The sequence below is a fragment of the Dyella sp. SG562 genome (assembly GCF_011759495.1).
Lineage (GTDB): Bacteria > Pseudomonadota > Gammaproteobacteria > Xanthomonadales > Rhodanobacteraceae > Dyella_D > Dyella_D marensis.
Genome location: NZ_JAAOYS010000013.1, coordinates 57,252 through 112,553, shown reverse-complemented (window position 1 = coordinate 112,553; position 55,302 = coordinate 57,252). Strand labels below are relative to the sequence as shown.

Genomic DNA, 55,302 nt, shown 5'->3' with positions numbered 1-55,302 from the left:
TCAGCAGCTCCCACATGTTGATGCCGTGGAAGGACAGCACCAGCGAGAAGATCACCAGCTGCAGCAGCCCGACCGCGATGCCGACGACGACTGCGATGGCCGGTGCGAGCACCACGGCGCTGGCCACTTTCGAGAGCACCGTGCCGGTGTTGGACAGCGGCAGCGACTTCCAGAACAGCACGCTGCGGTCGCGGCGGTCGTCGTACAGCGAACCCAGGCAGTAGAAGAACACCACGAAGCCCAGCACGATGGTGATCAGCCCCATCGAGGACAGCATGGTCATGTCCAGCGCCGCGCCCACCTGGGCCAGGTCGCCGTCGCTGGCCTTCTCGATCAGCTCGCGGAAGTTGTTGCCGCCGATCTGGATGCCGTGGCGGGCGCTCATCACCTCGGCGGCGACGATGGCCATCACGTTGAGCACCAGGAAGACCACGCCCGTCACGATCGGGGCCCACAGGAAGCCGCCGCGGTTCTCCCAGAATTCGCGCTTTACCTGCCAGTAGAAGGTTTTCATGCGTAGGTCCCTTTCATCGTGGCGACGAACAGGTCGCTGACCGACGGGCGGCGTACCTCGCCCATGGCTTCCAGCGTGGCGCGGTCCGCGCCGTCGAACAGGAAGATGCTCTTGCCGAACACCTGGCGCTCGTCCAGCGGCTTCATGCGGCGGGCGGCGTCGGCTTTGTCCGCGCCGACCATCACTTCGGCGAAGCGCTCGCCGACCGAATCCATGTCGGCATCGAGCACGATCTTGCCGTCGCGGATGAACATCAGGTCGGTGAGGATGTGCTCGATCTCTTCCACCTGGTGGGTGGTGACGATGATCGTCTTGTTCTCGTCGAAGTAATCCTCCAGCAGGCTCTGGTAGAACTGCTTGCGGTAGAGGATGTCCAGGCCGAGGGTGGGTTCGTCCAGCACCAGCAGGCGGGCGTCGATCGCCATCACCAGGGCCAGGTGCAGCTGCACGATCATGCCCTTGGACATCTGCTTGACGCGCTGATTCGGAGTGAGCTTGGTGCGCGCCAGGAAGGCTTCGCACTTGGCGCGGTCGAAGCGCGGGTGCACGTTGGCGACGAAATCCACCGCCTCGCTCACCCGGATCCAGCGCGGCAGCACCGCCACGTCGGCGATGAAGCACACCTGTTCCATCAGGCGGTCGCGCTGGGTGCGCGGATCGAAGCCGAGCACGTCCAGCTTCCCTTCGAAATCGGTCAGCCCGAGGATGGCCTTCAGCGCAGTGGTCTTGCCGGCGCCGTTGGGGCCGATCAGGCCGACGATGCGGCCGGACTCGATGCGGAAGTCCACGCCGTCCAGGGCGGTGGTGTTCTTGTAGCGCTTGCGCAGTCCGCTGGCGGAGACGATGGCGTTCATGACTGCTTGGCCTCCGCCGCGGTCATCAGGGTCTTGAGATCCAGCCCCAGCCGCTGCAGGCGTTCGAACAGCGCGGGCCATTCTTCGCGCAGGAACCGCTCGCGCTCGGACTTAAGCAGTGCCTCGCGGGCTCCATCGATCACGAACATTCCCAGTCCCCTCCTTTTTTCCACTAGTTGATCGTCGACCAGTTCCTGGTACGCCTTGGAGACCGTAAGCGGATTGATCTGAAAATCCGCGGCCACCTGGCGCACTGACGGCAGCGGGTCGCCCTCGTTCAAGGCGCCGTCCAGGATCATCGCCACGACGCGTTCGCGCAGCTGGCGGTAGATCGGGACGCTGTCGTTCCAGGTGATGGTCATGGATTAATCCTTCGTGATGCGGCCGAACGTGGTGCCAAACGAATAGTAGGGCATGGCCAGCTGGGCCCCGAGCAGGGCGACGCCGCTTTCGGCGGCATGGGCCGCGACCGGCGCCACGGTGGCCGTCGCGGTGGCCAGGCCGGCGTCGGCCAGCAGGGCGGCGGCGCGCATGTCTTCGGCGGTGGGGCGGACTTCGACCGGAGCCAGGTTGATGACCTTGACCCCGTTGATTTCGGTGACGGGCAGGACCTTGACGTTGTTGTTCACGGCGGCCAGGCCGGCGGTGGTCAGCAGGACGGCGGCGGTCAGGGCGAGCAGGTTCGGCGCTTTCATGGCAGGTCTCCTTTAGTGACCTCGTGGACCGGTGTTGTAGTGAACTATAACACCACATTTGGACCCGTCAATAGGCGATCGCTGAAATCGCAACATGACTGATGGCCTATAAGGCGGGCCGGGCTGGCTGGACTGCCGCGGAGTGCGCGCCGCGGGCGGTCCAGCCTTCGATGCCTATGGTCTCGCCGGGGTTTAGCCGGCGGCAGCGGCGGCCATCAGCCATCGCACATGACAGACATCAGGCCCGTCACAAGGCGCAGGCGGCGCCATCTGCTTCAATGAGCGGACACCAGCACAGGAGTTTGCGCATGGATCTGGGCCTTACCGGGCGCGTCGTCGTCATTACGGGCGCAAGCAAGGGCATCGGGCTGGCCTGTGCCGCCGCTTTTCTGCGCGAAGGGGCCACGGTGGTGGGCATCTCGCGCTCGGTGGAGCATCTGCAGGCCGCGCGCCGGCAGCTGCAGGAACAGGGCCTGGCGCTGCACGTGGAACCGGCCGACCTCGCCGACAGCGTGGCCGCCCAGGTGGTGATGGAGCGCATCGAGGACGACCACGGCCCGATCGACGTCCTGGTCAACTGCGCCGGCGCCGCCAGGCGCACGCCGCCCGCGGAGCTGGACGCCCAGGCCCTGCATGCCTCGATGCAGGCGAAGTACTTCACCTATATGCATGCCATCGATCCGGTGATCCGCCGCATGGCGGCGCGCGGGCGCGGGGCGATCGTGAATGTGGTCGGGCAGGGCGGGCGGCAGGCCAATCCCGTGCATATCGGCGGCGGCGCGGCGAATGCGGCCTTGATGCTGGCCTCGGTGGGGTATGCGACGGCGTATGCGGGCAAGGGCGTGCGGGTGAATGTGATCAACCCCGGCATGACGCGCACGGGACGCGTGCAGGAAGGCTTGGAAGCGTCGTCGCGCGCGACCGGCAAGTCGAAGGACGAACTGCTCGCCGCGCAGGTGGAGGAGATTCCGCTGGGCCGCATCGCCGAGCCGGAGGAGATCGCGAACGTGGCGTTGTTCCTCGCATCGCCGCTGGCCAGCTACGTCACCGGCGCGGTCATCCCGATGGATGGCGGCAAGACCGGCGCGATCTGAGGCTGGCGCATCATGGAAAGCATCGCTCAATGGCTTGGGCTGACCGACACGCGCAGCCGATGGGTATTTTCATTGGCGATGCTGGGCATTGCCGCATGCCTGCTGACGGCCGAATGGGGCACGCCGTCCTGGCACAGGAATCTGTTGACGCTGGCCTGCCTGATCGGCGCCCTCGGTGCGCGGATGCTGAACCGGGGGCGGGGTGAGTTGACCAAGACCTTGCCGGAGATCTACCGGGACCGCTTGCGCAGCGGCGTGCGCATGTCGTTCGCGGCGAAGTTGCTCAGCCTGCTATGCATCGGGCTTGGCCTGCTGTCCTTCGTTACGCCGGCGGGGCAGTAGCCGGCTGCGCCGGCATCGGGACGGTCAGCAATTCGCAGGCTTTCCGCAGAGCGGTGAAGCGGCGTGGCTGAAAAGCCTCGAATCTTCTTGCGATCCCCGTATCATGGCCCGGCTCGATTCGATCACGGATCCGATCGCCCTCCATCCACTGGATATGCCATGAGCCCTGCCGCACCGCGTCTGCCGACCTCGCCGCTTTCCCTCGACGGCCCCGAATGGAATCTGCTTCGCCAACAGCATGCACTGCGCCTGGCCATGCTCGAACGGCGCTTCGAAGAAGTCGAGGAGATACTCGGCGCGCTGGAACACGAATGGTGGCAGGCGCCCGACGAAGCCGCGGTGGCGTACGAATATCTGGTGCGCGCGCCGGCCCTGTTCGATTTCGCCACCGTGCCCGCGGACGTGCGCGTCGAATGCCTGCAGGCATGGAATGCCGCGTTTCCCAAGTCGTATCACGCACGGCTGGTGCTGGGCCGTTATTACTACGGCCGCGCCGGGGATATTCGCACCGCCGCGTGGGCGTCCCAGGTCAGCCAGGCGCAGTGGCTCGCCGCGGCCATGGCCTGTGCGCGTGCCGCCGAATATCTGCTCGAAGCCATCGCGCTTTCCGCACGGCCGGCTATTGCCGCTAAAGACCTGATGGAAATGTCGCGGCATTTCGACGAACCGGCATTCGTGGATGCGCTGTTCCGCGGCGAAACACCGGAAGCGCCGCCCAGCCGCGAGGACATAGGGCCGCAGCTCTACGACGCCGCGCTGGCCTTGCTCAAGCACTACGCCATCGTGCCGCCGGAGCATTTCCCCGCGAGCTTGCCCGCCGGCTTGCCGGCCCGCGTTGCGGGCGAAGCGGCGCGGCCCGCGGATTACTGGCTTCGTTTTGCCGCGCAGGTCAAGCCCGCATGGCCCGGCTTGCTGGCCAGCTACGCCAATTACCTCACCCCGCGCTGGGGCGGCGAGCCCGGCGAAGTGGAGAAATTCGCCAAGGGGCCGCTGTGCGCGTCCTTGACGGAGGCGCAGCTCAGCGTGGTGCGGTGGCCGGGCGTCAACGACGCGCTGAGCGAATTTCCCGAGCAGGGCAACACCCGGGCCATCGCCGCTCACGAAAAGGCGATGGAGCGCTGGCTGGCCGGCCAGATGCCGGATTACGTGCGCTTTATCGCGATGGGCAGCCTCGCCAACTTCACCACCTATTCGCTGGGCGACCGCGAGAAGGCGCTGCAGCGGCATGTCGCCTCCCTGCGGTATTGCCACGCTCCTTATGTGTATACGGATGCGGAAGGAACCTTCCGCGATTACGCGCGCCTGATGCTGATGTTCGGCTTCGCCGACCAGGATGGCGCATTCAAGCAGGTGCTGGAGCGCGCCGTGCGCTGGTTCGACGAGCCGACCATGCTGTCGATTGCTGCCGTTGCCTATCGTTTCGGCCTGTGGGATATCGCGCCGGATCATGCGCTGGCGGCCTCGCTGATCGAACGCACGGCCGCACTCGCGCCGATCCAGCAGCCCAGTTCCTTCACCCCGCTGGCCGTCTGCCGCATGCTGTGGGACGGCGACCGCCACGAGGCATCGGTCTATCTCGCCAGCGAGCTGGCGGAGCGCCGCGTCTACGAGGCCAGCGCCTTCATGTACGACGTGCGCCGCGGCTGGCTGCCGGATACCGAGCCGCATCATGTCGACGAGGCCCAGTCGCTGCATTGGCTGGAGCGCGCGGCGGAAGAAGGCATTTCCACCGCGCTGTACAACCAGGCCTATCGGCTCGAGAAAATGGACGGCATGGACCTGAGCCAGCGCGCGAATTTCGAGCGGGTGCGCGGGCTTTATCAGCAGGCGCTGGAGCAGGGCCTGGCCATGGCCTTGATCCGCCGCACCAGCCTGCTGCGGCGCTTCGGCACGGAGCAGGAAAAACAGCAGGCCGTGGCCGATATGAAAGCGGTCATCGCGGATGAGGACTACGACGACCTTATTGCCGGCGAGGCCTACGGCGAGATCGTGCTGGCCTATAAGTACGGCGACGGCGTGCCCCGCAGCGAATACATCGCCATGCAGTGGTTCGACCGTTTCAAGGAACTGCATCCGGAGCACTCCAGCCTCGAATGGCTGGAATCGCAAGTCTACGGCGACAGCGGCTGGCAGATGGCGGGCAGGGCGCTGCGTGCGTTCTTCGGCGCCAAGCCCTCGGCCGAGCACTTGCCGCCGCGCTAAGCCTCAAGGAGCGGACCATGGATCGGATACCGCGGCGCGACGGGCGATGGCGGGCGTGCAGCTGGCTCCTGCTGGGCGAGCTGCTGCTGTTCGCGGCGGGCGGCGCGCTGGTGCTTTCGCCGTGGTGGCTGGCGCATGTCGTCGGTTCGCCGCTGGCGTGGCTGCTGCTCGCGCTGCCGGTGCTGTCGTGGGTGGTTTATGGCGTGGCGGTGTTGCGGGCTTGCGCGGTTGCCTTGCCGGCGCCGGCCGTACAGGGTGTTCTGCTTTCCGAAGGCGAAGCGCCAGCGTTATTCGCCGAGCTGAAACGGCTGCAGGCTGCGTGCGATGCGCCGGCGTTCGACGAGGTCTATATCGACGGGCGCTTGAATGCCGCGATCTACCAGACCGGCCGCTCCAGGCATGTGCTGATCGTCGGTCTGCCTTTGCTGGCGCTGCTGTCGCCCGCGCAGTGCGCGGCGGTCCTCGTCCATGAGTACGCGCATATCTCGCGCAGCCACGGGCGGCTGGCGCGCTGGGTGTATCGGGCGCGCCTGCGCTGGCAGGCGCTGGAAAGCCTGCATGAGCGCAATCACCGGCTGGTGACCGCGCCGCTGCGGCTGTTCCTGGCGTGGTATGTGCCGCGGATGCTGTGCGAGACGCTGGCGTTTTCGCGGCGCTGCGAACAGGTGGCGGATGCGCTTGCGGTGGCGGTCTGTGGTTCGCGTATGGCGTGCGAAGCCGAGGTCGCCTTGGCGTTGCGCGAGCAGGCCTTGGACGGCAGGTTCTGGCCGGAGCTCTTCGGTCGGGCCGGGAAAGACGATATCGAGGCGGTGCGGCCGTTCGAGCGCCTTCTGTCGGGCGATGCAGACGCCAGGCCGTGCGATAGCGCCGAAGCGACGGTATGGGTGCACGAGCTGCTCTGCCACAAGACGTCGCCGGACGATACGCACCCGGCGTTTGCCGAACGCGTTGCCGCCACGGGTGTGGATCCCTTGCGCGACTTGCCGGCATTGCCTTGGCGCCATCCGGACCGCTCGGCTGCGGAAGCATGGCTTGGCGATGCGGCAGCCGGGATAGCCGAGTGGCTGGATCACCGTTGGCAACAGAACGCGCAGTCCGATTGGGCGGCGGCGACGGCGCGCCATCTCGAAAAGGCCGCGTTCTACCGCGATCTGCTTCAGCGCGAGCAAAGCCAGGTATTCGACGCCTCCGACTGGTGCCGCCTGGCCTCGCTCGCCCGCGAGTTCGAGGAAGACCCATCCATTCAGGACGATTTCGTGCGCCGCGGGTTGGAGATCGATCCCGAGCATCCGCGCCTGCTGGCGATGCAGGGCGATCGGCTGGCGGAGCGGGGCGATCTTGTTGGGGCGATCGCGCTATGGACGTCGATAGCCGAGGGTCCGTGGCGTTCGCGTCATCAGGTACATCGCCGGCTTTCCGAGCTCCATCTGCGTGCCGGCGACCATGCTCGTGCGGAACAGGAACGCATCGCGGCCGACGCCTTATGGCAGGACGCGGACGTCGGCCCATCGGACGCCCCGCAGCCGCATGGCCTGGATGCCGCCGAAATCGGCTTGCTGTGCCGGCAGCTGGCGCCGGTCTTCGTCCATGCCCGCGCGCTGTGGCTATGCCGCCAGGCGTCGGCGGACAACGACGAGCAAACCCCGTGGATATTGTTCGTGCAGGCTTTCGATGCGCCGCTGCTGCGCGCCGTGGGTGCGCTCACCGGCGAAAAGGACAGGCAGCGCTCCGCCTGCGAACGATTGCTGCTGAAGCTGGTGCCGCGGCTGCATCTGCCGTTGGAAGTCAGAATGCTCGGCCCCCGCGATGCGCCGGGCGATTATTGCAACCCGGCCAGCCGGATCGCCCTGGTGGCGGCATCGACCTGAGAGACCGCTGCTAATCCGCGTGCGGCAGTGCATCGAGCCTCGCCTGATATTCCATGATCAGGCCAGGGTCCGCGTCGTGGCGATGCTTGTCGATGAAGGCGGCCAGGGCGCTGCGATATTCGGCGATAAACGCCTTGTTCCCAGGGCTCACGGCAAATTGCGCGGCGGCCTTTTCGACGGGCCCGCGATCTTCGGCGAGTTGATATCTTTTTCCATAGCTCGACTGCTCGCGCATGACGACAAAGTTGCGCGGAAACCCCGGGATATACCTCACCACGAACATCTCGCCCTGCGGCGGGATCATGATGGCGTTGGTAATGGGATAGATGCTGGCGGACATGGTGTCGAACTTCACCACCACGTCCTGGCCGTCCGCCGTTTTCAGCACGCCGTCGAACTCCCAGATGTTCTGGTCGTTGAGGGTGGAGTTGGTTTCCTCGGCATGGGTGATGATCGCCGTCCCCTCGACACCGAACGCCTGCAGGAACAGCGCATTGAAGATATGCGCGACAAAGAGATTCATCACGCCATAGATGAAGAACGCCAGGATCAGTCCATACCAGCGATCCTTGCCCGTCCGCTTGGCCAGCCACCGGGACAGCACCACGCCGATAAATATCAGCACGGGCCAGGCCAGGAACGGATGCTGGGTGAGGAAATAAAGGATCGCTGAGAGTGCGGTCATGATCGGTCCGGTCCTTCGGAGAGTGATGGGCGATGGGCGCAGTCGGGACGGCCTGGCTATGCAGTCAGCATCTTAGCGTCACGGCGATTGGGGCAGTGGCGAAGGGGCGTGTTGCCATGATGCGATACTCGCCGGACCTTGATGTTGCGATCCCGTTACCTTGGCGAAGGCTTGGCGCTTGTGGCTTTCGGCGATTGAAGCGGCTGAATGCGTCAGTGATGCATGAGCGCCACGACACCGTCATTCCGGCGCAGGCCGGAATCCAGTAGCGGGGCGCTGTATGGAGCGTGTCGCTCCAAGATGTCGCTTTTGAATGTCCTCGCGACAATCGAACGTTATCGTTACTGGATTCCGGCCTACGCCGGAATGACGGTTGGGACGCCGCTATTCACATCACCGGCGCGTCTTCTTCGAGCGCACCAAGCACCCGCTCAACACCGCAAATTCCAAGCCCTCACCGCACACACGACGAACTCCACCTCACCCCCGGCTGCGAACCACCGCGCGGATCAAAGCTGATCGTCTCCGCCTTGCCCCCACGAGTGACCTTCAGCACCACCGGTTTGTCGAGGCTTTCCGCCATGGGATTGATGTCGACGCTGGCCTCCAGCACGTCGCCATCGCGCAGCCCCGCACGTTCCGCCGGAGACCCTTTGACCAACCCACCGATACTCGCCCCCGCCGTCAGCCGCACCGGCGACGCAAAGCCGAGATCGAAAATACGCACGTCTTCCTTCGCGGCATGCATGCACGGCCCGAAAGCGCCGGCCGCCGGCACGATAAGCTTGCCGTCCATCATGTCGTTCCAGTCCTGCACCGCCCAGGAGCCAACCCGCTTGGAAAGCACCGCCAGCCAGGTGCTGTGGTCTTCCGGCGCGCCGGCATTCATCCGCGCACTCATCTCGTTGGCCAGATCGAGCACGCTGACCCCGGCACCGTGCGCCTTGAGCTTGGCATCCAGGTCGGCCAGATACAGGGTGCCGCGGTTGTACGGAAGCATCCATGCGTTGCGGCCCGACCACACGACGGCGGGAAGCGCGCTATTGGGCAGCGAGCGTTTCGCATTGGTGTAATAGCCGGCGCTCTGGCCGCTGACCAGCTCAAGATATTCGGCCGGCGTGTACAGCCCCGCCGCATCGGGCACGGTCAGCGCGATGTAATTGGCCAGGCCTTCGGTGTACCAGTCGCCTTCGATGTCTTCTTTCGCCAGATTGCGCGCAAGGCTGTGCACCATTTCGTGCGCCACCGTGTAGTGCAGTTCCGTAGTGTCGGGGCTCTGGCCCGGCGGCACGTAGAGCATGAAGGAATGCTCGGCGGCGCGGCCGCTGGGGTTCGCCACGCCGTCGAAGGAGCGGATCATGTAGCGATACGCGCGGTTGCCTTCGAGCTTGAACCCCTTGAGTTCCGCGGCGTAAGCCTTGGCAGCCCAGCCGCCCGCCGCCTGCACCTGCTCCTGCGTCACGCCAAGGCCGTAGATCTGAAGCCCCGCATCCTTGGCCTGACCCTGCGGCCGGAAGGTCTTGACCGGCCCCGCCAGGAACAGCGTGCCCAGTAGCTTGTCGGCGGTGAAGCTGCCCGCGTAATCGCCTTCGCCGTACGAGCTCACGCCCATGGCGCCCGGCGCGAGCTTCCAGTGCACCCGGGTTTTGAAACTGGCCTCGCCGATATCGGGCAAGGCCAGCACGCCGACGTAGCCGCCGGAAATGCCGCCGCCCGCCGCCTGCAGATCGACCTGCGGGCCGCGCTTCTTCGGCCGGCTGGGGGCGACGTGCATGCGGTAGGACACATGCACCACGCCCGTCGCGGCGCGCGTCGTCGTCCAGGTCTGGAGGCTCCGCGGCCCGTCCTTGCGCACAAGCGCGGGGCCGGTGGGGAGCGCGCCGCGATCGTCGCTAAGGACAAGGTCCGCCACCTGATCCGTGCTGCGTTCTAGCCCGGGTTCCAGCGTGTCCAGTTGCAGCGTCACCGGCGCGGCGGTGGGCGTTGCCGGCGTGTAGGCGTAGCTGACGGCGATCCCGTCGGCGCTGCCGCCGCTGGCCTGCGTGGTGGACAGCGTGAGGTCGAGCGACGCGGCCGGCTTCTCGGCAGGCGTCGCGGCGAACGAGCTGGCGATCGAAGACGCCGCCAGGCCCAGGAAAACCACGGGGTAAAACAACGGGACGTTTTGAACGGAGCGCATGCCGGTACTGCCTTGGGGAAAACCGAAGGCTACAGCCTGCTAGCGGCCCGGCTCCAGTTCCGCCGCCACCGTCCGCAACAGGCGCGCCGCACGGGCGCGGTCGCTTTCGCCTTCGGTGGGGGCGATGGGCAGGTCCGGCGCGATGCCCGCTACTTCGTCCGTGCCATCCGCGCGCAATCGCATGCAGTTCGGCACACGGAAACGCAGGCGCGAATGCGCAAGCACCAAGGGCGGAACGTCGCCCATAAAACCGCAGCCATCGCCGCCGGTACGCACGCCGATGGTTTTCGCCGCGCCGTTGTCCTTCATCGTGGCCGCGAACATTTCCGCCGAGGAAAAGGTCTTGCCATCGGTGAGCACATAAGCGGGGCCGGGCCAGGCGCCATAGAGATCCTGCACGATGGTCGACCACGCCAAAGCCTGCTCGGTGGTCTCGTCGCCGTAGGCATGCGCCGGAAGGCCGGGCAGCGGGCCGTCGGCATAACCCGCGTCGATGACGCGGCGGCAGGCGACATCGCGCCACGCACGGCGCTCTTGCCACACCCAGGAGAGATCGCACGGCGCCGCGCCGAGGCTGGCCTTGCGCGCCTTGAACGCGGCCAGCGCTTTTTCCAGATCCGCCTTGGCCTTGCCGCCGGGCTTGGCCGCCAGCGCCTCGGTCAGTCCGTCGATCTCTTCGTCGAGATAAGCCTTGCCCTCGGGCGCATCCACCAGCAGCAGGCGCGACGAAGCGACCGGCCGCGTGCCGAACAGCCGCGGAATCCAGTCGCCGCTGTCGTCGCCGCCGCCGTTGTTGCCGACGTCGACGATCACCGCCTGCGCGCCCGCGCTGCGCAGCGCTTTCAGTTGCTCGGCCAGTTCCTTCAGCCATAGATAGCGCGCCGCTTCGCCGATGGCGGCGCGGGTGATCGGCGTCGCCGCCTGGCGCGCCTGCGCCCATGCGCGCAGACAGGCTTGCGGGAAGCCCCGCGCACGGAACACCTGCAGGCGGACCAGGCCGATGCGCCGGCCGTCGACGTCGGCGGTGCCGATGCGCAACACGCTGCTCTGCCCGTCGCCCAGCAGATGCACACCGGGCAGGCTTTCGAATGGCTGGCTGAAGGCGACGCTGGCGGTCGAGGCGTAGCCCATGGCCGCGCAGCCGGAGGCCGGATCGGCGGGATCCAGCGTCGCTTTCTCAGGTTCCGGCGCATCGCCTTGCGCCGGCAGCTGGGTGGCCAGCTCGGAGAGATGGCCGTCGTGGAAGCCCGCGACGAAGGCGCGCAAGACATCGCGCGCCTCGGCGTCGCTATGGGCGGCGTCGAGGGCGAGTTCGGCGCGGTGAGTGAGGGCGGGTACGTCGATGCCGCTCTCGTAGGAGCCCATCCAGGCCAGGTTGACGTAGCGCGCCTGCAGCGCCGTCTTCAGCTGCGCGAAGTCCGCGCGCCACGCGTGGGCGTCGTAAGGCGCGGGCGCGCTCGCCAGGGCGGTGGCCATCAAGGCTGCGCTCAGTAAGGGGATCATCGTTGCCATCCTGCATCCGGTTCCGCCGCGGAGCTTAGGCCGCGGGCGCCGCCGCCGTCTTGGATCGCCGCGACGATTGGGATGCTACGAACAGCGCCGCAACGCGGTCGGCGCGCAGCCATACGCCGCCTTGAACGCGCGGGACAGATGCGACTGGTCGCAGAACCCGCAGGCCAGCGCCACCTCGCCGAGCGGCGCCTGCGTTTCGCTGACCAGACGCAGCGCCTGCTCCAGCCGCAGCCTGCGCTGGTACTCGCCCGGCCCCAGACCCAGCTCGCGGCGGAAGGCGCGGGCCAGGCGCGCGGGGTGGATGCCGCAGAGCGAAGCAAGGCGGGCGATCGATAGCGGCTGATCCAGATGGGCGGCGATGCATTCGCGCGCGCGGGCGACGCTGGCGGTGTCCTGCGTGCTGCGATGCCCGGCATGGCGGCCGAACAGGGCGACGAGTTCCCACGAGAGGCCTTCCAATGCGGCGGGCGAATGCGTGTCGGCCACGCGCAGTTCCTGGGCCATGCGCTGGCCCAGGCGTATCAGTTCCGGCGCGGTGGCGACGGGGGCTTCGGCCAGCGGCAGGCGCTCCTCCAGGTATTCCAGCATGGCTGCCGCGGGCGCAAGGCTGAGCTTCACCGCGCCGCCCGGAGCGAACAGCTGCGCATGCGGTTCGCCCGGCGGATAGAACAGCAGCGCGCCCGCGCCGTGCCAGGCGGAGCGGCCGCGGATGGTTTCCTCGTAGCGGCCGTTCAACACCAGGGTGAGGCTGGGTGTGGCGTGGCTGTGGACGGCCATCGGGCGGGAGCTGTAGCGCGAGATTCTGGCGTGTGCAGTGGCGGCAGAACGGTGCATGGCTTGTCTCGCTGCAAGCCGGGTGGGGCTCGCCCACGGCGATCCTACTGAGACGCGGGCGCTGCATCCACCGGCATCACGCTGAGCGTATCCCCGCGCGCATCCAGCAGCAGCGTCACGGGATCGGGCAGCGGCGTGGGTGCGGATGCCTGCTCGCCGAGCAGGCTGCCGATGTCGTGGTGCAGAGTGAGCAGGCACAGGCGCGGATCGTCCTCGCTCTCTTCGGGCGGCTGGCGCGGCGCGCTCATCACGTGATGGCAGGCCAGTTCGAAGGTGAGCAGGTCGCGCAAGGCATCCACCGGCCAATGAATCGCCGGCGGATGGGCGAGCAGCCAGTGCGCGAAGCGATGGGCTTCGAGCAGATATTGCAGGGTGCTTTCCGGCTCGTCGGCGAAATAAGCATCGAGCACGCCGCCAAGAACCTCGCCGAGTCGACGGCAAGTGCGCGGCAAGACGGAATGGATGGGGATGATGCGATTGATGCGATAGAGCGTGCAGTTCATGCGCATGCCGGAGCTATGGGCCATGACCCACAGGCGCCGCCGTTCGCGCTGCGTCAAGGCGTAATCGTGCAACGCGCGCTGCGGTTGCGCGGCGACCTCGGCGCTGTGCAGCGGCGAGGCGATCAGATCGCCAAGTGCGCGCTGGAACTCGGCAAGGGACATGGCACGGTGCTCGCGGAGGGTTGCAGCGCCTGGCGCGCGAGTGCGATCTGCGCGAGTACGCCATGGTCGCCCATCAGGGGAAAGTACGATTCGAGGAATTCGAACGTCACGCCGCGCAGATTCGGGCAGCGTGGCGCCACCAGGGCCAGCAGCTCGAATACTTCCGGCGGGCATGGTCCCGAGTGGGAGTCCAGGTAGATGCCGTGCATGGTCGAGCCGCCGGCGATATGGATCTCCTGCACCGCGTCCAGATTCAGCGCGTCGATAAAGTCGACGGGCGAGCGGCCCAGGTTCTTCGCGTTCACATGCAGATTGTGCAGGTCCAGCAGCACGCCGCAGCCGGTGCGTGCGACCAGCGCATTGAGGAAGGCCGGCTCGCTCATTTCCGAAAACGGCACGGGCGTATATTCCACGCCGTTCTCGAACAGCATGGGCTGCCCAAGCACATCCTGCGCTTGCTGGATGCGCGTACAGAGCAGGTCGAGCAATTCCTCGTCCCACGGCAAGGGCAGGGCGAGACCCGCGTGGTGATCGCTGCCGGCCGCCTGCGCGATGCGCACCGCGGCCAGGTGCTCGCTGATCCAGGCGAAGCCGTAGCGCGCCTGCCAGTCCTTGAGCTGGTGGACGTAGTCTAGATCGAACAGCGACGCGCTGGCGATGGACAGCCCCACGCCGTGCGCCACCACGGGTTTCTTCGCCGCGATGCGGTCGAGCAGGTCGATCTCGTTGGGCAGCGGCACGAAGCGCTGGCTGGCGCCGCGGCCGTGGTCGTTCCAGAAGCGCTCGGGAATGACCGAATAGAAATCGACGGCGTCGGAGCAGTGCTCGACGAAATGCGCGAGAGACGGGTTGAACAACACCCCGACGCCGATCGAGTGACGCTTGAACATGTGGCGGTAACCGACAGATCAGGCAGCTGCGGTCCGCGCGCCGATCTGCGCGTTGGCGCGTTCGACGACGTGAGCGGCTTCGGACGCGACCAGGATCACCGGGTCGTCCGAGATGTGGAACGGCACACCCGAGGTGCAGGCCGGGCACCCGGTCAGGCCGCGGATGATTTCCTGGCGCAGCTTTTCGTACTTGGACGCTTCGGCAAACGAGGCGCCCTTCGGCAGGTACAGCTTGAGCACCTGCTGGCCATTGGTGTGTTCGAGCCGGAACTCGGCAGCGCGTTTGTTGGACATGACGTTCTCCAGATTCATCGGTAGTGGCTCCGCGAGGGCGGAGCGGCGGCTACTGTGCGCCTGGCGAAAGCGGGGCCGCATCCATCAGTGGTGCTATGCGGCCTTCGTGCGTGCGTCGTAGGGGAACGCTGACATGGGCTGGTGGGCTTGGCTGATGGCGCATGAGCGATGCATGGCCGGGTTGATGCATGGCTGTCCTCACGCGCCAGCCAAGGCCACCGCATCCGCTCCCGCCGGCAGGCGCATCGGGCTGTCCGGTTCGTTGACGGCGCGCCATACCGCCTCGGCGACGTCGGACGAGTGCGTTACCGGAGCGGTGGACTGCGCCCAGTCATCGAAGATCTTCCTGGCCAGCTCGGCGTAGGCCTCGTGGACGCCGCCCTGCATGCGCGACCGTGCGTTCTCGCCGAAACGCGTTTCCGGCGCGCGCCCCGGCAACACCAGCCGCACGCGGATATGGAGCGGTTCCAGCTCCAGCGCCAGCGATTCGGTGAACGCATTCACGGCCGCCTTGCTGGCGGTGTAGACGGACAGCAGATGCAGCGGCTTGAGCGTGACGCTGGAGGTGACGTTGACGATGACGCCACCCTGGCGCTGTCGGAACTGCGGCAGCACCGCCTGGGTCATGGCGATGGTGCCGAGGGTGTTGGTCTCGAACAGTTCGCGCGCTGCATCCATCGGAATCCCTTCCAGCGCATTGAGCAAGCCGATGCCGGCGTTGTTGACGAGGGCGTCGATGGGGCCGGCGGTATCGATGAGCTGGCGAATGCTGTGCGGGTCGGTCACGTCGAGCGGCAGTACGCGCAGTTGCGGCGAGGGTGGCAGCAAGTCCCGGCGCGGCGTGCGCATGGTGGCGATGACGTTCCAGCCGCGGTGGAGGAAATGGCGGGCGGTCTCGAGGCCGAAGCCGGACGAGCAGCCGGTGATCAGGACGGTTTTCATGCGGGTTCCTGTGGGGTGGAGGCGATGCACCCACGATAGGCAGCGCGAGCCGGACGGACTACCATCGAAAGTCCGTATTTCATTGGCAACAGTCCAGACGTGGCCGATCCACTCTCGGAAGTCGTCACCTTGCTGCAGCCCTCGGCCGGGTTTTCCAAGCTCGTCAGCGCCGCCGGCCGCTGGCGGGTGCGCCGCACCGAGGTCGGGCGGCCGTTCTACTGCGCGGTACTGGAGGGCTCGCTTCGGCTTGCGGTGGACGGGCGCGAGCCGCAGGTGCTGCGGGCCGACGATTTCGTGCTGATCCCCGCCGCGCAGAACTTCAGCACCTCCAGCCTCGATCCGCCGGACGATCCGGTGGACCTGCTGCCCACGCTGCTGCCCAGCGGCGAATTCCGGCTCGGCGCGCCGGAGCACCCGGCGCAAGTGCGCATGATGGTCGGCTATTGCACCTTCGCTTCGCCGGATGCGGCGATGCTGGTGTCGCTGCTGCCGCAACTGGTCCACGTGCGCGACGAAAAGCGCCTCGGCACCCTGGTGCGGTTGGTCAACGAGGAATCGCGCGCGGAGCGGGCAGGGCGCGATGCCGTGCTGACGCGCCTGCTGGAAGTGCTGTTGATCGAAGCCTTGCGCTCCACGGCGGGCGCCGCCACCTCGCCGGGCCTGCTGCGCGGCCTGGCCGATACGCGCGTTGCGGTGGCGTTGCGGCGCATGCACGAGCTGCCGGCGCAGGCTTGGACGGTGGCGCAACTGGCGAAGGAGGCGGCGCTGTCGCGCTCGGCGTTCTTCGAGCGTTTCAGCCGCACGGTGGGCGTGGCGCCGATGGAATACCTGCTGGCCTGGCGCATGGCGCTCGCCAAGAAGTGGTTGGGCGATAAAGAGCTCGGCATCGCGGATGTGGCCGAGCGGGTGGGTTATAGCTCGGCGAGTACGTTCAGCGTGGCCTTTACGCGGCATGTCGGTGTGCCGCCGGCGCGTTACGCACGCGCGCAAGCATCGTTGCCGGCTGCGTGATGCCTTAAAGGCAGAATAATCGGAAGGATTAATCCTTATCGGATTTATTGCATACGCAATACGGGCGCGCGCCTACAGACAACTAAAAATCGATTTGATAGTGTCGATGGCGTTGCCCGCGGAGTGATTTCAGAAGCGCGTCGCGGGCGACCATGGCAGCGATGTCGTGAAAGCGCGGGCCGCAGGAGTTGGCGCTCCTACGACCCGCTGACCATCACCAACTACGCAGGAGTTGATCATGGCTGTGCCAGATCATACGAGATTCGCGCGCTCGCCGATCCCCCGAGCGGCGTACCCACCGAACATTCGGGCTGTCCGGTGTCATCGCGGACAGGGTTGAAGAGCCGCGGCTTAAGAGTTTTCGCAGGCAATTATTCCTAGCCGTGTAACCCGGCGCGTTGCCTTGCGCAGCGGCGAAGGCTGCTGAAGCCGCAAATCACTTTCTCAATCAAGCCGCCCGGTGCCCGGATATTTGGGCTGCCGGTAAATCCTCGAGTCCGTAAGGTCGGCGGCACGCTGTGCTGGTTGGCGGCGTGCCGTTTTAAGGAGCGGGGATGCGGTGATTAGCAAGGAGTTGCTTATGAATGATGTTTTTGGCGAGGCGTGGGTGAATCGCCACACCAACTATTACTCCGATCCTGACGCGGGTCCGGACGCACTGTTGAACGATGCCACCGAGTGGCTGCAGTACGCGCATAGCGCTATTCATTTGGTGGTTGAGCTGGTCGATGAGCGCGGGGGCATGAAGGGACGTCACTTGCCGATCATGCTGGAGGGCATTGCTGCGTTTATCGAGATGGGGACGAGTTGCGCGGCGCAGGCGCATTTAAGGATGCAGTGGGAGCAGGTGCGAGGGGATACGGAGAGCGTGGTGGCCGAGTCGTAGCGAGGTAGTGACTTGTCCTGAGTTGCGCCACGCATGGCGACAGGCAGAGTCGCGATAGCCGGCGGAGTGTGGTCAAGGAAGTCCGGCGATCGCATTTGCCGGGCTTTCTTGGTGTTGGCAACGCAGGGCGGGATATCCCTGTCTTCCGTCTCGTACTTGAATTGCCGCTGTACTGCAACTCAGCGGGCCGAGCACAAGACTGTAGCCCTCATCGTGGATCACCACGATCCCGCCCTTGGCTATGGGCTCTACCAGCCACGGACCTGTGATGAGTCAAAACCTTCACAAACTCATTACATTTGACTGGGCCCGGGTGGTGAGTCGAAAGTGTCAGGCAATCTAGGGAACCGGCCAGGTATGGCCGACACGCAACAGGGGGCTGTGCGCGTGAAAGGGATACATCGTCACTTTGAAAAAGCCGACACCTTGGTGGGGACATCAGGAAGGGTCGATTGTTGCTGTTCGAGCGGACTATTCGGTTTTCACTCACTTCGGAAGTCTGTTGTTCAAGGGCTCCAGACCTTGGGTGTGTCTGCCGAACTACGTGCCGCCTGTGTGGGGCATGAGTTGGTGGATTATCACTTATCATCGCGTGCTTGTTTTCGTGCGAATTTTTGTGTGCACGGATGATGCTGGATTAGAAAAAGAGTTGGATAAAATCACAGGGGAAATGCCGTGCGCATAGAAGATATCCAATCTGGAACTTATAGTCCCGCCGTCACCGTTCATTTTGATGGGGTGAAGGAAGGTGACCGAGATGAGATAGCTGGAATGCTCAGGGGATTGATGTGTGCCATTGAGGGATGGGGCGTCATCTCTGGCTTGAGCAATGACTTCTTCGATGATGATGCAGTCACGCTAAAATTTTCCAGTGTGGAAAACGCTCATTACTTCAAATCATGCGTTGAATATTATTTCAGTGAAGGCATCCTAAAGGGGCTCGCGGTCAAGCGACGCATTTATAAGTGATGCTTCGGTGTCGCGGCTGATTGCTGCGTTACGACCAACGGCGACGTTTTGTTATCTCATGGAGGAACTGGTGGCATGAGCAGTTTGGAACTGAGCATCGATGAGCTTCACCTTGACTTGAAGAACCCTAGGTTTGCTGGCCTTGGTAGCCAACGAGAGGCTTTGGAGAAGATTGTTGTCAATCAGGGAGCGAAGTTGGTCAATCTGGCCGAAGACATTGTCGGTTTCGGCATGAGCCCCGCACATCGGATGCTGGTTCTGAAGGCATCAGGCAAAGGCTCAAGGGGGTACATCGTCATGGATGGCAACCGAAGGCTTGCGGCGCTTCGTGTTCTCTCTAATCCAACAGTTTTGGATGGGATGAAGGAGGTTGGCGATATCACAGCCAAGAAGCTTCGGGCGTTGGCCAAAAAATTCAACGCAGATGATGTGCAGCCTCTCGAAGTCTTCGAATGTAAGGACGAAGAGCAGACGCGCCACTGGATTGAAGCCATCCATACTGGTGAAAACGATGGTCGTGGCGTAGTCGGTTGGGACGGTATTGCAACGGCCCGCTATCGTGGCGAAAACTCGTCGTTGAAGGTTTTGGAGTTCATCAAGAAGGTGGGAAAACTGAGTGATGAAGAAGAAGCAGCATTGGAGCGCTTCCCCATCACCAACTTGGACCGCCTCTTGGCTACTCCAGAGGTTAGGAGTCGATTGGGTCTAGAACTGGAAGAGGGGGAGCTTCTTTCGGATCTTCCTCAGGCAGAGTTGCTAAAACCTTTGAAGCGAATCGTTTCCGATATCGCGCTCAAGAAGGTTACGGTTAGTCAAATCAAGAGCAAAGACGATCGTCTAAAATATCTGGAATCACTTGGTCGGGATCTGCCTGACCTGGGTAAGAGAACAGGATCACCCGAGCCGTTGGAGCAGCTGTCGGCTCATGGCAAGGATGGAAGTTCGAAGGCTCAAGCTCGACCTCGCAATCCCTCCCTGATTGATCGGAAGGCGCTCATTCCGCCTCAGTCACAGTGTCCGCTGAACATCGACGACCATAAGTTGCAGCAGATGTGCAGGGAGCTGCGAAAGCTTCCCTTGGATAATTATCCAGTTGCCATCGCAGCATCATTTCGCGTGTTTCTTGAGCTCTCCTTGGACCACTACGGAAGCAAGCAAAAGGTGGCCCAGTACAACTCCGACACGATGAAGTTAAAGCAGAAGCTAGATAGCGTCGCTGATCATCTTCAGGCCAATGGCGTGACGAGGCGGGATTTGCAGGAATTCCGTGCGTTAGGAAGCAACCGAAACAAAGCTCTGAGCATCGATAGGTTGCATGGCATAATTCACAGTAGGTTTTCACTGCCTACGGCAACCGAGCTGCGTTCGGGTTGGTCCGAGGTGCAGGATGCATTTATCAAGATTTGGGCATAAGAAATGAAGAGTGAGCCACGACCATCTTTCTATACGCCACTGCGTTATCCAGGGGGCAAGGGCAAACTTGTGCCCTATGTGAAAGCCCTGATGGAAGAGAACAACCTCGTAGATGGCGTCTATGCCGAGCCATATGCCGGTGGGGCTGCGGTGGCCATGGAGCTGGTGCTACAGGAGTACGCCAGAAAGGTCATCATCAATGACATCAGTGATGGCGTTGCCTCTTTCTGGCGCTCTGTACTGGATGACACCGACGCGCTCTGTTCCCGTATTCGGAAGACCCGGGTCACTATGAAGGAGTGGTATCGCCAGAAGGAAATTCAGGGTCAACCGGAAGAGCATGATGACCTTGATCTTGGCTTCTCCACCTTCTTTCTCAATCGAACAAATCGGTCGGGTATCCTCGGTGCGGGTGTTATTGGTGGCAAGGCGCAGGCAGGTAAATGGAAACTCGATGCCAGGTTCAACAAGGATGACCTGATACTTCGAATTCACGCCATCGCTCGTATGCGGTCACGCATCGAATTTCACCAGATGGATGCTGTTCGATTTCTCAATACAATCACGCCAGCGTTGCCCGCCAAGAGCCTTATTTATCTTGATCCTCCGTACTACGTGAAGGGCAGCGACCTGTACTTGCATCACTATCAGCATAACGACCACGTCAAAATCGCAAAGCGAATTGCGCGATTTAAGAGCAAGAACTGGATTGTGTCTTACGACAATGCAGATGAAATCCATGGCATGTACAGCCAGTTCCGAAGCATTGTTTATGGACTTAGCTACAGCGCTCAGGATCGCTACAAGGGTGCGGAAGTAATGTTCTTCTCTGACACCTTAGATATTCCCGATACAGTGGGGCCGATGCATCTGGTTGCATGAGGTTAACGGGTCTGTAGACCAATTTTTTGGATGAAGAGCAGGATAGGGGCAATTATGGCTGATGGCGCCGATGAAGGAATTGATTTCAGCAAGACTTTGCTGGGAAACGATCCGGTTGGTCCGTTGGCCAAGTTGCTCTGGGAATGCTCGGTAATTCACACGGCAGCAGATGTCGAGCCAATAGTGCGGATGTTTATGTCGCACAACGCTGCTTCTACCGCATGGCATCTTACGGACTGGACGTGGAAGCGTTGCCCGGCAGACAAGCGCCCCGCATTGACTGCGGCCGTTGGTGCTAAGGGCGAATCGTTCGCTGAATACGCCTACGCAGTGCGGCATGCGAGCAAGGAGGTTGCGGTATGTCGGCAACTTGCGACTGCAGGTAAGCACGTCACCGTGAGCAGGGGTGAGATGAAAAATCTGTCGGTGGAAGTAGAGCGCGATGATGAGGCCGGCACGTCGCAAGTCTGGTTAAAGATCGATGAAGTGCGCATTCCAGACTTCGATGTCTACGCTGTTGCACTTCGATGGTGGATCGATCTCTACATCCAAATAGGTTTTCCTGAGGCAGAGCGCGTCAAAGCGGCACTTGATGAAGGTTTACAGAGCTAGCATCGCAACGCGTCGAGCGCCTTGGTTAACGCGACGACCTCCTTGGAATCTTCGTCACGCCCTGCTGGTAGATCTTGTGCGTGACTCTGTAGCGGATCAATTCGAGCCGATCAGGAGTAGGCTCGGATGGGTTGTAGCCATTGCGGTAGCGTTTGCACGCTAGTCTGCGGCGCCGTCCAGTTGGGCCAACATGTGGTCATCGCAGAGGTGCGGGCTGCAGCGGTGCGGACTCTCCGCCGAAGCAGCGGTCAATCGCTTGTAAGAACGGAGTCAGGTTCAGTTTTGAGCAGGCAGGAAGTGAACCTGACCCAGATCACCGGTCGTTATTTATAAGATCGGTGTCACCTTAGAAATCTTCCATTTGGGTTTGTGTCGCAATATTTGGGGGCAATCTTGGCTCTTACTAAAAGTAAAATTGATCGAGCTGGTATGGCGCTTGCTAAAGACCAGTTTCGCGATGCTGATGAAATGGTGGAGTTGGAGGATGTCTTTGATCAGTACCGAAAAGCTCATTTGGAGCCCCTATCCAATACGACTTTGGAGCTTCAGTCGTGGCTTAATGAGTATGGCGCTGATTACTACATCGCTCAACGGCTTAAGAGAAAGCCGCAAATAATTAGAAAGTTGAATCGACTGAGCGTTAGGCTTACTCAGCTTCAGGACATTGGCGGCTGCCGTATTATTGTAGAAAAAAATGCTCATGTTGATGAAATTTTGAGCTTTCTTGAAAGGAAGGTTGGTAATAATAAGGATATAAATATATTTCGTAAAACTGATTACCGGGGGCGCGGAAGGGATATAACTGGGTATCGCTCGGCGCATGTGCTTTTAGAGCGCGCGGGTCGAAAATTAGAGCTTCAGTTGCGCAGCCGGGTTCAGCATTATTGGGCAGAGAGCATCGAGCGCACTTCAGTTATCTATGGGAGTCATCTCAAAGAGGGGGAAGGGGACGCCGTTGTAATTTCTTATTTTCAACGCCTCTCAGATGCTTTTTATGAAATTGAATCTGGGCGGGCGCCGTCGGCTAGATCCCGGATAGAGATCGACAGGTTAAAAGTAGAGGCAGAGGGCATAATTAGGGATGCCGGGCGCGTGGCGGTGATTGATGGATTTGTTAATGAGGATGTTATTAAGACACTTGTCGAGACGGAGAGGAGAAATCCAAATCCGATCAACAATTGGATTATTGTATTTGATTGGAATAGCGGGGAGTTCGTCTCATGGGATATTGTGGGCAGGAGTCCGGATGAGGCTATTGAGGCATATGTAAGGTATGAGCACAATTTCCCTGCTGAAAGTAATTTTGAAGTGGTTTTGATTGGCTCTTCTCGTGTGGCGACAGTTAGGAAAACCCATGGCCATTATTTTGGGATAGAGGATTATAGCAAGATACTGGAAAGTCTTGATGAGTCAATTGAAGGGTTTACGTTGAGTGGAAATGTTGGTGTCAGCGGTCGTCAGATACTCCTGAAGCTCTATACGAAGCACTTCTGGGGAAAGAAGACAGTAACTCAAGACACCCTGCGGAATCATTTTTGCAAGGGCGTTGCGTCTTTTGATGGCGCTTTGGAGACGCTTGTTGAAAGAGGGCTGGTCTTGCGTGAGCACGCAAATGGTCCTGTATCACTTAATATCAAGTTGCGGCACGAGATTGATCAAATCGTGTGATCGAACTATCGATATCGAAGCTGGTAGGGAAGGCTTGAAGTTCATCTACGGAGAACAGGTGCGATATAGTTTTTCAATTCCCACATCCAGCAAAAAAAAGCCCGACGATCTCTCGTCGGGCTTTTCTTGCTTCATTGGTGGAGGTGGCGGGAGTCGAACCCGCGTCCGAAGGCGTTTGACGCCCGGTACTACATGCTTAGCTCACCGTTGGATCTCATCCCGCGACAGCACAGTGTGCGAAGCGCATCGAAGGACCAGCCTGCTTGATTTAACCCTTACCGACAGGCGGCAGCTTTGGGCGATCTCGTGATAGTGACCCTACATCCACGAGCACGAGCACAAGTGGGTTCGGGGCTAGGCCTTAAGCGGCCAGAGCGTAGTTGTCGTCGTTGGCAACTATAAGTTTGCAACTGGATTTACGAGGAAAGTCGCCCCCTCGGCATGCACCAAGCTATCTCACTACCCCCGTCGAAGCCAGGACACCCCCGGGGAAAAGATTGCTGGAACGCGACAGTATATGGAGCCGTACGGGCTCACTTCAAGCTTGCGGATGCACCGCACTCTGCCGCTATCGTTGGCCCACGCAGACGACAGGGGAAAGCGCATGACCAGGGTTCGGCTGGCGGTACAGAGCGATGCGGGCAAGCTGACGGAGCTGCGCTGCGCCTTCCTCGAGGAAATGGGCCAGCGGCTGCCGGATGGCTTCTCCGACCATCTGCGCGACTGGATCGAAGCCGCGCTGCAGGCCGGCCGGCTGCATGCCTGGCTGGCGGAGCACGAGGGGCGGGTGGTGGGCAGTGCGGCGGTCAATCCTTATCCGCACATGCCTTCGGCGAATTATCCGACGGGGCAGGGCTGGTACCTGCTCAACGTCTACGTGAAGCCGGCGCAGCGGCAGGGCGGCATCGGTACGGCGCTGCTGGCGGCGGTGGGCTCGGCGGCGCGGGAGCAGGGCGTGGATGCGCTGACCTTGCATGCCAATGCGCGGGCCAGGGCGCTGTACGAGCGCCACGGGTTCAAATCGTCGAACGATGCGATGAAGCTGGGCCTCGCCTGAGGCCGCAGCTTTAGGGTCACGCCGCTTTAGGGCCGGGCCTCAGGCGCGGTTGTGGGCGCGCATGGTGCGCTGCTTCTCGCGCTGCCAGTCGCGTTCCTTCTCGGTCTCGCGCTTGTCGTGCGCCTGCTTGCCGCGGGCCACGCCCACTTCGACCTTCACCTTGTTGCCCTTCCAGTACATGGCCATGGGCACCAGGGTGTAGCCCTTGCGTTCCACCGCGCCGACGAGCTGGTCGATCTCCTCGCGGTGCAGCAGCAGCTTGCGCGTGCGGCGGTCCTCGGCCACCACGTGGGTGGAGGCGCTGATCAGCGGCGGGATCGAGGTGCCCACCAGGAAGATCTCGCCCCTCAGCACGATGGCGTAGCTGTCGCCGAAATTGATGCGGCCGGCGCGCAGCGCCTTCAGCTCCCAGCCCTGCAGGGCAATGCCCGCCTCGTAGCGCTGGTCGATGTGGTACTCGTGGCGGGCGCGCTTGTTGAGCGCAATGGTGCCGCTGCCTTTGTTGTCTTTGTCCTTAGCCTTGGCCATGTCCGCTAAACTTCGGGGCCGACGACCCCGCTGGCGATGCGGCCGGGGGCCGCACCGAGTGATTCGAAGAAGAGGCTGATGTGATCGAGATCCGCCGCAGCGCGCTGGTGAAGTATTCCCCGGCGCAGATGTTCGACCTGGTCAACGATGTCGAAGCATACCCAAAGCGTTTCCCCTGGTGTGCCGGCGCCGACGTGCTGGAACGCGGGGAGAACATGCTGGTGGCGCGGCTGGATCTCAAGTTCGCCGGCCTGCGCCAGAGTTTCACCACCCGCAATACCACCGAGCGTCCGCACCGGCTGCACATGAGCCTGGTGGAAGGGCCGTTCCGCAGCCTGGACGGCGTGTGGGACTTTCTGGCCCTGGGTGATGCCGGCTGCAAGATCAACTTCGCCCTCGATTTCGACTATGCCGGCGGATTGGCCGGTGCCGCGCTGAAGATGGGTTTCCAGGCGCTGGCCAGCCGCATGGTGGAGGATTTCGTCCGCGAGGCGGAGCGCGCCTATGGCTGAGCGCATCGCGGTGGAAGTGGCCTATGCCGAAGCGGGCCGCCAGTGGGTGTTGCCGGTGCAGCTGCCGGCCGGCGCCACGGTGATGCAGGCGATCGAGGCGTCCGGCTTGATGGCGCAGGTGCCGGGGCTGCAGATCGACCCGGCGCGGCTGGGCGTGTTTTCCCGCAAGGCAGCGCCGGACCAGGTGCTGGAAGACGGCGACCGGGTGGAAATCTACCGGCCGCTCAGCCTCGATCCGAAAGAGGCGCGCCGGCGGCGCGCCCAGAACCCGTAAGGCTTAGTTGCCGCCGTTGTTGCCGGTCGGGAAGGTGTTGCCGTCCTTCTTCTGCTCTTCCGGCGTCTTGGTCTTGTCGCCCGAGGTCTCGTCCACCGGGTAGCCGGCGCGGAACTTCTTCTGCTCCTCGACCAGCTTCTTGGCGTCCTCGGCGAAGAAATCGCCTTCGGTGCGCACCAGGCTGTCGTTATTGAAGCTCAGGCTCAGCGTGCGCACCTTGATCGGGCCGCCGCGGTGCTGCTGGGTGGACACGTAGTCCCAACGGTTCTGGTCGAACGGGGTGGCCACCGAGGGCGAACCCATCAGCACCAGCACCTGGCGCTTGGTCATGCCGGGCTTGAGCTGATCCACGTTCTTCTTGTCGAGCAGGTTGCCCTGCTGCACGTCGGGGGTATAGACGAGTCGGCAGCTGGCCAGGGACAGGCCCAGCAAGGCGAAACCCAGCGTGCGGATCAGCTTGTGCATGCGTGTTGCGTCCGGATCGTGAAGGTGGCGGATGATACACTATCGAGTTGATGGCACCGTGTGCCTGGAGGTCGAGCGATGGAACAGGAAACCAAGGAACTGCGCAAAGCCGGGCTGAAAGTGACCCACCCCCGCATGCGCATCCTGCAGATTCTTGAGGAGGAGGAGGCTCACCACCTCACCGCCGAGGACATCTACAAGAAGCTGCTCGCCCACCAGGAAGACATCGGCCTGGCCACCGTGTACCGGGTGCTGACCCAGTTCGAGGCCGCCGGCATCGTGGTGAAGCACAATTTCGAAGGCGGCCAGGCCGTCTACGAACTGGATCGCGGCAAGCATCACGATCACATGATCGACGTGGACAGCGGAAAAGTGATCGAGTTCGTCAGCGAGGAGATCGAACGCCTCCAGCATGAAATCGCGGCGCGGCATGGGTATGTGATCGAGGATCACAGTCTGGTGCTGTATGTGAGGCCGAAGCCGCGGGGGCGTTGAGGTTCGGTGGGATGAAAAAAAGCCGGTGGCCCAGCCACCGGCTTTTTTTTTGCCCCCTCTCCCCGCTGGGGAGAGGGCTGGGGTGAGGGGGCGGGCGGAGCGGGGTGCTGAGGGCCGAAGAAAGCCTCAGGGCTTTTCCTCGCTTCGTAGAAAGACTGGCGCTAGAGCGGCCCCTCATCCGGCTGCCGCCACCTTCTCCCCGGAGGGCAGAAGGGACTCATTCCTGGAGGCGGCGGAAAAACACACGCCCATAAAAAAAGCCGCGGGAGGACTCCTGTCCACCCGGCGGCTGATCCGCTACCGATCGGCTTCCTGACGGGGCGAATTGCTCGCCAGTTTGTCAGGCTATGCCCTCCGGTAGCGGAGGAACGGCTTCCTGCCGTTCTTCATGCCCACCGTCCCCACGGTTGGCATGGCTCACCATCTTGCGATGGTGGCTCCCCCACATCGATGGGAAGGATGCTAACGAGCTGTTCACGAGCCCGGTATTGGAAAATTTCCTAGAAGTGGGAACTTTCTGGAACGGTTTACAAACGCTGTGTGAAGCCGTTCGCATTGCTGCTGCGCAGCAGTATGCGCAGGTGCACGCCCTGCGATTCCGGGCGCAGGCGGAACACGCCGCCCAGCGAGGTCACGCGGTCGCGCATGCCCTGCAGGCCGCGGCCGCCGCGCGGCATGCGGGTGGGCAGGCCCACGCCGTCGTCGCGGATATCCAACAGCGCCAGCGCGCCACCCTGGCGCTCGCCGATGCGCAAACGCAGCTGGAAAGTGGACGCCTGCGCATGCTTCACCGCATTCGTCGCGCTCTCCTGCACCAGACGGTAGATGGCGGTGCGCGTGTCTTCGTCCAGCAGGCGCGGGTCGCCGTGCAGGTCGGTGCGGTAGATGACGCCGGCGGTGGCGAGCAGATCGCGGATGGGGCCTTCGTCCAGCGCGCGCAGCAGGCCGAATTCGTCGAGCACGGCGGGGCGCAGGTCGTCCAGCAGGCGATGCAGCGCGCGGCGCATATGGCCCAGGATGCCATTGATCGACAGGCCGATATCGTCCATGCCCGCCTGCGCCAGGCGCGCCTGCGCCAGCTTCAGGTGGGTGGAGATCGCGGTGAGGTTCTGGCCGAGTTCGTCGTGCAGTTCGGCGGCCATGTGGCGGCGCTGGTTTTCCTCGGCCTGCAGGTTGCCGCGCGCGGCGTCGCGCAGCTGGCGGGCGAGCTGGTCCAGGCGGCGATTCACCGCGGCCAGGTACACGTTCTGCTCGGCCACGCGCTCGCTGCTGCGGCGTAGCGCGTCGGTGGCCGCGCCCAGCATCAGCGCGCCGGTGCCGGCGACGGCGAGGAACAGCTGCGCGGGGGCTTCCGGCGCGGGGCGGCCGGCGAAATGGTCGACCACCGTCATGCCCAGGCTGGAAATGAGCATGGCCAGGCTGGCGCCGCGCCAGCCGTGGCGGAACGCGAAGAACAGCACCGGCGCCAGCGACAGAATGCGCGCGAACTGCGGTTGCGGCGCGGGGTGCGAAGAAAGCAGCAGCAAAATCGCCAGCGCCGGCAGCATCACCAGCAGGCCGTCCATGGTGAGGTTGGCCAGCGCGCGATGCTCCAGATGCGCGCGGAACAGCATGATCAGCAGCGGCACCACCAGCAGGGTGCCGACGTAATTGCCCAGCAGGTCCTGGCCCAGCGCGCGCATCAGCAGCTGCGAGGAAGGCACGGCGTGCACGGCGGTGAGGATCGCCGCATCCACCACCGTGGTCGCCGCCACGGTGAACGCCGCGGACAGCAGCAGGCGCGAGACGTCTTCCGGGTCGCGCATGCTCACGTGCAGCTGCGCGCGGCGCATCAGCCACAGGCACAGCGTCACCACGACCGGTTCCGGCAGCTCGCCCAGGATCAGCCCCTGCCAGCCCAGCGGCATGCCCTGGGTCAGCGCCAGCAGGGTGGTGGCGCCGAATTCGGCGAACAGCAGCCACGGCCACATCCGCGTGGGCGACAGCAGCAGGGCGCCGAAGCGCAGGCCGTAGGGCAGCATCCAGTAGGGCTGCTCGGTCGGCCACAGCAGCAGCCACAGCAGGAAATAGCCGACGCAGGCGAAGATGCCGGCCCAGGGCAGGAACAGGGGTCTCGAAAGCATGGCGGCGATGGTACATGCGGCTGCTGAGAGAGATCAGGGGTGGTCGATGCAGAGTGATATGCACCGCTTCGCCCGGACCCTCATCCGGCTGCCGCCACCTTCTCTCCCACGGGGACTACCTTCGGGTCGCCGGAGGGAGAAGGATTCCAGCGTGGGGGCTGAGGTGGGCCCGTGGGCAAAGGGCGGGGGGCTGCTATACAGTGCGGACCCATGTACAGCATTGTCCTGGTCGATGACCACGCCATAGTCCGCGAAGGCTTCAAGCGGCTGATCGAATTGGAGCCGGACCTCGAGGTGGTGGCCGAGTGCCGCAGCGCCGACGACGCGGTGGAAGCCGTGAGCCAGCGCCGCCCCGACCTGGTCGCCCTGGACCTCTCCCTGCCCGACGGCAGCGGCCTGCCGCTGATCGAGCACCTGCGCAGCGTGGCCGACCAGACCCGCATCGTGGTGCTGAGCATGCACGACGGCGAGCCCTATGTTTCCGAAGCGCTGCGCCGCGGCGCCAGCGGCTACGTCACCAAGGGCGTGGCGCCAGAAGAGCTGGTGGCCGGCCTGCGCGCGGTGATGCAGGGCGAGTGTTTCCTGAGTTCGGACCTGCGCCAGCGCCGCGCCGAACGGCCGAGCGAGGCGCTGGATCCGATCAACCGCCTCACCAGCCGCGAGCGCGAGGTGTTTCTGCTGCTGGCGGAAGGCCGCGCGCCGAAGCAGGTGGCAGGTGAGCTGGGGATCGGGCAGAAGACCGTCTACATCCACCGCGCCAGCCTGATGGGGAAGCTGGGGGCGGGGTCGGAACTGGATCTTTACCGGATGGCGAGCGAGCGGGGGTTGTTGCCGCGGCGCGAGGGGAAGGGCTGAGGCTTCAGCGTTCAAAGCTGGCCGCAACCTTTCCCGTCATTCCGGCGTAGGCCGGACGAGCGCGTAGCGCGAAGAACGCCCGCAGGGCGGCCCCGAAGGGGTGAGCGAAGCGAATCATCCAGTAGCGGGGCGCTGCATCAAGGCGTGGGCGTTGAAAGGCAAGGCCTTTGGCGCTTGCCGCGACCATCCAACGGTGACGTCACTGGATTCCGGCCTGCGCCGGAATGACGAGCAAAAAGAACCGCCGGAATGGCAGCCTTAAGCCGTCTGCGCCCGATCCAGCATCTGCTTGGCGTGCGCCCGCGTCTCCTTGGTGATCTCCACCCCGCCCAGCATCCGCGCCAGCTCGTCGCGACGTCCGTTCGCATCCAGCTTCTCGATCCGCGTCTGCGTCGAACTGCCGTCGCTGTGCTTGCTCACGCGCAGGTGCGCATGACCCTGCGCCGCCACCTGCGGCAGATGGGTGACGCACAGCACCTGCCGCTGGCCGCCCAGGGCGCGCAGCTTCTGGCCGACCACTTCGGCCACGGCGCCGCCGATGCCGGTGTCCACTTCGTCGAACACCATGGTGCCGACCGTGTCCTTGCCCAGCGTGGCCACTTCGATGGCCAGGCTGATGCGTGCCAGTTCGCCGCCGGAGGCCACCTTGCGCAGCGGGCGCGGCGGCTGGCCGGGGTTGGCGCTGACCAGCAGCTCGCAGCGTTCGCGGCCCTGCGGGTCCGGTTCGTCGCTGCCGGCCGGTTCCAGCTCGATCATCAGCTGGCCGCCGGCCATGCCCAGTTCCGACATCAGCGCGCCGACTTCCTTGCCCAGTTTGGCGGCGGCCGCGGCGCGGGCCTTGCTCAGCCTGGTGGCGGCGGCGTCGTAGTCGCGGCGCAGTTGGTCGCGCTGGGCGGCGAGTTGTTCCAGCGCTTCGCCGGCGCCTTCCAGTTCGGTGAGTTCCGCGCGCAGGGCGGCGGTTTTCTCGTGCAGGTCGGACACCGGCGTGCGGTGCTTGCGCGAGAGCTCGTGCAGGCGGGTGAGGTGGGTGTCGACCTCGGTGTAGCGCTCCGGGTCCAGGTCCACGTCCTGGGCGTAGCGATTGAGGCCGTCGGCGGCTTCGCCCAGCTGGATGGCGGCGTCGTCCAGCAGCTGCAGCAGCGGGGCGAGGCGGTCGTCCAGGGCAGCCAGCTTGTCCAGGTCGGCGTGGGCGCGGGCCAGGGCGCGGCTGAGCGCCAGCTCGCTGTCGCCGTCGATCAGCTCGGCCACGCCGGAGGCGCCTTCGGCCAGCCGGCCGGCATTGGCCAGGCGCTTGTGGCTGGCTTCCAGCTCCGCCAGTTCGGCCGGGGCCAGCACCCATTGCTCCAGTTCCGCCGCCTCGTGGCGCAGCAGTTCCAGGCGCTGCTCGCGGTCTTCGCCGCCGCTGAGCTTGCGGATGCGCGCGCCGGCCTCGCGCCACTGCACGGCGCTGTCGCGGGCCTGGGCCAGCAGTTCGTCGTGGCCAGCGTAGGCGTCCAGCAGGGCCATCTGGTGGGCGCGGGAGAGCAGGGCCTGGTGCTCGTGCTGGCCGTGGATTTCCACCAGCAGGGTGGCCAGCTCGCCGAGCTGGCTGGCGCTGGCCGGGCGGCCGTTGATCCAGGCGCGCGAGCTGCCCTCGGCGCGGATCACCCGGCGCAGGCGGCAGCTGCCGTCCTCTTCGTCCAGTTCCTCGCTGCGCAGCCATTCGCGCGCCTCGGGCAGGGCGGCCAGGTCGAATTCGGCGGCCAGTTCCGCGCGGTCGCTGCCGGCGCGGACCATGCCGCTGTCGGCGCGGCCGCCGGCCAGCAGCAGCAGAGCGTCGACCTGCAGGGACTTGCCGGCGCCGGTCTCGCCGCTGACCACGGTAAGGCCAGGGCCGAAGGCGATCTCGGCTTCTTCTACTACTGCGAAATGGCGGACGTAGAGCGAGGTAAGCATGGGGTATCGCGTCGGTGAGTCGGAGGATTGTAAAGGCAGACCCCGGCGGGGAGGAGCGGGCCTGAACGCCCCCGGTACCAGCCCCCGCCTGTCCGGTTTTCTTGCAAACTAGCGGACCAAACCTTATTTCTTAGCCGTCTCACGGATTGCCACAGCGCGCATGTCACGACCTCTCGCCCACGACCTGGATATCCGCGCCCGGCGGCTGCTGCGCACGCTGATCGCGCAGTACCTGGCCGACGGCGAGCCGGTGGGATCGCGCACCCTGTCGCGCTCCTCCGGGCTGGACGTCAGCCCCGCCACCATCCGCAACATCATGGCCGACCTGGAAGACGCCGGCCTGGTCGCCTCGCCGCACACCTCGGCCGGCCGCGTGCCGACGCCGCGCGGCCTGCGCCTGTTCGTGGACAGCCTGATCGAGCTGCAGCCGCTGCCGCACGAGGAAATGGCCCGCCTGCAGCGCGAGCTGCCGGCCGGCCCCACCACCACGCGCGACCTGCTGGGCAATGTGTCCAGCCTGCTCTCGGCCATGACCCATTTCGCCGGTGTGGTCACGGTGCCGCGGCAGGTGGATTTCCCGCTGCGCCATATCGACTTCGTGGCCCTGCCGGAGGCGCGCGTGCTGGTGATCCTGGTGTTCTCGGACAACCAGGTGCAGAACCGCGTGATCCAGCTGGCCAAGCCACTGGACCCGGGCGAGCTGGAACAGGCCGCCAATTACCTCAATGCGCATTTCGCCGGGCTGCGCCTGGACGACATCCGCGCCCACCTGCTGCGCGAGCTGCGCGAGGCCAGCAGCGAACTGAACCGGATGATGTCCAGCACGGTGGAGCTCGCCGCCGCCTCGTTCGCGCCGCAGAGCGAGAGCGACGACGTGCTGGTCAGCGGCCAGACCAACCTCATGGGCTACGCCGAACTGGCCAACCTGGAGCGCCTGCGCGAGCTGTTCGAGGCGTTCCAGAAGAAAAACGAGCTGCTGCAGCTGATGGAAGTGTGCGCCCGGGCGCCGGGCGTGCGGCTGTTCATCGGCGAGGAATCGGGCTTCGCGGCACTGGACGGCTGCAGCGTGGTCACCGCCACCTACGGCACCCAGGGGCGCGTGCTGGGGGCGGTCGGGGTGATCGGCCCCACCCGCATGGCCTACGAGCGGGTGATCCCGGTCGTGCAGGCCACGGCCGGCGTGCTGAGCGACGCCTTGAATCGCGCCGCCACGGCCTTATAACCGCCACGGGAGGCGGGGTTACCCGCGCAATGTAGGGAGGTCGGCACGCCGTGCCGGCCATGTTTGGGTTTTGGAGTCTTTCATGCAGAACAACGACCAGCAGGTGCCCAGCGGGGCGCCCGAGGCCAACGCGCCGGACGCGCAGGCCCACGCCGAACTCGAGGCCTTGAAGGCCCGGGTCGCCGAACTCGAAGCCGCCAACACGGAGCTGCGCGACACCGTGCTGCGCGAGAAGGCCGAGATCGAGAACCAGCGCCGCCGCCTGCACCGCGACGTGGAGCAGGCCCGCCGCTTCGCCAACGAAAAGCTGCTCAACGAGCTGCTGCCGGTGTACGACGGCCTGGAAATGGGCCTGACGGTGGAAGGCGGCGACGTGGCCAGCGTGCGCGAGGGCATCGCGCTCACGCTCAAGTCGCTGCTGAAGATCGCCGAGAACAACGGCCTCGTGCAGGTCGACCCGGTCGGCCAGCCGCTGGATCCGGAGCGCCATCACGCGGTGAGCATGGTGGAAGCGCCGGGCAAGGCGCCGAACACGGTGGTCAGCGTGCTGCAGAAGGGCTACGTGCTGAACGACCGCCTGCTGCGTCCCGCGCTGGTCGCGGTCGCCAAGGACTGACCTGGGTTTGGCCGCCTGAACGCGGCCACGCCGACAGCTTCAAAACACCAGAGAAGGGTCCGCCGGCGCGTTGAATCGCCTGAGCCGGGCCCCATTTGACCAGACATCGCGGCCGCGGGGCCGCATCGAGATTCGGAGCATACAGACATGGGCAAGATCATCGGCATCGACCTGGGTACGACCAACTCCTGCGTCGCCATCATGGACGGCAGCACGGCCAAGGTCATCGAGAACTCGGAAGGCGATCGCACCACGCCTTCGATCGTCGCTTTCACCAAGGACGGCGAAGTGCTGGTGGGCGCGCCCGCCAAGCGCCAGAGCGTGACCAACCCGAAGAACACCTTCTACGCGGTGAAGCGCCTGATCGGCCGCAAGTTCACCGACGCCGAGGTGCAGAAAGACCTGCACATCGTGCCGTACGGCATCGTCGCGCACGACAACGGCGACGCCTGGGTCAGCACCGCCGATGGCAAGAAGATGGCGCCGCAGGAGATCTCGGCGAAGGTGCTGATGAAGATGAAGAAGACCGCCGAGGACTATCTCGGCGAGCCGGTCACCGAAGCGGTGATCACCGTGCCGGCCTACTTCAACGACAGCCAGCGCCAGGCCACCAAGGACGCCGGCAAGATCGCCGGCCTGGAAGTGAAGCGCATCATCAACGAGCCGACCGCGGCGGCCCTGGCCTATGGCCTGGACAAGAAGGGCGGCGACCGCAAGATCGCGGTGTACGACCTGGGCGGCGGCACCTTCGACGTGTCGATCATCGAGATCGCCGACGTCGACGGCGAGAAGCAGTTCGAGGTGCTGGCCACCAACGGCGACACCTTCCTGGGCGGCGAAGATTTCGACCTGCGCGTCATCGACTACCTGGTGGAAGAGTTCAAGAAGGACCAGGGCATGGACCTGCGCAAGGATCCGCTGGCCCTGCAGCGCCTGAAGGACGCCGCCGAGCGCGCCAAGATCGAGCTGTCCTCCAGCCACCAGACCGAAGTGAACCTGCCGTACGTCACGGCCGACGCCTCGGGCCCGAAGCACCTCAACATCAAGCTGACCCGCGCCAAGCTCGAAGCGCTGGTGGAAGACCTGGTCAAGCGCACCATCGAACCCTGCCGCACCGCGCTGAACGATGCGGGCCTGCGCGTCTCGGACATCGACGAGGTGATCCTGGTCGGCGGCCAGACCCGCATGCCCAAGGTGCAGGAGTCGGTGAAGGACTTCTTCGGCAAGGAGCCGCGCAAGGACGTCAACCCCGATGAGGCCGTGGCCGTGGGCGCCGCGATCCAGGGCGGCGTGCTGGGCGGTTCGGTCAAGGACGTGCTGCTGCTGGACGTGACCCCGCTGTCGCTGGGCATCGAGACCATGGGCGGCGTGATGACCAAGCTGATCGAGAAGAACACCACGGTGCCGACCAAGGCCTCGCAGGTGTTCTCCACCGCCGACGACAACCAGACCGCGGTGACGGTGCACGTGCTGCAGGGTGAGCGCGAGCGCGCCAGCGCGAACAAGTCGCTGGGCAAGTTCGACCTCACCGGCATCGATGCCGCGCCGCGCGGCATGCCGCAGATCGAAGTGACTTTCGACATCGACGCCAACGGCATCCTGCACGTGTCGGCCAAGGACAAGAAGACCGGCAAGGAACAGAAGATCGAGATCAAGGCCGGCTCGGGCCTGTCCGAGGAAGAGATCGCCGGCATGGTCGCGGACGCCGAGGCCAACAAGGAAGAGGACCGCAAGTTCCAGGAACTGGTCAGCACCCGCAACAAGGCCGACCAGCTGGTGCATGCCACGCGCAGCGCGCTGAAGGAGCACGGCGGCAAGGTGCCGGGCGAGCAGCTGAGCACGATCGAAGGCGCGCTGTCGGAGCTCGAGAAGGCGAAGGACGGCGACGACAAGGCCGCGATCGAGGCGAAGATCGAGAAGCTGGAGCAGGCCGCGCAGGCGCTGAACGCGGCGGCCCAGGGCGCCGGTGCCGGTGGTCCGCAGGCCGGCCCGCAGGGCGGCGCTTCCGGTGCGGCCGACGACGTGGTCGATGCCGAGTTCACCGAAGTGAAGGGCGACGACAAGAAGTGATGGAGCGGCCGTCATGGCCGATCTGACGCAGCCCGCGCCTGGGGAAACCGAGGCGCGGGCTGTTTCGTGAGGAGAGTCATGGATCGCCGCCGATTCATGGAAAGCAGCGATCCAAGTCGGAAACCAGCATGAGCAAGCGCGACTATTACGAAATCCTCGACGTCGAACGGACGGTGACCGAGGTCGAACTGAAGAAGTCCTTCCGCCGCCTGGCGATGAAGTACCACCCGGACCGCTGTCCGGACGATCCGCATGCGCAGGAGAAGTTCAAGGAGGCCAAGGAGGCCTACGAGGTGCTGTCCGATCCGCAGAAGCGCTCGCTGTACGACCAGCACGGCCACGCCGCGTTCGAAGGCGGCATGGGCGGGCGCGGCGCCGGCGGCTTCGGCGACATGGGCGATATCTTCGGCGACATCTTCGGCGACATTTTCGGCATGGGCGGCGGCGGGCGCGGACGCACGCGCCGCGGCGCCGACCTGCGCTACCTGATGGAACTGGATCTCGAGGAAGCCGTGTTCGGCGTCGAGAAGAACATCCAGGTGCCGACCCAGGTGAACTGCCACCACTGCAACGGCTCCGGCTCCGAAGACGGCAAGACCGCGCAGTGCCGCACCTGCAACGGCCACGGCCGCGTGCGCATGCAGAACGGCATCTTCTCGATCCAGCAGACCTGCCCGCATTGCGGCGGCGCCGGCCAGACCATCGAGAAACCCTGCCGCCCCTGCCGCGGCGAAGGCCGCCTGGAAGAAAACCGCACGCTGTCGGTGCGCATTCCGGCCGGCGTGGACACGGGCGACCGCATCCGCCTCACCGGCCAGGGCGAAGCCGGCGGCGCGGGCGCCGAGGCCGGCGACCTGTACGTGGAAGTGCACGTGCGCGACCACGCCATCTTCCAGCGCCAGGGCAACGATCTTTACTGCGAGCTGCCGATCCGTTTCGGCCAGGCCGCGCTCGGCGCCGAGCTGCTGGTGCCGACGCTGGAAGGCGAGGTGTCGATCCAGGTGCCGCCTGAAACCCAGACGGGGCAGCAGTTCCGCCTGCGCGGCCGCGGCGTGAAGTCGGTGCGCAGCGGGCGCACGGGCGACCTGATCTGCCACGTGGTGGTGGAAACGCCGGTGCGCCTGACCAGGCAGCAGCGCGAGCTGATGGAGCAGCTGGAAGCCACCTTCACCCATGACGACGCCGACCAGCACACGCCGCGCGCCAAGACCTGGGTGGATGGCGTGAAGCAGTTCTGGTCGCGCGTCACGTCGTAACAGCCGATCTTTGTCGGGATGTTGCGCCGGCGCGTGCCGGCGCTAGCATCGCCGCTTCACCGTCCGCAGGAGTTCCCGCATGAGCCGTCCTCTCCGCCTCGCCGTCGTCGGCGCCACGGGCCGCATGGGACGCGCCTTGCTGGACCTGCTGAAGGACGACGCCCGGTTCGAGGTAGTGGCGGCGCTGGCCTCGTCGTCGCGGCTGGGCGAGCCGGTGCATGCCGGCGAGGAAGGCCTGCGCTACATGCGCGAATGGCCAGCCGTGGCGCCGGAGGTGGCGATCGATTTCAGCGGCCCCGCCGGTCTCGGCGCCGCGCTTGCGCATTGCCGTGCGCACGGGATCGCCCTGGTCACCGGCACCACGGGGTTGGATCAGGCGCTGCAGGATCAACTCGCTGCCGCCACGCACGATATCCCCGTGCTGCGCGCCGCCAACTTCAGCCTCGGTGTGGCCGTGCTGCGCCGCCTGGTGCGCGAAGCCGCGGCGGCCCTGCCGGACTGGGACCTGGACATTCTCGAAGCCCACCACAACCGCAAGGTGGACGCGCCCTCCGGCACCGCGCTGGCGCTGGGCGAAGCGGCGGCTGCCGGACGAAACCTGTCCTTGAGCGACAGCGCCGTCTACGCCCGCGAAGGCACCACCGGCCCGCGCGAGCACGGCAGCATCGGCTTTGCCGTGGTGCGCGGCGGCGACATCGTCGGCGAGCACGAGGTGTGGGTGATCGGGCAGGGCGAGCGGGTGGAACTCAATCACCGCGCCACCGACCGCTCGATCTTCGCCCGCGGCGCCATCGAGGCCGCGCACTGGCTGGCCGGCCGCCAGCCCGGCGCCTGGGACATCGACACCATGTTGTCCGAGCGCCTGCGGCGCTGATCGGCTTGCTGCGGCCCGGCGGCGCCGCTACCATGCCGCCCGTTGTCATTGGGGAGTAGCCATCCTCGCTCCCGGAAGCTTCGCTTCCACCACCAGAGGAATTCGCGTCAACAGACTTGAAGCTTCGGCTTCATGGCGCGAATGGCAGCCGCTACCGGTCACGGTGGCCGCATGCCCGGCGAGACCTTTGGCGCGACGCGCTTGCCCGGCCGGGCGAGGTGCGTCGTTGCCATCGGTTATCCGCTCGCCCGGCCTAGGATTCGAAGCCCATGCTCACCGCCTTCCTGTTCCTGCTCTCGGCCGGCGCGATCTACGTCGCCTGCGAATACTTCGTCAACGGCGTCGAGTGGTTCGGGCGCAAGCTCAACCTCGGCGCCACCGCCACCGGCACCGTGCTGGCCGCGTTCGGCACGGCGCTGCCGGAAAGCGCCGTCACCTTCGTCGCGGTGGTGCTGGGCCGCACGCCCGAGCAGAAGGACATCGGCGTCGGCGCCGCGCTGGGCGGCCCGCTGGTGCTGGCGACGATCGCCTATGCGGTGGTCGGCCTGGCCTTGTGGGCCAATCGCCGCCGGCTGCAGCGCACCGACAACCTGGTGCGCGTGGAGCACGGACGCCTGGCGCGCGACCAGGGCTGGTTCCTCGCCATCTTCGTGGTCAAGTGCGGCCTGGGCCTGATCGCGTTCGCGTGGAAGCCCTGGCTGGGCGTGCTGTTCCTGGCCGCGTACGGCCTGTACGTGTGGCGCGAGCTGCAGAACGCCGACACCGCGCCGGAAGAAGAGGAACTGGAGCCGCTGAAATTCCAGCCCAAGGCGCTGGACCCCGCGCTGTCGCGCGTGCTGCTGCAGACCACGCTGGCGCTGCTGGTAATCGCCTTCGCCTCGCATACCTTCGTCAAGCAGATCGAGGCGATCGGCCTGGCCCTGCAGCTGTCGCCGCACCTGGTGGCGCTGGTGCTGAGCCCGGTGGCGACCGAGCTGCCGGAGACGGTGAATGCGCTGATCTGGGTGCGCCAGGGCAAGGAGCGGCTGGCGCTGGCGAACATCTCCGGCGCCATGATGATCCAGGCCACCATTCCCAGCGCGCTGGCGATCTTCGCCACGCCGTGGCTGTTCGATGCGCCGCTGATGGTGGCCGGCGTGCTGACCGGCGTGGCGGTGATCGCGCTGTGGTGGCTGTTCCGCCGCGGCCGCGTGGATGCGCGCTGGATCGTGCCGGTGGGCGGCCTGTACGGCCTGTTCGCGCTGTACGTGGCCTGGCATTTCGCCGCCTGAGCCGCGGGGCACTGCCCACGGGCAGCGCCGTTCAGCCGTGGAAGCCGCTGCCGCCGCTGTAGAGCAGCCCGAAACAGGCTGCCACCAGCAGCAGGAGCACGGCGATCACCGAGGCCAGCCCCAGCAGCATGCCCCCGCCGGTGCGCGTGCGCCCGCGCACCAGCAGCACCACGGCCCATACCACCACCGCCACCGGCGGCAGCGGCCACAGCATGGCGTTGGTCTGCAGCACGGCGACTTCGCCGCCGATCATTACGGCCCAGGCGATGCCGATGCCGGCCCATAACGAGCCGCGCTGGTCGGGTGCCGGGCGCGGAGGAGTGGGCACCGGCGGCGCAGCGTTCTGGCCGGGGCCGGGCGACTGTTCGCTCATGCGTTGCTCCTTTCGATGGCGCGCGCCTGTTCGATCTCCTGCCGCAAGACGCGCAGCTTCTGCGCCTTGTCGTCGCGATAGAACAGGTTGAAGGTATCGAACGGCACGATGCGCCCGTCCGGCTGCGCGATATGCACGCAGGATTTCTTCACCGCGCGCAGGTCGAAACCGTGCGCGTCGATGAACTGCATGATCAGCACGCGGAACACGTTGCGGTACGACAAGTCGTCCGGCGCCTGCACCTGCGGCAGGCAGCACAGCAGGTCCGACAGCGAGCAGGCCTGCGATTCCGGCGAATGATTGGTGGCGAACAGCTCGAACACATGCGCGCGCAGTTCCTCGTCGCGCTCCACCACGATGGTGTTGCGGCCCTTGTTCACCAGGGTTTCCGGCGAGACGAAGCGGGTCAGCGGCAGCACCTGCTCGCCGAGCTTCAGCGCATAGGCCATGGCCAGGCAGTCCGGATTGCACGGCACCGGGATCAGGTCGTCGGGCTGGAACAGCGGGCTCTGTTCCAGGATGCGCCGGCGCACTTCGCTCAAGGTGAGGCGGTCGCGTCCCGGTTCGTAGCCTTCCAGCCGTCCGGCCGCCTGGATCGGCTGGAAAGTCACGCCGCGCACGCAGGGCTGGGTGAGGGCGAAGTCGATGATCTCGCCCAGCTCGCCGTCGTTGAGGCCTTTCTTCACCGTCACCACCAGGGTGGTGGAGATGTCGTGGCGGTTCAGATGCTCCAGCGCCTTCAGCCGCACGTCGCGCAGGCGGGCGCCGCGCAGGTCCTTGTGCACCTCGTCGCGCAGCGAATCGAACTGCAGGTACAGCTCGAAGCCCGGCAGGTACTCGGCCAGGCGCGCGGCGAAATCCGGCTCCTTGGCGATGCGCAGGCCGTTGGTGTTGACCATCAGGTGGCGGATCGGGCGTTGCCGCGCCGCGTCCAGGATGGCGAAGAAATCCGGATGCAGGGTGGGTTCGCCGCCGGAGATCTGCACCACGTCCGGCTCGCCCTCGTTTGCCACCACCGCGTTGAGCATGCGCTCCACCGTGGCCAGATCGCGGAAGCCTGGGCGGTGCGGGCCGCTTTCGGCATAGCAGACCGGGCAGCGCAGATTGCAGTGGTCGGTGATCTCCACCAGCGTGAGGCAGGAGTGCTGCATGTGCTCCGGGCACAGACCGCAGTCGTAGGGGCAGCCGTAGTGCTGCGGCGTGTTGAAGCGCTGCGGCAGTTCCGGCGGCTTGATATAGATCTCGCGGCACTGCCGGTAATACGCCGCGTCGTCGGCCAGCAGCACGCGTTCGCGGCCGTGCTGCGGACACCATTTCTCCAGATAGACGCGCTCGTCCTTGATCAGGATCTTCGCTTCGACCCGGCGCAGGCAGGTGCTGCAGATCGAGATCGCGCTGTCGTAGAACAGATACGGCCTTACCTTGGCTCCCATGCGCCTCTCCTGGCGAACAGCACCCGCAGGATGCGGGGCAGCTCGCGATGGTAATAAAGCAGTCCGGCCACGCACAGAAGCTGCAGGCCGGACAGCGCATGCAGATAGGCGTAGGGCAGGGGCTTGATGAATTCGACCAGCAGCCGGAACGACAGGTAGCCGATCATGAAGGCGCGGAAGCGGTCGCCGGGTTCGGCCAGCGCCTGGCGGCGCGCATGGATCAGCGCGTACTGCGCCAGCAGGAAGGCGATCTCGTAGAGCTGGGTGGGATGCCGCGGCATGCCGTCGCCGAAGTCGACGCCCCAGGGCAGCGCGGTCGGGTTGCCATAGGTGTGATCGTTCAAGCCGGCCAGGAAGCAGCCGACGCGGCCGATGCACATGCCCACGGTCAGCGGCAGCACGAAGGCATCGCCGGTGGAGTTGCGCACGCCGGCGATCTTCTTGGCCAGTTCCACCCCGGCCAGGCCGCCGAGCAGGGCGCCGACGATGGACTTGCCTTCCAGCAGATGCCATAGGTTGGGGAAGTCGCGGAAGGCGGCCAGCGGATCGTCCAGCCAGAACGCCAGCTTGGCCCCCAGGGCCGCGCCGACGATGGCGCCGACGGCCACCCAGGCCACATGGTCGTCATGGCTGAAGGCCTGGGGCGCCAGCTTGCGGCGCGTCCACAGGAAGGTCCGGAAGCCGATGGCGTAGGCCAGGGCCTCGAACAGGGTATGCAGCGCGACCGGACTCACCCTGGCCGGCCCGCCGCGCTCACGGCTCGACCGCGCTGGCATCCAGGCGGGTCAGTTCCTGCTTGGCGGCCTTCAGCCAGGGCTGTTCCTTGCGGCGGTAGTAGCCGGGCATCAGCTTGGCGCGGCGCAGCTGCGCCTCGAATACCTCGCGCGCCTCGGAGTGGCGCTGGTGCCGGCCCAGCAGGCGGCCGTAGCGGAAGCGGCCTTCCTCACCGGGGTAGCTGTCCGCCAGCACGCGGTATTCCTCCAGCGCCGCCTCGGTGTCGCCCAGTTCCTCCAGGCAGCGGGCGTAGAGCAGGTGGCCTTCACTGGACTTGAAGCCTGGGTTGGCCCCGATCAGCGCCTCCAGCGTGTGCCGCGCCTTGGCCGGGTCGCCGCCTTCGGCCTGGGCCCGGGCCAGGCCCAGCATGAAGCCCGGCTCGGTGGCGTACATGCCGGTGAGCAGGCTCTGGAACAGCTCCTGCGCATTGGCGTAGTCGCCCAGCTCCAGGCATTCCTCGGCCAGCCGGCGGCGGTTGTCGATGGTGTTGCTCAGCTCCAGCCGGCGCTGCAGCTCACGGCGGCGGCGCTGCGGGTCGATCACCTGCAGCGCCTTGCTGGCGGCCTTGCGGCCGCGCGGGTCATGGCGCAGGTCGGGCAGCACGGCGGCGAGGACATAGACCGCCACGGCCAGGTAGGAACCGATCAGGATCAGCCAGATCCAGTACATCGGCCGCCCGCTGCGCACCACGTGCACGGCGCAGCCGATCTGAAGGGCCAGGGACAACATGACGACGACGGGCATGCCCTCTCCTTAGGATGCAAGCGGTCGAAGTCCTTGATGCTACGCGAACGCGGGTTACCCGGGGAATCCACCCCGGGGTATGTCAGCCGCGGTGCGCCGCGTTGCGGTCGCGGTCCGCGCCGAGCTTGCGGTCGAGTGAGCCGAACAGCTTCTTGAAGGCGCGGGCGAACTTGCCGCGCTTGGTCTTGCGCAGCTTTTCCTCCTCGCTGGTGAGCCAGGCCACCTGGATCACCCGGCGCTCGCCCTCGTAGGGCAGGTGGCCGTGGAAGGAGTTGTCGCAGCGCTTGAACACCGCGAACTCGCCGTACAGCGGCTTGAGTTCGGGCGCGACGATGTCGTCGATGTTGTCGATGCTGCCCAGGAAGCGCAGGCAGCCGTCGCTGGTGTCCGGCCACTGCGTGTTGAGGTAGAGCAGGGCGGTGGCGACCTTGGACTTGCTGTCGGTGTGGATGGTGCCGTGGCGCTTGTTGAGCGAGCGGCACAGGGTGACCAGGGTGGGGTACTGGCCCAGGTTCTCTATCCCTAAGCGCTTGCCGATCGCGCCGGCGAATTCCGGCGTGGTCAGGCGCTCGACCAGGGCGTTGACGGTGGGGCCGCAGTCGCTGGCGTCGTAGGGAAAGAAACCGGCGCTGGCGTAGCGCGGGAAATCGCGTTCCAGGTCGGTGCGCGACTCGTCCGGCAGCTGCCCGTGGGCGATCAGGAACGGGAAGGGCTCCAGCCTGATATCCGTGTCCGGTCGGTCGAGGCGGGCAGGATCGAGCAGAACGGCGGCGCTCATGGGCGTGTGCATCTCCTTTGGAACGGGCGCTAGTGTAGCGCCTGTCCTGTCGTCCGGCGGACAAGAACACGCCACGTTCACGGCGGTGTCAGCGGTAGAGATCGGTGGACAGAACAGGCCTTCGCACCTATCATTGCGACCCGCCCAAAGACTTTCCTCGACCAAGGTCCACAAGCCAGCTGGTAGCGGCTTGCGGACTTTGCTGCACCTAAAAGGCGGCCCCCTCCATGCCTATTCCCGCTCTGCTTGCCCTCGAAGACGGCAGCGTATTTCACGGCCAGGCCGTGGGTGCGACTGGTGAAACCGTTGGCGAAGTGGTCTTCAACACCGCCATGACCGGCTACCAGGAGATCCTCACCGATCCCTCGTACTCGCGTCAGATCGTCACCCTGACCTATCCGCACATCGGCAACACCGGCGTCAACGCCGAGGACGCCGAGTCGCTGGCCGTGCACGCCGCCGGCCTGATCGTGCGCGACGTGCCGCGCCGCGCGAGCAACTGGCGCAGCACCGAGAGCCTGCCGGACTACCTCAAGCGCCTCGGCATCGTGGCGATCGCCGGCATCGACACCCGCCGCCTTACCCGCATCCTGCGCGACAAGGGCGCGCTGGCCGGCTGCATCGTCGCCGGCGAGCACGCCGACGCCGAGGCCGCGCTGGCCAAGGCGCGCGCCTTCCCGGGCCTCAACGGCATGGACCTGGCCAAGGTGGTCAGCGTGACCAGGCCCTACGCCTGGAAGGAAGGCACCTACGATCTGGACCGCCAGGCCTTCGAACAGCCGGCCACGCGCTTCAAGGTGGTGGCTTACGACTACGGCGTGAAGTTCAACATCCTGCGCCTGCTCGCCGCGCAGGGCTGCGACATCACCGTGGTGCCGGCGCAGACGCCCGCCGCCGAGGTGCTGGCGATGAAGCCGGACGGCGTGTTCCTGTCCAACGGCCCCGGCGACCCGGCGGCCTGCGATTACGCGGTGGCCGCCACGCGCGAATTCCTGGACGCGAAGATCCCGCTGTTCGGCATCTGCCTGGGCCACCAGATCATGGGCCTGGCGCTGGGCGCCAAGACCTTGAAGATGAAGTTCGGCCACCACGGCGCCAACCATCCGGTGAAGGACCACGACGACGGCCGCGTGCTGATCACCTCGCAGAACCACGGCTTCGCGGTCGACCCGGCCACCTTGCCGGCCAACGTGCGCGTCACCCACAGCTCGCTGTTCGACGGCTCGCTGCAGGGCTTCGCGCTCACCGACCGCCCGGCATTCTGCTTCCAGGGCCACCCGGAAGCCAGCCCCGGCCCGCACGACATCGGTTACCTCTTCGAACGTTTCGCCCAGCTGATGCAGGAGTCCCGCTGAGATGCCCAAGCGCACAGACATCAAGAGCGTCCTGATCATCGGCGCCGGCCCGATCGTGATCGGCCAGGCCTGCGAGTTCGACTACTCCGGCGCGCAGGCCTGCAAGGCGCTGAAGGAAGAGGGCTACCGGGTGATCCTGGTGAACTCCAACCCCGCCACGATCATGACCGACCCGGAAACCGCCGACGCGGTCTACATCGAGCCGATCAACTGGCAGACGGTGGAACGCATCATCGCCAAGGAGCGCCCCGACGCGGTGCTGCCCACCATGGGCGGCCAGACCGGCCTCAATTGCGCGCTGGACCTGGCCGACAACGGCGTGCTGGAAAAGTACGGCGTGGAACTGATCGGCGCCTCGCGCGAAGCCATCCGCATGGCCGAGGACCGCGAGCTGTTCCGCATCGCCATGAAGGACATCGGCCTGGAATGCCCCAAGGCCGAGGTGGCCAAGACCTTCGAGCAGGCGCTGGACATCCAGGCCAAGGTGGGCTTCCCCACCATCATCCGCCCCAGCTTCACCCTGGGCGGTTCGGGCGGCGGCATCGCCTACAACAAGGAAGAATTCGAGGAGATCGCCAAGCGCGGCCTCGATCTCTCGCCCGTGCACGAAATCCTCGTCGAGGAATCGGTGCTGGGCTGGAAGGAATTCGAGATGGAAGTGGTCCGCGACAAGGCGGACAACTGCATCATCGTGTGCTCGATCGAAAACCTCGATCCGATGGGCGTGCACACCGGCGACTCGATCACCGTGGCGCCGGCGCAGACGCTTACGGACAAGGAATACCAGCGCCTGCGCGACGCCTCGATCGCCGTGCTGCGCAAGATCGGCGTGGACACCGGCGGCTCCAACGTGCAGTTCGGCATCAATGCCGAGGACGGCCGCGTGGTGGTGATCGAGATGAACCCGCGCGTGTCGCGCTCCTCGGCGCTGGCCTCCAAGGCCACCGGCTTCCCGATCGCCAAGATCGCGGCCAAGCTGGCCGTGGGCTACACGCTGGATGAGCTCAAGAACGACATCACCGGCGGCCTCACCCCGGCCTCGTTCGAGCCGACCATCGACTACGTGGTCACCAAGATTCCGCGCTTCGCCTTCGAGAAATTCCCCTCGGCCGATGCGCGCCTGACCACGCAGATGAAGTCGGTGGGCGAGGTGATGGCGATGGGCCGCACCTTCCACGAGTCGCTGCAGAAGGCGCTGCGCGGCCTGGAGATCGGCAAGACCGGCCTGAACCCGACCGGCGTGGATTTCACCAGCGACGAAGGCCTGGCCGCGCTCAAGCGCGAGCTGCGCGAGCCGCGCCCGGACCGCGTGTTCCACCTGGGCGACGCGTTCCGCGCCGGCCTGTCGCTGGAAGAGGTGTACGGCCTCAGCCGCGTGGATCCGTGGTTCCTCGCCGCGTTCGAGGACATCGTGCTGACCGAGAACGAAGTGCAGGCGCAGGGCATCAGCGCGCTGGACGCACTGCGCATGCGCGAGTTGAAGCGCATGGGCTTCTCCGACGCGCGCATCGCGGAACTGACCGGCACCGACGAAGCCGCCGTGCGCCACCTGCGCCGTACCCTGGGCGTGCGCCCGGTGTACAAGCGCGTGGATTCCTGCGCCGCCGAATTCGCCACCACCACGGCCTACATGTACTCGACCTACGAGGAAGAGTGCGAAGCCAACCCCACCAGCCGCGACAAGATCATGGTGCTGGGCGGCGGTCCGAACCGCATCGGCCAGGGCATCGAGTTCGACTACTGCTGCGTGCATGCGGCGCTGGCGCTGCGCGAGGACGGGTTCGAGACCATCATGGTCAACTGCAACCCGGAAACCGTGTCCACCGACTACGACACCTCCGACCGCCTGTACTTCGAGCCGCTGACGCTGGAAGACGTGCTGGAGATCGTCGATCTCGAAAAGCCGAAGGGTGTGATCGTGCAGTACGGCGGCCAGACGCCGCTGAAGCTGGCGCGCGCGCTCGAAGCGGCCGGTGCGCCGGTGATCGGCACCTCGCCGGACTCGATCGACCTGGCCGAGGACCGCGAGCGCTTCCAGCAGATGATCGAGAAGATCGGCCTGAAGCAGCCGCCGAACCGCACCGCGCGCAACGCCGACGAGGCGCTGGCGCTGGCGCGCGAGATCGGCTACCCGCTGGTGGTGCGTCCGAGCTACGTGCTGGGCGGCCGCGCGATGGAAATCGTCTACGGCGATGCCGATCTCTCGCGCTACATCCGCGAGGCGGTGCAGGTCTCCAACGATTCGCCGGTGCTGCTGGACCGCTTCCTCGACCACGCGGTCGAGGTGGATGTGGACATCATCGCCGACGCCGAAGGCAACGTGCTGGTCGGCGGCATCATGGAGCACATCGAGGAGGCCGGCGTGCATTCCGGCGACTCGTCCTGCTCGCTGCCGCCGTATTCGCTCTCCAGGGAAGTGCAGGACGAGCTGCGCCGCCAATCCGCGCTGATGGCGAGGGAGCTGAAGGTGATCGGCCTGATGAACACCCAGTTCGCCATCCAGGGCGACACCGTGTTCATCCTGGAAGTGAATCCGCGCGCCTCGCGCACGGTGCCGTTCGTGTCCAAGGCCACCGGCGTGCCGCTGGCCAAGATCGCCGCGCGCGCCATGGCCGGCCGCACGCTGACCGCGCAGGGCACCACCAAGGAAGTGATCCCGTCGTACTACTCGGTGAAGGAAGCGATCTTCCCGTTCCTGAAGTTCCAGAACGTGGACCCGATCCTCGGCCCCGAGATGCGTTCCACCGGCGAGGTGATGGGCGTGGGCCGCAGCTTCGGCGCCGCCTTCGCGCGCGGCCACGACGCCGCCGGCATCAAGACGCCGCCCAAGGGCAAGGTGTTCGTGTCGGTACGCGATGCCGACAAGGACCGCCTGCTGCCGGTGGCCAAGGACGCCGTGTCGCGCGGTTTCAGCCTGGTCGCCACCGAAGGCACGGCCGCGTACCTGGCCGGGCACGGCGTGGCCTGCGAGCGCATCAACAAGGTGGCCGAAGGCCGCCCGCATATCGTCGACCTGATCAAGAACGGCGAGATCGTCTATATCGTCAACACCACCGAGGGCAAGCAGGCGATCGCCGACTCGTTCTCGATCCGCCGCGAAGCCCTGCAGCATCGCGTCACCTACTCAACCACCGTCGCCGGTGCCCGTGCACTGGTGCATTCGCTGGACTACCACGGCGCCGGTGAAGTGCACAGCTTGCAGGAGCTGCACAAGGAGCTCACAGCATGAGTCGCGCCCCTATCACCAAACTGGGTTCCGAGCGCCTGCGCGCGGAACTGGAACGGCTGAAGTCCGTGGACCGGCCGCGCATCATCGCGGCCATCGCCGAGGCGCGCGCGCACGGCGACCTGAAGGAAAACGCCGAATACCACGCGGCGCGCGAGCAGCAGAGCTTCACCGAGGGACGCATCGCCGAACTCGAAGCCGCGCTGTCCACCGCCGAGGTGATCGACGTCACCCGTCTCAATCCCGGTTCGCGCGTGGTGTTCGGCGCCATCGTGGACCTGGAAGACGAGGACAGCGGCGAGGCGGTGACCTACCAGATCGTCGGCGACCTGGAGGCGGACATCAAACAGCGCCTGATCGCGGTGTCTTCGCCGATCGCCCGCGCGCTGATCGGCAAGAGCGCGGACGACAGCTTCGAGTTCCAGGCGCCGAACGGGACGAAGCGGTATGTGATCACCGGGGTGCGTTACAACTGACGTGGCTGGGGGCGCGAGGTTTTCCTCGCGCCCCTCAGCCCGTCATCCCGGCGCAGGCCGGGATCCAGTGGCGAGGCGCTGGAGATGAGGCGCAGGCGCCACAAGCTCAGCTCTTGAAGCCAGTGGCGGCCACCGGATGGTGTCGCTACTGGATCCCGGCCTACGCCGGGATGACGCTGTAGGAAAGTGTTCGGGTATGTCGGGTCCACAAAACCCAGGCAATAAAAAAGGACCGCTGATGCGGCCCTTTTTATGACTCGTCGCGGCTGAAACTCAGCGCTGACGGGCCTTGAAACGCGGGTTGCTCTTGCAGATCACGAACACCTTGCCGCGACGGCGCACAACCTTGCAGTCACGGTGCCGCTGCTTGGCGGACTTCAAAGAGGAAAGCACCTTCACGGCCAGCTCCTGACACTAACGGGAAAAGACAAGCTCGCAAGTGTAGCTGCTTGATTGCCCTGGAACAAGTACGTCCTCACAACAAATTCGGTACGGAGCGCGCCTCGGCCACCAGGGATAGGAACTGGGCCAGCACCGGGGAGGCGTCGTCGCGGCGGCTGGCCACGGCCAGCAGCATGTAGGCGTCCGGGTCTTCCAGCTGTACATAGCTGACCCCGGCCAGGGCCACCGAGCACATCGAGGCGGGGATCAGCGCCAGCCCCATGCCGGCGGCCACCAGCATCAGCAAACCGTTGATCTGCTGGGCGTGCTGGCGGATCAGCGGGTGGAAATCGGCCTTGGCGGCGATCAGGGTCAGGCGGTCGTACAGGGTGGCGGCCAGCTCGCGCGGCTGCACCACGAAGGGGGCGTCGGCCACTTCGCGCAGCCAGATCTTGCGGCGCGCGGCCAGCGGATGCTCGGAGGGCAGGGCCAGCAGCAGGGGTTCGCGGTCGATCTCGTCGATGCGCAGGGTGTGGGTGTCCGCCTCGTGCCTGGGCAGGTCGCGCACGAAGCCCACGTCCAGCTCGCCGGCCAGCAGGGCGGCGAACTGCGGCTCGGTGTACATCTCGCTGAGGATCACCCGCACGTGCGGCGCGTGGCGCCCGTAGCGCAGCAGGGTCTGGGGCAGGGAAGGGTGGAAGGTCACCGACACGGTGTAGGCCAGCCGCAGCTGCCCGCTGAAGCCCGCCGCGGCCTGCGAGACCTGGCTGCGCGCCTCGTCGGCCTTGGCCAGGATCTGCCGGGCCTGCTCCAGGAACACGCGGCCGGGTTCGGTCAGGGCCACGTTGCGCTTGTCGCGATCGAGCAGGCGCACGCCCAGGTCCGCTTCCAGCGCCTGGATCTGCTGGGACAGCGGCGGCTGGGAGATATGCAGGCGCTGCGAGGCCCGGGTGAAGCTGAGTTCCTCGGCCACGGCGACGAAGTAGCGGAGCTGGCGGAAATCGAACATATAGGGTTTACATATAAGAATCGTCCGAAATATATATTGGCCGATGCGGTCTGTCGAACCTATGCTTCCGTTCGTCCCGCCACCGTCCCCTCCCCCCAGGTGGCGGCGACCCTCGCCCCGCAGCGACGCTACCCCCGCGATACCCGGCCCCCTCCCCCTGGCCCGCTATCGACGCGTCGTCTAGCGGGGCGCTTTCTTTTCTGCTCCCCGGAAACGCGACTGACCAGCCCCTCAGAGGGTGCTGGCCAGCCGCGTGCCCTGGGCGATCGCGCGCTTCGCATCCAGTTCGGCCGCCACGTCGGCGCCGCCGATCACGTGCGCGGCGACGCCGGCGGCGAGCAGGGCGTCGGCGAGTTCGCGCAGCGGCTCCTGGCCGGCGCAGACCACGACGTGGTCGACCGGCAGCAGCTGCGGCTTGCCGCCGACGGTGATGTGCAGGCCGGCCTCGTCGAGGCGGTCGTAGCTGACGCCGCCCAGCATCGCCACCTGCTTGTTCTTCAGCGTGGCGCGGTGCACCCAGCCGGTGGTCTTGTTGAGGCGCGCGCCGGGGCGGCCTTCGGAGCGCTGCATCAGCCAGATCTGCCGCGCCGGTTTTTCCGGCGCCGCGGCGAGCAGTCCGCCGCGCGCGTCGAGCCGCATGTCCACGCCCCATTCGCGCGTCCAGCGCAGCACGTCGGTGGTCGGGGAGGGCGCGTGCTCGGCCAGGAATTCCGCCACGTCGAAGCCGATGCCGCCGGCGCCGATGATGGCCACGCGCTGGCCGACCGGGCGGTGGTGCGCGAGCACGTCCAGATAGCTCAGCACGCGCGCATCGTCACTGCCGGGGAAGGCCACCTTGCGCGGCGCGATGCCGGTGGCGATCACCACCTCGTCATAGCCGCGCAGCGCCTCGACGTCGGCCCTGGTGCGCAGGCGCAGGCTCACGCCGAGATCCGCCAGGCGATGGCGGAAATAGCGCAGCGTCTCGTGGAATTCCTCCTTGCCGGGAATCCGCTTCGCATAGTTGAACTGGCCGCCGATTTCCTCGGCCTGGTCGATCAGCGTGACTTCGTGCCCGCGCTCCGCCAGCGTGCTGGCGCAGGCCATGCCGGCGGGGCCCGCGCCGACCACGGCGATGCGCTTGCGCTGCGCGGCCGCGGTGATGGGCAACTCGGTCTCATGGCAGGCGCGCGGATTCACCAGGCAGCTGGCGCGCTTGTTCTGGAACACGTGGTCGAGGCAGGCCTGGTTGCAGGCGATGCAGGTGTTGATGCGGTCGGCGCGCCCGGTGGCGGCCTTCTTCGCCCACTCCGGATCGGCCAGCAGCGGCCGCGCCATCGACACCATGTCGGCATCGCCCTCGGCCAGGATGCGCTCGGCCACGTCGGGCATGTTGATGCGGTTGGTGGTGATCAGCGGAATGCCGACCTCGCCCTTGAGCTTGCGCGTCACCCACGCAAAGCCGGCGCGCGGCACGCTGGTGACGATGGTCGGGATGCGCGCCTCGTGCCAGCCGATGCCGGTATTGATGATGCTGGCGCCGGCGGCTTCGACGGCCTTGGCGAGGGTGACGATCTCGTCCCAGTCCTGGCCCTGCTCGACCAGGTCCAGCATCGACAGTCGGTAGATGATGATGAAATCGCGGCCCACCGCTTCGCGCATGCGGCGCACGATCTCGACCGGAAAACGCATGCGCCCGGCCGCGCTGCCGCCCCAGCTGTCGCTGCGGCGGTTGGTGCGCTCGGCCAGGAACTGATTGATCAGGTAACCCTCCGAACCCATCACCTCGACGCCGTCGTAGCCGGCCTCGCGCGCCAGCTTCGCGCAGCGCACGAAGTCGGCGATGGTGCGCTCGACGCCGCGCGAAGAGAGGCCGCGCGGCGTGAACGGGGTGATCGGGGATTTGAGCCTGGAAGGCGCCACCGACAGCGGGTGATAGCCGTAGCGCCCGGCATGCAGGATCTGCATGCACAGCTTGCCGCCTTCCGCCTGCACCGCCCGCGTCAGCTTGCGGTGCCGCGCCACATGCCAGGGCATGGACAGGCGTCCGCCGAAGGGTTTCAGCCAGCCTTCGATGCTGGGCGCGATGCCGCCGGTGACCATCAGGCCGACGCCGCCGCGGGCGCGCTCGGCGAAATACGCGGCGAGCTTGTCGTAGTCGGCGGCCTTGTCCTCCAGGCCCGTATGCATCGAGCCCATCAGGATGCGGTTGGGCAGGGTGGTGTGGCCCAGGTCGAGCGGTGCGAAGAGGTGGGGGTAGTCCATACGGCCCGGTCGGTTCAAACGGTCGTATGAATGTGCCCGCTGGGCGGGCTCAAAAGCAAGGCTCAGGCGAGCAGCTGGCGCACCAGGGCGATGTAGCGGCGCATGGCGTCTTCGCGGGAACTGCCGCGCAGCTTGGCCCAGGCTTCGTACTTGGCGGTGCCGACGAAGTCGAAGAAGCCGGGCACGGCGCCGTGCACGTCGCCCTCCGAACCCTGCTTGTAGAGGGCGTAGAGCTTGAGCAGGGTGTCGTTGTCCGGGCGCTCGCCCAGCCCCTGGACGTCCTCGGCGGCTTGCTGGAACTCGCTTTGAAGATCGTCGCTCATGGATGGGCTTGGGCACGCGGCAGGACGGAGGCGGCCGGCTAGATAGCATGCGCTCCGGGTGGGGTCAACGCGTTAACATAGTGGTTTGCCTGCCGCCGGAGCCCCCATGAGTCCCTCGACCCCCGTTCCCGTGCTGACCATCGACGGGCCCTCGGGATCCGGGAAAGGCACCATCAGCCGGTTGGTGGCCGAGCACCTGGGCTGGCGCCTGCTCGATTCCGGCGCGCTCTACCGCGCGGTCGGCTACGCCGCCGGCATGGAAGGGCTGGACCTGTCCGACGCCGAGGCCGTGACCCGCTGCGCCCAGCACGTGAAGATCCGCTTCCAGGCCGCCCCGGACGGCGGCGACACCCACGTGCTGGTCAACGGCCACGACGCCACCGACGAACTGCGCACCGAGACCGCCGGCGCGGCGGCCTCGGCCATCGCCTCGATCCCCTCGGTGCGGGCTGCCCTGGTCGATCTGCAGCTGGGCTTCCGCAAGGCGCCGGGCCTGGTCGCCGACGGGCGCGACATGGGCACCGTGATCTTCCCGGACGCCCCCTACAAGGTGTTCCTGACCGCCAGCGCCGCCGAACGGGCGAAAAGGCGCTATAAACAGTTGAAAGCAAAGGGTCTCAGCGTTACACTCTCCGGCCTTCAGCGAGAGATTGAAGCGCGCGATGCCAGGGATGCCTCCCGGACCGTCGCGCCGCTCAAGCCCGCCGACGATGCGGTCCTGGTGGATACCACCGGCATGGGCATCGACGACGTCGTCGCGAAAGTACTTGCCGTCCTGCAGCCCTAGGGCTGCGCGAAGGCATCAAGGCGCCCCGCCTCGAGCGGGGTTTTGGTCAACGGTGCCGAAGGGGATCCTCCTCTGTAGACACCCACAACCGGTGGGCCGATCCACATTGCGCAAACTTTCCCATGCGCGCGGTGGAGCAGGCCTTTTCTCATTTCTGGAATCAACATGACTGAAAGTTTTGCCGAGCTGTTTGAACAGAGCCAACAGGCCATCTCCAAGCTGAAGCCGGGCGCGATCGTCAGCGGCATCGTTGTGGAAATCCGCAACGACGTCGTGGTCATCAACGCCGGCCTCAAGAGCGAAGGCATCGTCCCGATCGAGCAGTTCAAGGACGAGAGCGGCACGCTCGAGGTGCAGGTGGGCGACGAAGTGAAGGTCGCTCTCGACGCGCTGGAAGACGGCTTCGGCGAGACCAAGCTCTCCCGCGAGAAGGCCAAGCGTTCCATGGTGTGGGACGACCTGGAAGCCGCCTTCGAGAAGGAAGAGACCATCACCGGCAAGATCTCCGGCAAGGTCAAGGGCGGTTTCACCGTCGACATCAAGGACGTCCGCGCGTTCCTGCCGGGTTCCCTGGTCGACGTGCGCCCGGTCCGCGACCCGGTGTACCTCGAGGGCAAGGACCTCGAGTTCAAGATCATCAAGCTGGACCGCAAGCGCAACAACGTGGTCGTCAGCCGCCGCGCCGTCGTCGAGACCGAGTTCTCCGAGGAGCGCGAGAAGCTGCTTGAGCGCCTGACCGAAGGCGCGGTGGTGAAGGGCACGGTCAAGAACCTCACCGACTACGGCGCGTTCGTGGACCTGGGCGGCATCGACGGCCTGCTGCACATCACCGACATGGCGTGGAAGCGCGTGCGCCACCCGTCCGAAGTCGTCAACGTCGGCGACGAGCTGGACGTGCGCGTGCTGAAGTACGACCGCGAGCGCAACCGCGTGTCGCTGGGCCTGAAGCAGCTGGGCGACGACCCGTGGGTCGCCATCGCCCGCCGCTACCCGGTCGGCAGCCGCCTGTTCGGCAAGGTCTCCAACGTCACCGATTACGGCTGCTTCGTCGAGATCGAGCCGGGCGTGGAAGGCCTGGTCCACGTGTCCGAGATGGACTGGACCAACAAGAACGTCAACCCGGCCAAGGTGGTGCAGGTCGGCGACGAGACCGAAGTGATGGTGCTGGACGTGGATGAAGAGCGTCGCCGCATCTCGCTGGGTATCAAGCAGACCCGCTCGAACCCGTGGGAAGCCTTCGCCGCCATGCACAAGAAGGGCGACAAGGTGTCGGGCCAGATCAAGTCGATCACCGACTTCGGCATCTTCATCGGCCTGGACGGCGGCATCGACGGCCTGGTCCACCTGTCCGACATCTCCTGGCAGGGCACCGGCGAAGACCTCGTGCGCAACTTCAAGAAGGGCGACGAGATCGAGGCCGTGGTGCTGGCGGTGGATCCGGAGCGCGAGCGCATCTCCCTCGGCATCAAGCAGATGGAGCAGGACCCGTTCGGCCAGTTCATGGCGACCAACCCGCGGGGCACCATCGTCAACGGCACCGTGAAGGAAGTCGACGCGAAGGGTGCGGTGATCGACCTGGGCGAGGGCGTGGAGGGTTACATCCGCGCCAACGACATCGCCAAGGAGCGCATCGACGACGCCACCCAGCACCTGAAGGTGGGCGACAAGGTCGAAGCCAAGTTCACCGGCATGGACCGCAAGGGTCGCCAGCTGCAGCTCTCCATCCGCGCCAAGGATGAAGAAGACCTGCAGGACGCGATGCAGGAGTACTCGTCGGCTTCCGGCGGTACCACCAAGCTCGGCGCCCTGCTGAAAGAGCAGCTGAACAAGGCCGACTAAGCAACACACGCAAGACACGGGGCGGCGCTCGCCGCCCCGTGGTTCCATCGTCACGGACATTGGGGACCCATGACCAAATCCGAATTGATCGAAGCGCTGGCACGGCGCCAGACCCATCTGGCCTTCAGCGACGTCGAACTGGCCGTCAAGAGCGTCATCGAGCAGATGAGCAACGCGCTTTCCCACGGCGAACGCATCGAAGTCCGCGGTTTCGGCAGCTTCGCGCTGCACTACCGTCCGCCGCGCATGGGCCGCAATCCCAAGACCGGCGAAGCGGTGGCCCTGCCGGGCAAGCACGTGCCGCATTTCAAGCCGGGCAAGGAATTGCGCGAACGCGTCAACCAGGCCCTGGCCGAAGCGGAAGCGGCTTCCGCGGCCTGAAGGCTTCAGGCCAGGCAAGCGATGGAGGCAGGCGGCGTCGAGCCGGTCCTGCCTTCTTTTTTGTCTGTGCGTCGTGAATGCGAAAACCTGCGCACACCGCATGAACACTGGCCTCGCGGACGCCTGTGCCGGTAGGCATCAATCGGTTAAAGTCCCGGGCATGCGATTGATCGTCACGCTCGTTCTCCTGCTCTTCATCGCCGCCGGCGTGGCGCTGGGCGCGCTCAACGCCGACCTCGTCGGCTACGACCTCGGCTTCGCGCGCTTCCAGCTGCCCAAGGGCGCGGCCCTGCTCGCCGCGATGGCCGTGGGCTGGCTGCTGGGCGGGCTGACGGCATGGCTGGGCACCAGCGCGCGGCATCGCCGACAGCGCCGGCAGAGCGCCCGCGGCACGGATTCCAAGCTCCCCGCCGACGCATGATCGCCCTCTATGTGCTGGCCCTGCTGATCCCGGTCGCCTTCATCAGTGGCTGGTGGACCGCCCGGAGCGCCGGAGCGAAACGCTCGGGCGCGCAGGTCAGCGAGCTTTCCTCCGACTACTTCCGCGGCCTGAACTACCTGCTCAACGAAGAGCAGGACAAGGCCATCGAAGTGTTCCTGCGCCTGGCGGAATAC

55 protein-coding genes, 1 other RNA gene and 1 riboswitch (2 of these 57 running past the window's edge) are annotated in these 55,302 nt (G+C 65.5%); of the genes, 30 read left to right on the top strand and 26 right to left on the bottom strand.

From position 1 onward, the window contains the following. The 4 genes in view from FHW84_RS19910 to FHW84_RS19895 are tightly spaced (at most 3 nt apart) and all read right to left on the bottom strand, a layout consistent with a single transcriptional unit that may run on beyond the window. On the bottom strand, positions 1-514 hold the 5' portion of the coding sequence (locus FHW84_RS19910; protein ID WP_167257729.1) for a hypothetical protein. Its footprint begins 458 nt before the window's first position; 514 of the gene's 972 nt are visible here — the first part of the coding sequence; its start codon is at positions 512-514; the stop codon falls past the left edge of the window. After that, the gene (locus FHW84_RS19905; RefSeq protein WP_167257728.1) at positions 511-1,368 is read right to left on the bottom strand and encodes an ABC transporter ATP-binding protein; all 858 of its coding nucleotides are present in this window, start codon (positions 1,366-1,368) and stop codon (positions 511-513) included. The genes FHW84_RS19910 and FHW84_RS19905 overlap by 4 nt, the downstream gene beginning before the upstream one ends. Next, on the bottom strand, positions 1,365-1,730 hold the full coding sequence (locus tag FHW84_RS19900) for a GntR family transcriptional regulator (RefSeq protein ID WP_167257727.1): 366 nt from the start codon (positions 1,728-1,730) through the stop codon (positions 1,365-1,367). The genes FHW84_RS19905 and FHW84_RS19900 overlap by 4 nt, the downstream gene beginning before the upstream one ends. Positions 1,731-1,733: 3 nt before the next feature. Then, complete coding sequence (locus FHW84_RS19895; RefSeq protein ID WP_167257726.1) at positions 1,734-2,063, bottom strand: hypothetical protein; 330 nt, start codon at positions 2,061-2,063, stop codon at positions 1,734-1,736. A gap of 308 nt (positions 2,064-2,371) precedes the next feature. On the opposite strand from FHW84_RS19895, the gene FHW84_RS19890 reads away from it, so the two are divergent. The 4 genes from FHW84_RS19890 (at position 2,372) to FHW84_RS19875 (ending at position 7,569) form a co-directional block, all read left to right on the top strand. Next, a complete protein-coding gene (locus FHW84_RS19890) occupies positions 2,372-3,157 on the top strand; it encodes an SDR family oxidoreductase (protein ID WP_167257725.1) in 786 nt (261 codons plus the stop codon). Between the two features lie 12 nt (positions 3,158-3,169). Beyond that, positions 3,170-3,499, top strand: coding sequence for a hypothetical protein (locus tag FHW84_RS19885; protein ID WP_167257724.1), 330 nt, complete (start codon positions 3,170-3,172; stop codon positions 3,497-3,499). Between the two features lie 159 nt (positions 3,500-3,658). Beyond that, positions 3,659-5,701: a DUF4034 domain-containing protein gene (locus FHW84_RS19880; protein ID WP_167257723.1), complete on the top strand. Its 2,043-nt coding sequence runs from the start codon at positions 3,659-3,661 to the stop codon at positions 5,699-5,701. Between the two features lie 17 nt (positions 5,702-5,718). Next, on the top strand, positions 5,719-7,569 hold the full coding sequence (locus FHW84_RS19875) for a M48 family metallopeptidase (RefSeq protein WP_167257722.1): 1,851 nt from the start codon (positions 5,719-5,721) through the stop codon (positions 7,567-7,569). A 10-nt stretch (positions 7,570-7,579) separates the two neighbouring features. On the opposite strand, the gene FHW84_RS19870 is transcribed toward FHW84_RS19875, so the two are convergent. The 8 genes from FHW84_RS19870 to FHW84_RS19835 all read right to left on the bottom strand — a co-directional run bounded on the left by FHW84_RS19870 (position 7,580) and on the right by FHW84_RS19835 (position 15,570). Further along, entirely contained in the window at positions 7,580-8,254 is a 675-nt protein-coding gene (locus FHW84_RS19870) for a hypothetical protein (RefSeq protein ID WP_167257721.1), read from the bottom strand. Positions 8,255-8,708: 454 nt separating this feature from the next. Next, a complete protein-coding gene (locus FHW84_RS19865) occupies positions 8,709-10,433 on the bottom strand; it encodes a hypothetical protein (protein ID WP_167257720.1) in 1,725 nt (574 codons plus the stop codon). 39 nt (positions 10,434-10,472) lie between these two features. Next, entirely contained in the window at positions 10,473-11,936 is a 1,464-nt protein-coding gene (locus FHW84_RS19860; protein ID WP_167257719.1) for a S41 family peptidase, read from the bottom strand. 84 nt (positions 11,937-12,020) lie between these two features. Next, positions 12,021-12,779, bottom strand: coding sequence for an AraC family transcriptional regulator (locus FHW84_RS19855; RefSeq protein WP_167257718.1), 759 nt, complete (start codon positions 12,777-12,779; stop codon positions 12,021-12,023). 44 nt (positions 12,780-12,823) lie between these two features. Continuing rightward, on the bottom strand, positions 12,824-13,444 hold the full coding sequence (locus FHW84_RS19850; RefSeq protein ID WP_167257717.1) for a hypothetical protein: 621 nt from the start codon (positions 13,442-13,444) through the stop codon (positions 12,824-12,826). Further along, positions 13,405-14,334 carry a DUF692 family multinuclear iron-containing protein gene (locus FHW84_RS19845; RefSeq protein ID WP_167257716.1) on the bottom strand — a complete coding sequence of 310 codons (930 nt, stop codon included), beginning with the start codon at positions 14,332-14,334 and terminating at the stop codon, positions 13,405-13,407. The genes FHW84_RS19850 and FHW84_RS19845 overlap by 40 nt, the downstream gene beginning before the upstream one ends. Before the next feature lie 18 nt (positions 14,335-14,352). Further along, positions 14,353-14,646 carry a hypothetical protein gene (locus FHW84_RS19840; RefSeq protein WP_167257715.1) on the bottom strand — a complete coding sequence of 98 codons (294 nt, stop codon included), beginning with the start codon at positions 14,644-14,646 and terminating at the stop codon, positions 14,353-14,355. Between the two features lie 180 nt (positions 14,647-14,826). Further along, on the bottom strand, positions 14,827-15,570 hold the full coding sequence (locus tag FHW84_RS19835; RefSeq protein ID WP_167257714.1) for an SDR family oxidoreductase: 744 nt from the start codon (positions 15,568-15,570) through the stop codon (positions 14,827-14,829). 99 nt (positions 15,571-15,669) lie between these two features. Between FHW84_RS19835 and FHW84_RS19830 the strand changes: the two genes are divergently transcribed. From FHW84_RS19830 to FHW84_RS19800, 7 genes are all read left to right on the top strand, one after another. After that, the gene (locus tag FHW84_RS19830; protein WP_167257713.1) at positions 15,670-16,581 is read left to right on the top strand and encodes an AraC family transcriptional regulator; all 912 of its coding nucleotides are present in this window, start codon (positions 15,670-15,672) and stop codon (positions 16,579-16,581) included. Positions 16,582-17,161: 580 nt separating this feature from the next. After that, positions 17,162-17,467, top strand: a complete 306-nt coding sequence (locus tag FHW84_RS19825) for a hypothetical protein (protein WP_167257712.1) — start codon at positions 17,162-17,164, stop codon at positions 17,465-17,467. Positions 17,468-18,142: 675 nt separating this feature from the next. Further along, positions 18,143-18,436 carry a hypothetical protein gene (locus FHW84_RS19820; protein WP_167257711.1) on the top strand — a complete coding sequence of 98 codons (294 nt, stop codon included), beginning with the start codon at positions 18,143-18,145 and terminating at the stop codon, positions 18,434-18,436. Positions 18,437-18,511: 75 nt separating this feature from the next. Next, the gene (locus FHW84_RS19815; RefSeq protein ID WP_167257710.1) at positions 18,512-19,849 is read left to right on the top strand and encodes a hypothetical protein; all 1,338 of its coding nucleotides are present in this window, start codon (positions 18,512-18,514) and stop codon (positions 19,847-19,849) included. Between the two features lie 3 nt (positions 19,850-19,852). Further along, positions 19,853-20,731, top strand: coding sequence for a DNA adenine methylase (locus FHW84_RS19810; protein WP_167257709.1), 879 nt, complete (start codon positions 19,853-19,855; stop codon positions 20,729-20,731). A 54-nt stretch (positions 20,732-20,785) separates the two neighbouring features. Further along, a complete protein-coding gene (locus FHW84_RS19805) occupies positions 20,786-21,343 on the top strand; it encodes a hypothetical protein (protein ID WP_167257708.1) in 558 nt (185 codons plus the stop codon). 393 nt (positions 21,344-21,736) lie between these two features. Then, the gene (locus FHW84_RS19800) at positions 21,737-23,011 is read left to right on the top strand and encodes a RelA/SpoT domain-containing protein (RefSeq protein ID WP_208399882.1); all 1,275 of its coding nucleotides are present in this window, start codon (positions 21,737-21,739) and stop codon (positions 23,009-23,011) included. A gap of 135 nt (positions 23,012-23,146) precedes the next feature. Here the strand turns inward: FHW84_RS19800 and ssrA are convergent. Beyond that, positions 23,147-23,498, bottom strand: a transfer-messenger RNA (tmRNA) gene (gene ssrA, locus FHW84_RS19795). 117 nt (positions 23,499-23,615) lie between these two features. On the opposite strand from ssrA, the gene FHW84_RS19790 reads away from it, so the two are divergent. Further along, complete coding sequence (locus FHW84_RS19790) at positions 23,616-24,068, top strand: GNAT family N-acetyltransferase (RefSeq protein WP_167257707.1); 453 nt, start codon at positions 23,616-23,618, stop codon at positions 24,066-24,068. 39 nt (positions 24,069-24,107) lie between these two features. On the opposite strand, the gene smpB is transcribed toward FHW84_RS19790, so the two are convergent. Then, on the bottom strand, positions 24,108-24,596 hold the full coding sequence (smpB, locus tag FHW84_RS19785) for an SsrA-binding protein SmpB (RefSeq protein WP_167257706.1): 489 nt from the start codon (positions 24,594-24,596) through the stop codon (positions 24,108-24,110). 80 nt (positions 24,597-24,676) lie between these two features. Between smpB and FHW84_RS19780 the strand changes: the two genes are divergently transcribed. Both FHW84_RS19780 and FHW84_RS19775 read left to right on the top strand, forming a co-directional pair. Then, positions 24,677-25,108, top strand: coding sequence for a type II toxin-antitoxin system RatA family toxin (locus tag FHW84_RS19780; protein WP_167257705.1), 432 nt, complete (start codon positions 24,677-24,679; stop codon positions 25,106-25,108). Further along, on the top strand, positions 25,101-25,382 hold the full coding sequence (locus FHW84_RS19775) for an RnfH family protein (protein ID WP_167257704.1): 282 nt from the start codon (positions 25,101-25,103) through the stop codon (positions 25,380-25,382). The genes FHW84_RS19780 and FHW84_RS19775 overlap by 8 nt, the downstream gene beginning before the upstream one ends. Positions 25,383-25,385: 3 nt before the next feature. Here FHW84_RS19775 and bamE read toward each other — a convergent pair whose 3' ends face one another. Continuing rightward, positions 25,386-25,847, bottom strand: coding sequence for an outer membrane protein assembly factor BamE (gene bamE / locus FHW84_RS19770; RefSeq protein ID WP_167257703.1), 462 nt, complete (start codon positions 25,845-25,847; stop codon positions 25,386-25,388). Between the two features lie 78 nt (positions 25,848-25,925). On the opposite strand from bamE, the gene fur reads away from it, so the two are divergent. Then, positions 25,926-26,342, top strand: a complete 417-nt coding sequence (fur, locus tag FHW84_RS19765) for a ferric iron uptake transcriptional regulator (RefSeq protein ID WP_167257702.1) — start codon at positions 25,926-25,928, stop codon at positions 26,340-26,342. 527 nt (positions 26,343-26,869) lie between these two features. On the opposite strand, the gene FHW84_RS19760 is transcribed toward fur, so the two are convergent. Next, positions 26,870-28,465 carry an MASE1 domain-containing protein gene (locus FHW84_RS19760; RefSeq protein WP_167257701.1) on the bottom strand — a complete coding sequence of 532 codons (1,596 nt, stop codon included), beginning with the start codon at positions 28,463-28,465 and terminating at the stop codon, positions 26,870-26,872. Positions 28,466-28,675: 210 nt separating this feature from the next. Here FHW84_RS19760 and FHW84_RS19755 point away from each other — a divergent pair, with 210 nt between their 5' ends. Beyond that, positions 28,676-29,320 carry a response regulator transcription factor gene (locus FHW84_RS19755; protein WP_026634366.1) on the top strand — a complete coding sequence of 215 codons (645 nt, stop codon included), beginning with the start codon at positions 28,676-28,678 and terminating at the stop codon, positions 29,318-29,320. Between the two features lie 258 nt (positions 29,321-29,578). On the opposite strand, the gene recN is transcribed toward FHW84_RS19755, so the two are convergent. Further along, entirely contained in the window at positions 29,579-31,255 is a 1,677-nt protein-coding gene (recN, locus tag FHW84_RS19750; protein ID WP_167257700.1) for a DNA repair protein RecN, read from the bottom strand. 160 nt (positions 31,256-31,415) lie between these two features. On the opposite strand from recN, the gene hrcA reads away from it, so the two are divergent. From hrcA to FHW84_RS19720, 6 genes are all read left to right on the top strand, one after another. Then, positions 31,416-32,477: a heat-inducible transcriptional repressor HrcA gene (hrcA, locus tag FHW84_RS19745; RefSeq protein WP_167257699.1), complete on the top strand. Its 1,062-nt coding sequence runs from the start codon at positions 31,416-31,418 to the stop codon at positions 32,475-32,477. 82 nt (positions 32,478-32,559) lie between these two features. Continuing rightward, on the top strand, positions 32,560-33,093 hold the full coding sequence (gene grpE, locus FHW84_RS19740; protein WP_167257698.1) for a nucleotide exchange factor GrpE: 534 nt from the start codon (positions 32,560-32,562) through the stop codon (positions 33,091-33,093). A 105-nt stretch (positions 33,094-33,198) separates the two neighbouring features. Beyond that, positions 33,199-35,163, top strand: coding sequence for a molecular chaperone DnaK (gene dnaK, locus FHW84_RS19735; protein WP_343203630.1), 1,965 nt, complete (start codon positions 33,199-33,201; stop codon positions 35,161-35,163). 128 nt (positions 35,164-35,291) lie between these two features. Beyond that, positions 35,292-36,419 carry a molecular chaperone DnaJ gene (dnaJ, locus tag FHW84_RS19730; RefSeq protein WP_167257696.1) on the top strand — a complete coding sequence of 376 codons (1,128 nt, stop codon included), beginning with the start codon at positions 35,292-35,294 and terminating at the stop codon, positions 36,417-36,419. A 79-nt stretch (positions 36,420-36,498) separates the two neighbouring features. Beyond that, positions 36,499-37,293 (top strand): 4-hydroxy-tetrahydrodipicolinate reductase, encoded by a 795-nt coding sequence (gene dapB, locus FHW84_RS19725; protein WP_167257695.1) that lies wholly within the window; start codon positions 36,499-36,501, stop codon positions 37,291-37,293. A gap of 38 nt (positions 37,294-37,331) precedes the next feature. Then, positions 37,332-37,524: riboswitch (yybP-ykoY riboswitch) on the top strand. 38 nt (positions 37,525-37,562) lie between these two features. After that, positions 37,563-38,564 (top strand): sodium:calcium antiporter, encoded by a 1,002-nt coding sequence (locus tag FHW84_RS19720; RefSeq protein WP_167257694.1) that lies wholly within the window; start codon positions 37,563-37,565, stop codon positions 38,562-38,564. A gap of 31 nt (positions 38,565-38,595) precedes the next feature. Here FHW84_RS19720 and FHW84_RS19715 read toward each other — a convergent pair whose 3' ends face one another. The 5 genes from FHW84_RS19715 to FHW84_RS19695 all read right to left on the bottom strand — a co-directional run bounded on the left by FHW84_RS19715 (position 38,596) and on the right by FHW84_RS19695 (position 42,666). Next, a complete protein-coding gene (locus tag FHW84_RS19715) occupies positions 38,596-38,937 on the bottom strand; it encodes a hypothetical protein (protein WP_167257693.1) in 342 nt (113 codons plus the stop codon). Then, complete coding sequence (locus FHW84_RS19710; protein ID WP_167257692.1) at positions 38,934-40,370, bottom strand: radical SAM protein; 1,437 nt, start codon at positions 40,368-40,370, stop codon at positions 38,934-38,936. The genes FHW84_RS19715 and FHW84_RS19710 overlap by 4 nt, the downstream gene beginning before the upstream one ends. Further along, positions 40,355-41,146: a prolipoprotein diacylglyceryl transferase family protein gene (locus FHW84_RS19705; RefSeq protein ID WP_167257691.1), complete on the bottom strand. Its 792-nt coding sequence runs from the start codon at positions 41,144-41,146 to the stop codon at positions 40,355-40,357. Before FHW84_RS19705 ends, FHW84_RS19710 begins: the two co-directional genes overlap by 16 nt. After that, positions 41,124-41,888, bottom strand: coding sequence for a tetratricopeptide repeat protein (locus tag FHW84_RS19700; protein ID WP_167257690.1), 765 nt, complete (start codon positions 41,886-41,888; stop codon positions 41,124-41,126). Before FHW84_RS19700 ends, FHW84_RS19705 begins: the two co-directional genes overlap by 23 nt. Positions 41,889-41,970: 82 nt before the next feature. Further along, positions 41,971-42,666 carry a 2OG-Fe(II) oxygenase gene (locus FHW84_RS19695; protein WP_167257689.1) on the bottom strand — a complete coding sequence of 232 codons (696 nt, stop codon included), beginning with the start codon at positions 42,664-42,666 and terminating at the stop codon, positions 41,971-41,973. Positions 42,667-42,893: 227 nt separating this feature from the next. Between FHW84_RS19695 and carA the strand changes: the two genes are divergently transcribed. Genes carA through greA form a run of 3 tightly spaced genes read left to right on the top strand, consistent with a single transcriptional unit; the run spans position 42,894 to position 47,723 of the window. Next, positions 42,894-44,021, top strand: coding sequence for a glutamine-hydrolyzing carbamoyl-phosphate synthase small subunit (gene carA, locus FHW84_RS19690; RefSeq protein ID WP_167257688.1), 1,128 nt, complete (start codon positions 42,894-42,896; stop codon positions 44,019-44,021). A gap of 1 nt (position 44,022) precedes the next feature. After that, the gene (gene carB, locus FHW84_RS19685; protein WP_167257687.1) at positions 44,023-47,250 is read left to right on the top strand and encodes a carbamoyl-phosphate synthase large subunit; all 3,228 of its coding nucleotides are present in this window, start codon (positions 44,023-44,025) and stop codon (positions 47,248-47,250) included. After that, complete coding sequence (gene greA, locus FHW84_RS19680) at positions 47,247-47,723, top strand: transcription elongation factor GreA (RefSeq protein ID WP_167257686.1); 477 nt, start codon at positions 47,247-47,249, stop codon at positions 47,721-47,723. Before carB ends, greA begins: the two co-directional genes overlap by 4 nt. Positions 47,724-47,996: 273 nt before the next feature. On the opposite strand, the gene ykgO is transcribed toward greA, so the two are convergent. From ykgO to FHW84_RS19660, 4 genes are all read right to left on the bottom strand, one after another. After that, complete coding sequence (gene ykgO / locus FHW84_RS19675; protein ID WP_008215056.1) at positions 47,997-48,122, bottom strand: type B 50S ribosomal protein L36; 126 nt, start codon at positions 48,120-48,122, stop codon at positions 47,997-47,999. A gap of 76 nt (positions 48,123-48,198) precedes the next feature. Further along, complete coding sequence (locus FHW84_RS19670) at positions 48,199-49,113, bottom strand: LysR substrate-binding domain-containing protein (RefSeq protein WP_167257685.1); 915 nt, start codon at positions 49,111-49,113, stop codon at positions 48,199-48,201. A 231-nt stretch (positions 49,114-49,344) separates the two neighbouring features. Then, positions 49,345-51,357, bottom strand: coding sequence for an NADPH-dependent 2,4-dienoyl-CoA reductase (locus FHW84_RS19665; protein ID WP_167257684.1), 2,013 nt, complete (start codon positions 51,355-51,357; stop codon positions 49,345-49,347). A 62-nt stretch (positions 51,358-51,419) separates the two neighbouring features. Then, positions 51,420-51,680 carry an acyl-CoA-binding protein gene (locus tag FHW84_RS19660; protein ID WP_167257683.1) on the bottom strand — a complete coding sequence of 87 codons (261 nt, stop codon included), beginning with the start codon at positions 51,678-51,680 and terminating at the stop codon, positions 51,420-51,422. Between the two features lie 106 nt (positions 51,681-51,786). Here FHW84_RS19660 and cmk point away from each other — a divergent pair, with 106 nt between their 5' ends. The 5 genes from cmk to lapB all read left to right on the top strand — a co-directional run. Beyond that, positions 51,787-52,467 carry a (d)CMP kinase gene (cmk, locus tag FHW84_RS19655; protein WP_167257682.1) on the top strand — a complete coding sequence of 227 codons (681 nt, stop codon included), beginning with the start codon at positions 51,787-51,789 and terminating at the stop codon, positions 52,465-52,467. A 165-nt stretch (positions 52,468-52,632) separates the two neighbouring features. Further along, the gene (gene rpsA, locus FHW84_RS19650; protein ID WP_167257681.1) at positions 52,633-54,306 is read left to right on the top strand and encodes a 30S ribosomal protein S1; all 1,674 of its coding nucleotides are present in this window, start codon (positions 52,633-52,635) and stop codon (positions 54,304-54,306) included. A 69-nt stretch (positions 54,307-54,375) separates the two neighbouring features. Continuing rightward, a complete protein-coding gene (locus FHW84_RS19645; RefSeq protein ID WP_026634345.1) occupies positions 54,376-54,687 on the top strand; it encodes an integration host factor subunit beta in 312 nt (103 codons plus the stop codon). Positions 54,688-54,847: 160 nt separating this feature from the next. Next, a complete protein-coding gene (locus tag FHW84_RS19640; protein ID WP_167257680.1) occupies positions 54,848-55,108 on the top strand; it encodes a LapA family protein in 261 nt (86 codons plus the stop codon). Continuing rightward, positions 55,105-55,302 carry the 5' portion of a lipopolysaccharide assembly protein LapB gene (gene lapB, locus FHW84_RS19635; protein WP_167257679.1) on the top strand. Its footprint extends 975 nt past the window's final position, so only the first 198 of its 1,173 coding nucleotides appear in the window; its start codon is at positions 55,105-55,107; its stop codon lies off the right edge, out of view. The genes FHW84_RS19640 and lapB overlap by 4 nt, the downstream gene beginning before the upstream one ends.

Bases quoted from the DNA above. Each gene is read 5' to 3' on its own strand.
- FHW84_RS19810 (WP_167257709.1), top strand. From the start codon at position 19,853: ATGAAGAGTGAGCCACGACCATCTTTCTATACGCCACTGCGTTATCCA.
- dapB (WP_167257695.1), top strand. From the start codon at position 36,499: ATGAGCCGTCCTCTCCGCCTCGCCGTCGTCGGCGCCACGGGCCGCATG.
- FHW84_RS19755 (WP_026634366.1), top strand. From the start codon at position 28,676: ATGTACAGCATTGTCCTGGTCGATGACCACGCCATAGTCCGCGAAGGC.
- recN (WP_167257700.1), bottom strand. From the start codon at position 31,255: ATGCTTACCTCGCTCTACGTCCGCCATTTCGCAGTAGTAGAAGAAGCC.
- FHW84_RS19885 (WP_167257724.1), top strand. From the start codon at position 3,170: ATGGAAAGCATCGCTCAATGGCTTGGGCTGACCGACACGCGCAGCCGA.
- FHW84_RS19715 (WP_167257693.1), bottom strand. From the start codon at position 38,937: ATGAGCGAACAGTCGCCCGGCCCCGGCCAGAACGCTGCGCCGCCGGTG.
- FHW84_RS19665 (WP_167257684.1), bottom strand. From the start codon at position 51,357: ATGGACTACCCCCACCTCTTCGCACCGCTCGACCTGGGCCACACCACC.
- rpsA (WP_167257681.1), top strand. From the start codon at position 52,633: ATGACTGAAAGTTTTGCCGAGCTGTTTGAACAGAGCCAACAGGCCATC.
- FHW84_RS19775 (WP_167257704.1), top strand. From the start codon at position 25,101: ATGGCTGAGCGCATCGCGGTGGAAGTGGCCTATGCCGAAGCGGGCCGC.
- fur (WP_167257702.1), top strand. From the start codon at position 25,926: ATGGAACAGGAAACCAAGGAACTGCGCAAAGCCGGGCTGAAAGTGACC.
- FHW84_RS19705 (WP_167257691.1), bottom strand. From the start codon at position 41,146: ATGCCAGCGCGGTCGAGCCGTGAGCGCGGCGGGCCGGCCAGGGTGAGT.
- FHW84_RS19880 (WP_167257723.1), top strand. From the start codon at position 3,659: ATGAGCCCTGCCGCACCGCGTCTGCCGACCTCGCCGCTTTCCCTCGAC.
- FHW84_RS19845 (WP_167257716.1), bottom strand. From the start codon at position 14,334: ATGTTCAAGCGTCACTCGATCGGCGTCGGGGTGTTGTTCAACCCGTCT.
- dnaJ (WP_167257696.1), top strand. From the start codon at position 35,292: ATGAGCAAGCGCGACTATTACGAAATCCTCGACGTCGAACGGACGGTG.
- FHW84_RS19850 (WP_167257717.1), bottom strand. From the start codon at position 13,444: ATGTCCCTTGCCGAGTTCCAGCGCGCACTTGGCGATCTGATCGCCTCG.
- bamE (WP_167257703.1), bottom strand. From the start codon at position 25,847: ATGCACAAGCTGATCCGCACGCTGGGTTTCGCCTTGCTGGGCCTGTCC.
- FHW84_RS19790 (WP_167257707.1), top strand. From the start codon at position 23,616: ATGACCAGGGTTCGGCTGGCGGTACAGAGCGATGCGGGCAAGCTGACG.
- FHW84_RS19895 (WP_167257726.1), bottom strand. From the start codon at position 2,063: ATGAAAGCGCCGAACCTGCTCGCCCTGACCGCCGCCGTCCTGCTGACC.
- smpB (WP_167257706.1), bottom strand. From the start codon at position 24,596: ATGGCCAAGGCTAAGGACAAAGACAACAAAGGCAGCGGCACCATTGCG.
- FHW84_RS19835 (WP_167257714.1), bottom strand. From the start codon at position 15,570: ATGAAAACCGTCCTGATCACCGGCTGCTCGTCCGGCTTCGGCCTCGAG.
- FHW84_RS19640 (WP_167257680.1), top strand. From the start codon at position 54,848: ATGCGATTGATCGTCACGCTCGTTCTCCTGCTCTTCATCGCCGCCGGC.
- FHW84_RS19695 (WP_167257689.1), bottom strand. From the start codon at position 42,666: ATGAGCGCCGCCGTTCTGCTCGATCCTGCCCGCCTCGACCGACCGGAC.
- hrcA (WP_167257699.1), top strand. From the start codon at position 31,416: ATGTCACGACCTCTCGCCCACGACCTGGATATCCGCGCCCGGCGGCTG.
- FHW84_RS19720 (WP_167257694.1), top strand. From the start codon at position 37,563: ATGCTCACCGCCTTCCTGTTCCTGCTCTCGGCCGGCGCGATCTACGTC.
- grpE (WP_167257698.1), top strand. From the start codon at position 32,560: ATGCAGAACAACGACCAGCAGGTGCCCAGCGGGGCGCCCGAGGCCAAC.
- FHW84_RS19700 (WP_167257690.1), bottom strand. From the start codon at position 41,888: ATGCCCGTCGTCGTCATGTTGTCCCTGGCCCTTCAGATCGGCTGCGCC.
- FHW84_RS19905 (WP_167257728.1), bottom strand. From the start codon at position 1,368: ATGAACGCCATCGTCTCCGCCAGCGGACTGCGCAAGCGCTACAAGAAC.
- FHW84_RS19710 (WP_167257692.1), bottom strand. From the start codon at position 40,370: ATGGGAGCCAAGGTAAGGCCGTATCTGTTCTACGACAGCGCGATCTCG.
- cmk (WP_167257682.1), top strand. From the start codon at position 51,787: ATGAGTCCCTCGACCCCCGTTCCCGTGCTGACCATCGACGGGCCCTCG.
- carA (WP_167257688.1), top strand. From the start codon at position 42,894: ATGCCTATTCCCGCTCTGCTTGCCCTCGAAGACGGCAGCGTATTTCAC.
- FHW84_RS19670 (WP_167257685.1), bottom strand. From the start codon at position 49,113: ATGTTCGATTTCCGCCAGCTCCGCTACTTCGTCGCCGTGGCCGAGGAA.
- FHW84_RS19870 (WP_167257721.1), bottom strand. From the start codon at position 8,254: ATGACCGCACTCTCAGCGATCCTTTATTTCCTCACCCAGCATCCGTTC.
- FHW84_RS19815 (WP_167257710.1), top strand. From the start codon at position 18,512: ATGAGCAGTTTGGAACTGAGCATCGATGAGCTTCACCTTGACTTGAAG.
- FHW84_RS19660 (WP_167257683.1), bottom strand. From the start codon at position 51,680: ATGAGCGACGATCTTCAAAGCGAGTTCCAGCAAGCCGCCGAGGACGTC.
- FHW84_RS19890 (WP_167257725.1), top strand. From the start codon at position 2,372: ATGGATCTGGGCCTTACCGGGCGCGTCGTCGTCATTACGGGCGCAAGC.
- FHW84_RS19840 (WP_167257715.1), bottom strand. From the start codon at position 14,646: ATGAATCTGGAGAACGTCATGTCCAACAAACGCGCTGCCGAGTTCCGG.
- FHW84_RS19875 (WP_167257722.1), top strand. From the start codon at position 5,719: ATGGATCGGATACCGCGGCGCGACGGGCGATGGCGGGCGTGCAGCTGG.
- greA (WP_167257686.1), top strand. From the start codon at position 47,247: ATGAGTCGCGCCCCTATCACCAAACTGGGTTCCGAGCGCCTGCGCGCG.
- FHW84_RS19865 (WP_167257720.1), bottom strand. From the start codon at position 10,433: ATGCGCTCCGTTCAAAACGTCCCGTTGTTTTACCCCGTGGTTTTCCTG.
- FHW84_RS19805 (WP_167257708.1), top strand. From the start codon at position 20,786: ATGGCTGATGGCGCCGATGAAGGAATTGATTTCAGCAAGACTTTGCTG.
- FHW84_RS19760 (WP_167257701.1), bottom strand. From the start codon at position 28,465: ATGCTTTCGAGACCCCTGTTCCTGCCCTGGGCCGGCATCTTCGCCTGC.
- carB (WP_167257687.1), top strand. From the start codon at position 44,023: ATGCCCAAGCGCACAGACATCAAGAGCGTCCTGATCATCGGCGCCGGC.
- FHW84_RS19855 (WP_167257718.1), bottom strand. From the start codon at position 12,779: ATGCACCGTTCTGCCGCCACTGCACACGCCAGAATCTCGCGCTACAGC.
- FHW84_RS19900 (WP_167257727.1), bottom strand. From the start codon at position 1,730: ATGACCATCACCTGGAACGACAGCGTCCCGATCTACCGCCAGCTGCGC.
- FHW84_RS19645 (WP_026634345.1), top strand. From the start codon at position 54,376: ATGACCAAATCCGAATTGATCGAAGCGCTGGCACGGCGCCAGACCCAT.
- FHW84_RS19825 (WP_167257712.1), top strand. From the start codon at position 17,162: ATGAATGATGTTTTTGGCGAGGCGTGGGTGAATCGCCACACCAACTAT.
- FHW84_RS19860 (WP_167257719.1), bottom strand. From the start codon at position 11,936: ATGATCCCCTTACTGAGCGCAGCCTTGATGGCCACCGCCCTGGCGAGC.